The organism is Modicisalibacter muralis (assembly GCF_900102945.1).
Lineage (GTDB): Bacteria > Pseudomonadota > Gammaproteobacteria > Pseudomonadales > Halomonadaceae > Modicisalibacter > Modicisalibacter muralis.
The window spans coordinates 1-56790 of sequence record NZ_FNGI01000005.1; the positions used below are offsets into that span (position 1 = coordinate 1).

Below are 56790 nucleotides of genomic sequence, written 5' to 3' on the forward strand. Positions count from 1 at the left end.
CGTCCGCCGCTCGCCACCAGGAAGCAAGCTTCCCGTGCTGCCGCTCGACTTGCATGTGTTAGGCCTGCCGCCAGCGTTCAATCTGAGCCATGATCAAACTCTTCAGTTGCAATCATTGTGATCCTTGCCCTTCCGAAGAAGAAAGCGGATCAAGCTTGGCTCGAGCTCAAACGTCTCAAACTTGACGAGTCGCTTGTCTCGATCGTCGGTGACTGATCACCGCATCGTCGACAAGCGCCCACATGAATTACCTGATCGATTGTTAAAGAGCGTCGCAACTTGCGTCTGCGCCAGGACTAAAACCCTGACTGCCTCGCTGCGAGAGAGGCGTATTCTACCGATCCGGGCCATTCTGTCAAGATCGAATCGGCGGTGATGTGCTGGCGAAACCCTTGTGGATAACTCAAGCCCGGCATCGCCTGCCGAACCAAAAATCCCAACGCAATCAAGCCATTGCATCATCTTTCACCGCTGACAACGGTTGCTCGTTGCCGGCAGCGGATGCGTACTCTACGGCCTGGAGGGCGCCCTGACAAGCCCTGCCGACAAAAAAGTCTAGTTCAGTAATCTCGTGCTCGCCACGATTGCTTCTGTAATTAGCGAACCCAGCCCCAGAATAGCGGAGCAAGCGCCCACCCGGCCGCTCAAACATCGCAGCGCTTGGCGGGTGTCAGATTACGAATAAATCCATGAACTCATGGACCGGTGTCGCCTCCAGGCCCTGCTGATCCTTGCACAGAGCGAAGATCTTCTGGCTGCGCCCCGTCGGGAAGCGCGTGGCCAGGTTGGTCTTGAACTTGGCTTCCAGCAACGGAATACCATCCGCCCGGCGCCGACGATGGCCGACCGGATATTCGATGGCGACCTGTTCGGTCTTGCTGCCATCGTTGAAGAACACCTGAACGGCATTGGCGATCGAGCGTTTGTCGGCTTCGAGGTACTCGCGGGTGTAACGCTCGTCCTCGACAATCTCCATTTTCCCGCGCAAGTCATCGATGATCGGGTTGTTTTTATGGAAATCATCCTCGTAGTGCTCGGCGACCAGATTGCCGAAGGCCAGTGGCACGGCAGTCATGTATTGCAGGCAGTGGTCGCGGTCGGCCGGATTGGCCAGGTCGCCGACCTTGGAGATGATGCGAATCGCCGATTCATGGGTGGTGATGACGATCCTGTCGATCTCGTCGATTCGATCCTTGGCCTGCGGATGCAGTAAGACGGCGGCCTCGCAGGCGGTCTGGGAGTGGAACTCGGCGGGGAATGATATCTTGAACAGGATATTCTCCATCACGTAGGTGCCGTAGCCCTGGGAGAAGCTGAACTTGCGCTGGCTCTCATCCTTGAGCTTCTGGTCCTTGTTGGTTTTGGAGAACAGCACATCGTAGAAACCCCACTGCGGAGCCGACAGCACGCCGGGAATACCCATCTCGCCACGCAGAGCGATATCCGCCAGACGCACGCCGCGCGAGGTGGCATCACCCGCCGCCCAGGATTTGCGCGAACCAGCGTTGGGCGCATGGCGATAGGTGCGCAGGCTCTGCCCATCGACCCAAGCGTGCGACAGCGCGGCGAGCAGTTGCTCACGATCGGCCCCCATCATCTTGGTGACGACCGCCGTGGTCGCGACCTTGACCAGCACCACATGATCGAGGCCGACGCGGTTGAAGGAGTTTTCCAACGCGATCACGCCCTGGATCTCATGCGCCATGATCATGGCTTCGAGCACGTCGCGCATGGTTAGTGGCGTCTTGCCTTCGGCGATGCGCTTTTGCGACAGGTGATCGGCAACCGCCAGAATGCCGCCCAGGTTATCGGAAGGATGACCCCATTCGGCGGCCAGCCAGGTGTCGTTGTAATCCAGCCAACGAATGATACAGCCGATATCCCAGGCAGCCTTGACAGGGTCGAGTCGAAACGATGTACCCGGCACGCGTGCGCCATGCGGCACCATGGTGCCCTCGACCAACGGGCCGAGATGCTTGGTGCATTCAGGAAAACGCAGCGCTAAAAGCCCACAACCCAGGGTATCCATCAGGCAGTTGCGCGCGGTATCCAGGGCTTCCTGGCTGTCGATGCGGTAGCCGAGCACGTAATCGGCGATGTTCTGCAGCTCGGCGTCGTAATCCGGGCGGACATTGCTTTCGACGGTTGCACTCATATTGCTGCCTCCTCTGCTTCGCTGAATAGGCGTCCAGGCACATCCCTTACTGCCAGGAGTATCGTTGCGAGACGCCCCATCAGCCAACGTCACCGACTAGAGGGCGTCACCCGGCACGCGCACCCAGCCTTCCATCAGCACCCTGGCGCTGCGACTCATGATCGCCTTGGTCGCCGTCCAGTCTCCATTGATCTGGCATGCCTCGGCACCCACGCGCAAGGTGCCGGAAGGATGGCCGAAGCACACCGAGATGCGCTCGCCACCGCCCGCGGCCCGACTGACCAGAGTGCCCGGCACCGCTGCCGCGACACCGATGGCAACCGCAGCGGTGCCCATCATGGCGTGATGCAATTTGCCCATGGAAAGGGCGCGCACCAGCAGATCCACGTCATCGGCGGTAACCGTCTTGCCGCTGGACGTCACATAACCGGCTGGCGGCGCCACGAAAGCCACCTTGGGCGTATGCTGGCGGCCAGCGGCTTGATCGATGTGATCGATCAGCCCCATGCGCACCGCCCCATGGGCGCGCAACAGCTCAAAGCGCGCCAGCGCCTGCAGGTCGCCATTGATCGCCTCTTGAAGCTCGCTGCCGGTGTAGCCGATATCGGCGGCGTTGACGAAGATGGTCGGAATGCCGGCGTTGATCAGGGTCGCCTCGAGCACGCCACCCTTGGCGACACTTTCCGGCACCTCGAGATTGTCGACGACATTGCCGGTAGGAAACATCGCCCCCTCGCCGTCGGCCGGACTCATGAACTCCACCGCCACCTCGGCGGCAGGAAACGTCACGCCGTCGAGTTCGAAGTCGCCGGTTTCCTGCACCTCACCGTCGGTGATCGGCACTCGCGCCACGATGGTCTTGTCGATGTTGGCCTGCCAGATACGCACCGTGGCCACGCCGTTGTGTGGAATGCGCTCGGCAGCCACCAAACCATTGGTGATGGCGAAGGGACCCACCGCGGCAGACAGGTTGCCACAGTTGCCGCTCCAGTCGACGAAGGGCTTGTCGATAGCGACCTGTCCGAACAGATAGTCGACGTCATGGTCGGGCGACTCACTCTTCGACAGAATGACCGTCTTGCTGGTGCTCGAGGTCGCCCCGCCCATGCCGTCGATCTGCTTCTGGTAAGGGTCGGGGCTGCCGATCACCCGCAGCAGCAATCTGTCGCGCGCCTCGCCCGGCACCCGTGCCGCTTCAGGCAGGTCGTCGAGATGAAAAAACACGCCCTTGCTGGTGCCGCCGCGCATATAGGTAGCGGGAATACGAATCTGGGGAATCTGGCTCATCTCAGGCCACCTCCTCGGCTTCCAGGAAGTCCTGGGCAAAACGCTGCAACACGCCACCCGCCGCGTAGATCGATGCCTCTTCCTGAGTATCGAGGCGACAGGTGACCGGCACTTCCTCGCGCTGACCATTCTGGCGATGGATCACCAGGGTCAACTCCGCACGGGGCGTGAACTCACCCACCACATCGTAGGTCTCGCTGCCATCGATGCCCAAGGTGAGGCGCGTGGTACCCGGCTTGAACTCCAGCGGCAGCACGCCCATGCCCACCAGATTGGTGCGGTGGATACGCTCGAAGCCCTCGGCGACGATCGCCTCGACCCCGGCCAGACGCACGCCCTTGGCCGCCCAGTCACGCGATGAGCCCTGGCCATAATCGGCACCGGCGACGATGATCAGCGGCTGCTTGCGTTCCATGTAGGTTTCGATCGCTTCCCACATGCGCACCACCTCGCCCTGCGGCTCGAGGCGCGCCAGCGAGCCCTGGATCACCTCACCCTTCTCGTCGCGGACCATCTCGTTGAGCAGCTTCGGGTTGGCAAAGGTGGCGCGCTGGGCAGTCAGGTGATCGCCGCGGTGGGTGGCATAGGAATTGAAGTCTTCCTTCGGCAGGCCCATCTTCGCCAGATACTCTCCTGCCGCGCTGTCCGGCAGAATGGCGTTGGACGGCGACAGGTGATCGGTAGTGATGTTGTCGCCCAGCACCGCCAGCGCTCGCATGCCTCTCAGCGTGCGCTCGTTGGCCAGCGCGCCTTCCCAGTACGGTGGGCGACGGATGTAGGTACTCATCTCGCGCCAGTCGTACAGCGGGCTCTTGGCTGCCTCGCCTTTATCCAGATCGAACATGGGAATGTAGATGCGATTGAATTGCTCCGGCTTGACGCTTGCCTTGACGATGGCGTCGATCTCGTCGTCGGACGGCCAAATGTCTTTCAGCGTGATCGGATTGCCCCTCTCGTCGAGACCCAGCACATCCTGCTCGATATCGAAGCGCATGGTGCCGGCGATGGCGTAGGCTACCACCAGCGGCGGCGAAGCCAGAAACGCCTGCTTGGCGTAGGGATGGATACGCCCATCGAAGTTACGGTTACCGGACAGCACCGCCGTGGCGTATAGGTCGCGATCGATGATCTCCTGCTGAATCTTCGCGTCCAGCGCGCCTGACATGCCATTACAGGTGGTGCAGGCGTAGGCCACGATGCCGAAGCCGAGCTTTTCGAGTTCCGCCAGCAGGCCGGCCTCTTCCAGATACAGGCGAGCAACCTTGGAGCCCGGCGCAAAGGACGACTTCACCCAGGGTTTGCGGATCAGGCCCAACTCGTTGGCCTTCTTGGCCAGCAGACCGGCGGCGACCACATTGTGTGGATTGGAGGTATTGGTGCAGGAGGTGATAGCGGCGATGATCACCGCGCCGTCCGGCATCTTGCCTTCCCGCTCCTCGGCCTGGGCCTTGGCGCTGTCCTTATAAGAGCGTACGGCGATACCACGTTCGGCAAGCTCGCTGGTCGCCAGCCGTCGATGCGGGTTGGAGGGGCCGGCCATATTGCGCACCACGCTGGACAGATCGAACTCCAGCACCCGCTCGTACTCGGCCTCGACCAGATCATCCGCCCACAGGCCGGTGTGCTTGGCATATTGCTCAACCAGCGCCACCTGCTGCGGCTCGCGTCCGGTCAGTTTCAGGTAATCCAGCGTCTGGTCGTCGATGTAGAACATGCCGGCGGAAGCGCCGAACTCCGGGGTCATGTTGGAGATGGTGGCGCGATCGCCGATGGTCAGGTCGGCCGCGCCCTCGCCGAAGAATTCCAGATACGCCGAGACCACCTTCTCCTTGCGCAGGAACTCGGTGATGGCCAGCACGATATCGGTGGCGGTGATGCCCGGCTGACGCTTGCCGGTGAGCTTGACGCCGATGATATCCGGCAGGCGCATCATCGATGGCTGGCCCAGCATCACGGTTTCCGCCTCCAGACCGCCCACGCCAATCGCGATCACGCCCAGGCAGTCGATGTGCGGGGTGTGGCTGTCGGTGCCCACGCAGGTATCCGGAAAGGCCACGCGCTTGCCATTTTCGTCGGCACGGACCTGGATCACCGGCGACATCTTCTCCAGGTTGATCTGGTGCATGATGCCATTGCCGGCCGGGATCACGTCGACGTTCTCGAATGCGGTCTTGGTCCAGTCGATGAAATGGAAGCGATCCTCGTTGCGGCGATCCTCAATCGCACGGTTCTGCGCGAAGGCATCCTGCTCGAAGCCGGCATGCTCCACGGCCAGCGAGTGATCGACGATCAACTGGGTCGGCACCACTGGATTGACCTTGGCCGGGTCGCCACCCTTTTCAGAGATGACGTCGCGCAGCCCGGCGAGATCGACCAGCGCCGTCTGGCCGAGAATGTCGTGACAGACGACACGTGCCGGGTACCAGGGAAAATCCAGGTCGCTCCGGCGTTCGATGAGCTGCTTCAAGGAATCGCTCAGCATCGCCGGGGCGCAGCGGCGCACCAGCTGCTCGGCCAGCACGCGGGAGGTATAGGGCAGTTTGGCGTAGGCGTTGGGTTGGATGGCATCGACGGCCTCGCGGGCGTCGAAGTAGTCAAGCTCGCTGCCAGGCAGCGTCTTGCGGTATTGGGTATTCATGGCGGCGGGGTCCATCGCGGTATCGAAAGGATCGGGAGACAGGGTGACAGCGGGCGATCATGGCCACGCCATGATCGCCCGTTCAGCCAGGCAGAGAGCTCAGTCGCGCTGCTCGATCGGCACCCATGCCTGCTTCTCCGGACCGGCTTTTTATCGCGCCCAAAGACGCGCGTTCACCGGCCCAGAGACACTTCAGCGGCGCTGCTCGATCGGCACCCATGCCTGCTTCTCCGGCCCGATATAATCGGCGTTGGGGCGGATGATGCGATTGTTCTCACGCTGCTCGAAGACATGCGCGCACCAGCCGGTCAGCCGTGAGCAAACGAAGATCGGGGTAAACAGCTTGGTCGGAATACCCATGAAATGGTAGGCGCTGGCATGGAAGAAGTCGGCATTGCAGAACAGTTTCTTCTCGCGCCACATGACCGCCTCGACACGCTCCGAGACGGGATACAGTCGATCGTCGCCGACATCCTCGGAGAGCTTCTTTGACCATTGCTTGATGATGGCGTTACGCGGATCGGACTCGCGGTAGATGGCGTGCCCGAAACCCATGATCTTTTCCTTGCGCTCGAGCATGCCGAGAATCTTGCGTTCGGCTTCATCGGGCGTCTGCCAGTCTTCGATCATGTCCATCGCCGCCTCGTTGGCGCCACCATGCAGCGGACCACGCAATGAGCCGATCGCGCCGGTCACGCAGCTATGAATATCCGACAACGTCGACGCACAAACCCGCGCGGTGAAGGTCGAGGCATTGAATTCGTGCTCGGCATACAGGATCAGCGAGACGTTCATCACCCTGGCGTGCAGCTCGCTCGCCGGCTCGCCATGCAGTAAGTGCAGGAAATGGCCGCCGATGGAGACGTCATCGGTTTCGGTATCGATGCGCACGCCATCGTGGGAGTAGCGGTACCAGTAATTGATGATTGACGGGAATGCCGCCAGCATGCGATCGCTTTGTTCCTGCTGCTCGTCGAAACTCTGCTCGGTCTCGAGATTGCCGAGCACCGAGGCCCCGGTACGCATCACGTCCATCGGATGCGCATCGGCCGGAATCAGCTCGAGGGCCTTCTTCAGCGGCTCGGGCAGGCCCCGCAGCGATTTCAGCTTGTCGATATAAGCATCGAGTTCGGCCTGGGTCGGCAATTTACCCTTGAGCAGCAGATGAGCCACTTCCTCGAATCGCGCATACTCGGCCAGGTCGTGAATGTCGTAGCCACGATAGGTCAGGCCTGAACCGCTCTTGCCGACAGTACATAAGGCCGTGCTGCCGGCGCTCTGGCCGCGCAGGCCAGCGCCGTTGGTCGGTTGCTCTGCCATGACATGTCTCCTGATATATGAGTTCTGATGTAACTTGCCGCTGTATTGCCGTGCGACTGGGTCGCTCAGTCGTCGCTCTGCGCGGCAAAAAGCGTGTCCAGCTTGCGTTCGAAATCGTGGTAGTCGAGGAAATCGTAGAGTTCGTCGCGCGTCTGCATCATTTCGACGACAGCCTTCTGGTCGCCCTTTTCGAGAATGTTGCGATAGACCGTTAGCGCCGCCGCGTTCATCGCGCGGAAAGCGGACAGCGGATACAGCACCATGCGACAGCCGACTTCCTTCAACTCTTGCTGGGTGAACAGCGGCGTGGCGCCAAACTCGGTGATATTGGCGAGAATCGGCGCATCCACGCCCTCGCAGAACGCCCGGTAGTCATCCAGCGTGTGTACCGCTTCGGCGAAGATGGCATCGGCACCCGCCTCGACGCAGGCGTTGGCCCTGTCGATGGCGGCCTCGAGCCCTTCTTTCTGGAAGGCGTCGGTACGCGCAATCAGGTAGAAGTCCGGATCGAGCTTGGCATCCACGGCAGCCTTGATGCGATCGACCATCTCCTGCTTGGAGACGATCGATTTGTTGGGCCGGTGACCGCAGCGTTTTTGCGCCACCTGATCCTCGAGATGCACGGCCGCCACGCCAGCGCGCCCCATTTCCTTGATGGCTCGGGCGATATTGAAAGCACCGCCCCAACCGGTGTCGATATCCACCAGCAGTGGCAAATCGGTAGCGGCGGTAATCCGCCGGGCATCCTCGACCACATCGTTCATGGTGGTCATGCCCAGATCGGGCAAGCCGAACGAGGCATTGGCCACGCCGCCGCCGGACAGGTAGATCGCCTGGTGGCCGACCTTCTGCGCCATCAGCGCGCTATAGGCATTGATGGTGCCGACGAGGGGCAGCGGTCGGTGGGCGTCGAGCGCGGCACGAAAACGCGCGCCGGGGGTCAATCGGTTCATGAGGACGTCCTTTGAATAGGGGGCATGGGGACCTGCTCTGCTTCGAGCACGGCGGTATAACGCTCGGCCACGTTCTCACGCGAGGCGCTGACGTGACGACGCATCAGCAATTCAGCGAGCTCCTCATCGCCAGCCTCGATGGCATCGACGATTCGGTGGTGCTCGACGAAGGCGCGTTGCGGGCGCGTGCCATTGGCGCTGAACTGGGTTCGATACAAACGCACCAGGTAATAGAGATCGTCGCAAAGAATCGTCATCAGCATGCGGTTGTGACTGCCGAGAACGATGCGATAATGAAAATCGAGATCGCCTTCACGCTGGTAATAGGCTTCGCCGCTTTGCAGGTCGGCCTGGCGTTCATGCAATGCCAGCACTTCGCGAATGCCCGCTATCTCTTCACTGCTCATATTGCGAGCGGCCAGACGCGCCGCCATGCTCTCCATCGCTTCGCGCACATCGAATAGCTCGAGCAGCTCCTGCATCGATAGCTTGACCACCCGCGCGCCGACATGCGGCACACGCTCGATCAATCGATGAGTCTCGAGACGCCGCATGGCTTCACGCAACGGGCCACGCGAAATTCCATAGGTCTGCGATAACCCGGGCTCGGTGATCTTGGTGCCGGGCGCCAGCTCACCACGCACGATGGCATCCTGAAGCTGATTGAAGACCCGCTCGGCCAGCGTGCGAACCTCGGGGAAAGCGCTCTCCTGCATCTTCGAATTCATGGCAATTGTCGACAATCAAAAGGTGCATGAACTTTAGCCAGCCCGTCTCCATCGGTCAATAGTGGATGGATACGCATCATCTACATCTTTTGGCGTAGAAACGACACAGAAGCCCTTGCCAGTTGTCGACAATCAGTGCGCAAACCTTGCATCAACCGATCCTGAATTGAAAGGCCATAGACAGGCATTGGCAGGCCCCGGGCAGCAAAAAAGCGAGGCGTCGGCGGACAAACCTCTATGCGATGCCTAGAATGGTCCGCTTGCCAAGGGATGCACCGCATGAAACCAAGACTCGACATCACCCCACTGCCCTACCATGGCGATCCGCTCGAACGCTTCGCGCGCCTGCGCCAGCGGCGTGGTGCCGTGCTGCTCGATAGCGGTCGACCCGAGGGGCCAGGGGGGCGTTACGACATCCTGTCCAGCGATCCATTGGCCATTTTCGAGGTCGGACTGGACGGCAACCTGCATTGCGATGCGCCCCTGGCGCTACCCGAGGACCCCTTCGCCGCGCAGCAGGTACTACTCGACAGCCTCGAACTCGATGGTCCCGAAAGCGAGCTGCCCTTTCTCGGCGGGCTGATCGGGTATTGGGGCTACGACCTTGGCCGCCGCCTGGAAAAGCTACCGGATCGCTCGCGTAATGCCACATCCCTGCCATGGTGCCGCCTGGGTCTGTACGACTGGGCGTTGATTCACGATCACCAACACTGCAAGGCCTGGCTGGTCGCGACCGCGCAGCGTCGCGCGCAGGTATTGGAGTGGTTGAATGCCGAGCCGGCGCCCGAAAGCTCTTTTGCGATCACCGCCGACTTCAGCGCCGAGATCGATCGCGCCGGCTATGGCGAGCGCTTTCGCGCCGTGCAGCGTTATATCCATGCCGGGGACTGCTACCAGATCAACCTTGCCCAGCGCTTCAGTGCGCCTTACCGGGGCGATCTCTGGCAAGCCTACCGGCGCCTGCGCCAGGCAACGCCCACGCCGTTCGCCGGCTATATGGCATGGGACGACAAGGCGGTATTGTCATTGTCACCGGAGCGCTTTCTCGACGTTCGCGAAGGCCGGGTGGAAACGCGCCCGATCAAGGGCACCCGCGCACGTGGCGACACACCATGGGAGGATCGGGCACTGGCCCAGGCATTGACCGAAAGCAGCAAGGACCGCGCCGAGAACGTGATGATCGTCGACCTGCTGCGTAACGACCTGGGCCGGGTGTGCACGCCGGGCAGCGTACGCGTGCCGCAATTATGCGGCCTGGAAAGCTACGCCAACGTGCATCATCTGGTCAGTGTGGTCACCGGCGAATTAAGCGCCGGCCGCTCGCCACTGGACCTGCTGGCCGCTGCCTTTCCCGGTGGCTCGATCACCGGTGCGCCCAAGGTTCGCGCCATGCAGATCATCGACGAACTGGAGCCCAGCCGGCGCAGCGTCTATTGCGGTAGCCTGGGTTACGTCGATAGTCGTGGCCACATGGACACCTCGATCGCCATTCGCAGCGCCGTGGCCGATGCGGGCCTGTTGCATTTATGGGGCGGCGGCGGCCTGGTCGCCGATTCCGAGGAACAAGCCGAGTATCGTGAAACCCTGGACAAAATCGGCCGACTGATGGAAGCCCTGGCTCAGGATTCACATTCACAGGGGACATGATGTGATCGAAAGCCACACTGCGTCCGCCCCGGCTAGCGATAGCGTCACGCGCTATCTGGCGCGTCGTCGCCGGCAACTGATGCTGCTCGTCGTGGTGGCCGCGCTGACACTGGCCTCTTTCGTTAGCGATGTCGCCATTGGCCCGAGCGATTATCCGTTTAGCGATATCGTCGCCGCTCTCCTGAACCCCGGCGACACATCATCGCTGCTCGGCGTGGTGGTCTGGGAGATTCGCTTGCCCGTGGCAACGATGGCCTTGCTGGTCGGCACCGCTCTGGCGCTGGCCGGTGCCGAGATGCAGACCATCCTCGACAATCCCCTCGCCGACCCTTTCACGCTCGGCGTGTCCTCGGCGGCGAGTTTCGGCGCGGCGCTGGCTATCGTTCTCGGCCTCGGCGTCATACCCATCGCCGGCAGCCTGCTGGTGACCGGCAATGCCTTCGTGTTGGCGATGCTGGCCTCACTGACGATCTGGGGCGTCAGCCGACTACGCGGCGTGAGCGTACAGAGCATGGTGCTGCTGGGCATCGCCATCATGTTCTTTTTCAATGCATTGCTCGGGCTGATGCAATATCTGGCCTCGCCACAGGCTTTGCAGCAACTCATGTTCTGGTCGCTGGGCAGCCTGGCCAAGGCCAGTTGGAGCAAGGTCGGACTCATCGCCTTGACACTGGCGCTCTGCGTACCCGTGTTCGCGCATGCCGGCTGGCGTTTGACCGCGCTGCGCCTGGGCGACATCCACGCCAAGGCGTTGGGCGTCAATGTCGGCCGCCTGCGCCTGACGGTGCTGCTGTGCTGTTCGCTGCTGGCCGCCACCGCGGTGGCCTTTGTCGGCACCATCGGTTTCGTCGGCCTGGTCGGGCCGCATATCGCCCGGCTGCTGGTCGGCGAGGACCAACGCATTTTCATGCCCATGGCGGGACTCTGCGGCGCCCTGATCATGTCGTTGACGTCGATCGTGTCGAAGACGTTGATTCCCGGCATTCTGTTTCCCGTGGGTATCATCACCGCGTTGATCGGCCTGCCGTTCTTCGCCTCGCTGATTCTACGCGGCCGCCGGGAGATATGGGGATGAGCCTGCGTATCGAGTGTCTCAGTTGCCGCATGGGTGGCCAGCCGATTCTGCATCGGGTCGACGATCTCGAAGCGTGGCCCGGCGAGATCACCGCCCTGGTCGGCCCTAACGGCGCCGGCAAATCGACCCTGCTCAAGAACATTGCCGGCCTGGTGACCGCCGCCGGCGGCATCGTGCTCGATGGCGCCTCGCTCTCGAATACCTCCTTCACGGCGCGCGCCCAGAAGCTCTATTACCTGCCTCAGGACATCGGCTCGAACAGCGTGCTTACGGTGTTCGAAGCGGTGCTACTGGCACGCCGCACGCGGACCAGCGAGCATGGTCACGAAGCCCTGTACAAAGTGCGCGATACCCTGCGTGCGCTGGAGTTGGAGGACCTGGCCGAGCGCGCATTGGCCACGCTTTCCGGTGGCCAGCGCCAGCGCGTGGCGATCGCCCAGGCAGTGGTTCGCGAACCGCGACTGCTGCTGCTCGATGAACCGACCAGCGCGCTCGACCTGCATCATCAGTTGCAGGTGCTCGAATGGCTGTCGCGCCTGGCGCGCGAGCGCGGTATCGTCGTGATCATGGCGATTCACGACCTTAGCCTCGCCGCGCGTTTCGCGGCGCATGTCTGGATGCTGCACCAAGGGCGCAGCGTGGCCCACGGCACCCCCGGCGACGTTCTCACCAGAGCCCGGCTGCGCGAAGTCTACGCGATTGAAACGCACATCGAATGGCCTGCTGACCAGCCACCTCGCATTACTCCGCTGGCAGCCACTCGGCGTCTGGGCATATAGCACCGAAATTACTAAGGCATCGATGCGTATTGATATTCGAGTTATATAAGGATCGAACCAAACAGTATTGGGGCGAAGGCCCCGCGCTTTGCTAGGGTATCGACATTATCGGAGGCGTTGCCTCTCATTCGATCCCGGGAGGGCTACATGAACCTGAACATAGACACTATCAATCGGGAGCTCGGCAACGACCCACAGGCGCTGATACGTTGGGGCCTAGGGCTCAATCAACGCGCGATCTGCACGACCAATTTCCGTCCATTCGAGGCGGTGATCCTGCACATGATCACCCAGGTACAGCCGGATATTCCCATTGTCTGGATGGATTCCGGCTACAACACCGATGCGACCTACCGCTTTGCCGACGACATCGCCAAGCGCCTGTCGCTCAACCTGACCGTCTATCATCCGCAGCGCTCGCGGGCCCATCGCGAAGCGCTGGAGGGCCCCACGCCATCGATCGACGACCCGCGCCACGCGGCCTTTACCGACGAGGTCAAGCTCGAGCCTTTCCAGCGCGCCCTGCGTGAAACGGCGCCCGATATCTGGTTTACCGCGTTACGCGCCGAGGACACCGCGCAGCGTGCCCAGATGCAGCCGGTTTCGGTCAATGCCAACGGCTTGATCAAGGTTGCCCCCGTGCTGCATTGGACGGCCAAGGATATGTATCAATATCTGCTCAGGCATGACCTTCCCAACAACTTCGATTACTTCGACCCGACCAAGGTCGAGGACAAGCGCGAATGCGGGCTGCATCTACAGCACTGACCATCAGACGCAACCAAGGCGCCCGTCGAAAAAATTTCGACGGGCGTTTTTCATCGGCGAGCGGTAAGTCGTTTTAACGCACCGGCAGATCGATGCCCTCGAATAACCCATGCTCATGGCGCGGTCCCGCCGCCAGCGCCGCATCGACGATATCGCGCTCGAGATGGGGCGCAAAGCGCTGCACGAAGTCGTACATGTAATTGCGCATGAAGGTACCGCGACGAATACCGATCTTGGTGGTCGAGCTTTCGAACAGGTGACTGGCATCGAGCGGGACGAGATCGGTGTCGGCCTGTGGGTCTATCGCCATGTGCGCGACGATGCCAACGCCCATTCCCAGGCGCACATACGTCTTGATGACGTCGGCATCGGCAGCGGTCAGCACCACGTTGGGCGTCAGGCCCTTGTTGCGAAACGCATCGTCGAGCTGCGAACGACCGGTGAAGCCGAATACGTAAGTCACCAGCGGATATTGCGCCAGGCGCTCCAGGGTTAAATCGCCGAGCTTGGCCAGCGGGTGATCCTCGGGGACCAGCACGCAGCGATTCCAACGATAGCATGGCAATAACACCAGGTCGTTGAATAGCTCCAGCGCCTCGGTGCAGATAGCGAAATCGGCCTGGCCCTCGCTGACCATCTGGGCTATCTGCTTAGGAGTGCCCTGCTGCATGTGCAGCGCCACATCGGGGTACTTGCGCGTGAACTCGCTGATCAGCGGCGGCAACGCATAGCGTGCCTGGGTATGTGTGGTGGCGATGGACAAGCTGCCGCGCCGATCGTCACTGTGCTCCTGTGCGACCTGCTTGATGTTATCGACGGTGCGCAGCACCTGACCAGCCAGCTCGACGATCGATTGTCCCGCCGGGGTGACTCGAGTCAGATGCTTGCCGCTGCGTGCGAATATCTCGACCCCTAGCTCGTCCTCGAGAAGGCGAATTTGCTTGGAGATTCCAGGCTGAGAGGTAAACAGGCTCTGTGCCGTAGCCGAGACATTCAGGTTGTGGCGAGTGACTTCCCAGATATATCGTAACTGTTGGAGCTTCATGCCAGACGTGACTCCTGCCAGGAGGGCAATAGCAGATCAGCCACCACCCATGGTTAATGCCATTGGGAAATAAAATTCTTTAAAGTGATTACTTAATCGAATATAAAGGCATCATAGACGGCTGAATCGATGGCAGCAAGGCGATGACGCAACGGCTTTCGATAGTCGACTGCTATCGCCGCATTCGAGCAACGTCATTTGCCAGCCGGACAGGCGGACGCTACCATCAGCCGACTACGTTATAGACAAGCATGCTAGAGACAAGCACGCTAAAGACAAGCGCTCAGCAATTTTGGAGATTCACATGGCTAACAATGTCGATGTCACCACGGCCAACTTCGAACAGGAAGTCCTCAAGGCCGACAAGCCGGTTCTGCTGAAGTTCTGGGCACCCTGGTGCGGCCCCTGCAAGATGATGGCGCCGGTGGTCGATGAAGTCGCCGACGAAAAAGCCGATAACATCAAGGTCGTCAGCGTCAATGTCGACGACGCGCCGGAAATTGCCGCCGAGCATGGCGTACGTGGCGTGCCCACCGTCATGCTATTCAAGTCTGGCGCCAAGGTCGCCTCGCTGGTCGGTGCGCAGTCCAAATCGCAACTGACCCAGTTTATCGAACAGAACGGCTAAAACCCCGCCCCTGCTCGCTGGATCGACGCCTCGTCATTCGACGGGGCGTTTTGGTGCTGCGAACTCTCTGCCTCGCCCTCTCGACTCGCTACGACCACCCATCATACGCGCCAGCCAGCGCGTCTCCGGATGACTGTTGAGGGCGATTTTCAGTGTCATGGTCAACGGCACCGAAAGCAGCATGCCCACCGGGCCCAGAATCCAACCCCATATCACCAACGATAAGAACGCCGCTAACGTCGACAGGCCCAACGTTTGGCCCATCACACGCGGTTCGATCACGTTGCCCATGGCGAAATTGATGATCAGATAAGCCACCGTCAGTAAACCCGCTTCCCATAACCCGCCTTCCGGCATCACCAGTGCCATCAGCACTGCGGGTATCGCCGCCAGCACCGAGCCAATGTTGGGAATGTAGTTCAAGCAAAATGCTAATGTCGCCCACAGCAGCGGAAAATCAATCCCTATCAGCCAGCACGACAGGTAAACCAACACACCCGAGACCAGGCTGATCAGGGTCTTGACGGCCAGATAGCGCTTGAGATTGTAACTGAACTCCGTGAAGCGCCGCAGGCTAGGCGCCGGGTCGAGCAACGCTTCCGATACCTTGTCGCGAAAGCTGAGCGTCTCGAACAGCATGAAGCTGACGAGCAGGAGAATCAGCAGACTCTGCGACAACAAATTGCCAATGCTTTCCAGTAGCATCGGCATGAACTGCGAGAACGTCGACATATCCAGCCAGCCGGAGATACTGGCCGGCTGCAGATAGCCACCGAGTTGCGGTGCCCAGCTCAACAGTGCGTAATACTGTGCCAGCAGTTGATCTTCCAGATCCGGCAGCACCTTCATGAAAGCCGCGATACTGCCGGCCAGCAGCGACCCCAGCAGAATGACCAACACGCCAAGAATCAGCAACGTGATCATTACCGCCAGGCTGCGCCCCACGCCGTGGCGATGCAGCCAATGCACGGGCGCAGTGCAGAGCACGGCAATGAACAGCGAGAGAATCAATGGCACCAGCAGGCTAGCACCCAGTTTCATGCCACCGATGATTATCACCAGTGCCGCTAGCGACATGGTCAGGTTGAGGGGGATGTGGCGCTTTTTCTTGTCGACGTCGATATCCATGACAGCCTTTCCTGGCAGATGCTGTCCCCATGATGACAAAAAAACGGGTGATTCAGAATCACCCGTTTTTTGGCTCACCTAGACATCAGCGAATGGCTTATTTAATCACGCGCAATGATGCCCGACCCTTGCGTGGCGTTTCGTCATGACTCTCTTCTTCCGCGCTGGACTCGACGTTGCCTTCGACGCTTGCCAGGGTCGGACGCTCGTCATCGTCTTGCACTGCATCCTCTGGCGCAGCCTCTTGATAACCCGGCATCACCGGCTCGTGCCCAAATACCATGCCCACGCCATTCTCGCGAGCATAGAGGGCAATCAACGCCTCGCAGGGCACGATGACCTGCATCGGTTGCCCGCCGAAGCGCGCGCTGAAGGTGACCACATCATTGGCTAACAACAAATCGCGAACCGCCGTTGGCGCGATATTCAAAACGATCTGGCCGTTTTGAATGAACTGGCCAGGCACCTGAACGCCATCGCGTTCGGCATCGACGACGATATACGGCGTTTGGTCATTATCCAGTAACCACTCGTACAGGGCCCTGGCGAGGTAGGGACGGCTGGACAGCATAAGTTTGCCCCCTTGTTTCGGCTGATCGCGACGGGTGCCGGCCGAGCATGACGGGTTCGGCCGGCGAGTCACGACGATGGATTCAGGCGCGCATTTCGCGCTCGTGTTCAGACAATGAAGCCTTGAAGGCATCCCGCGCGAACAGGCGCTCCATATATGAGACCAGCGGCTTGACCTGCTTTTCAGGCAGTTCGATGCCCAGTGCCGGCAAGCGCCATAGAATCGGCGCTATGCAGCAGTCCACCAGCGAGAATTCCTCGCTCATGAAGAACGGCATGTCCTCGAAGATCGGGCTGATGCCCACCAGGCTTTCGCGCAATTCCTTGCGCGCCTTTTCGGCATCCTTCTTGTTGCCAGCGAGCACCACCTCGGCCAGCGGGCACCATTCACGCTCGATGCGATGCATCCACAACCGGCTCTGTGCCCTTGCCACCGGATATACCGGCAGCAATGGCGGATGCGGGAAGCGCTCATCGAGATACTCCATCATCACCTTGGATTCATAGAGCACCAGGTCGCGGTCCAACAGCGTGGGAACGCTGTTGTACGGATTGAGATCCGCCAGCTCGGCGGGACGGCTATCCTCGGTGACATCGACAATATCCACGGCGACGCCCTTCTCGGCCAGCACGATACGCACGCGATGGCTGTAATGATCATCACTGCCGGAGTAGAAGGTCATCGACGACCGCTTGGCCACTACACCCATGTAACACTTCCTCGCATCAGTTCGAGTGGGGATGATAACACGACATACGTAGGACGAGAGCCGCTCGCGACTCTGATTGATCGCCACTCGCCCGAGCGCGGCCCGACCCATACGCAGCGGGGGCGCACGGCCAGCAAGCCGCACGCCCCCACTCAGAGAAGGCGCCGTCAGTGAATGTCGCGCCAGTACTCACGCTTGAGCAGGTAAGCGATCAAGCCGAAGATAACCAGGAAAATCAGCACTTTCGGCCCAAGAGATTGCGCCTGCAGCCTGGCCGGCTCGCCAACATAGGCGAGGAAGTTTGTCAGGTCCCACATCGCCTGATCGAACTCCTCCGGACTCATCGAGCCAGGCTCAGTGATCTGCAGCACATGGCAGGATTCGTAGAGCCCCGAAAGCGGATCCAGCTTGGCGTCCGGCACCCCGGCCTCGGATGTGCGCGCGCAGACCATCTCCTGCACGCCTTGTAGCGGCTCCAGCACGTTGGGCATGCCGACATCGGGGAACACCGTGTTATTGACGCCCCACGGCCGCTCGGGATCCTTGTAGAAGCTGCGCAGGTAGGTGTAAATCCAATCGGTACCGCGCAGACGCGCTTCCAGCGTCAGATCCGGCGGCGCAGCGCCGAACCAACCAGCCGCGTCCTCTTCCTCCATGGCGATACGCATCTGATCGTTGAAGGTGAGGTCCTCGGCGAAGATCAGGTTTTCTTCGACCAGGTCTTGAGATATGCCGAGATCCTCGGCGGCACGGCTGAAACGCTGATACTCGAGTGAGTGACAACCCATGCAGTAGTTGACGTAAAGCTTCATGCCGTTCTGCAACGACGCCTTGTCGTGCAGGTCGGGGGTCATCTCGTCGAGATGAACATTGCCTTCCGCCGCCAAGGCATTGAAGGGCACCAGCGCGAAGAGCAGTGCGAACAGTTGCTTTTTCATTAGCCAGTCACCCTTTCCGGAACGGGTTTGGTCTTCTCGAGCCGGGTATACAGCGGCATCAGCAGGAAGTAGGCGAAATAAATCCCGGTGGCGACTTGCGCAATTACCGTGCGCGTGTCGGTCGTGGGTAGCACACCGAGTACGCCCAGGGTGACGAAAGCCACTGCGAACAGCGCGAGCATCACCTTGGAGATCCAACCCTTGTAGCGCATCGAGCGCACCGGACTGCGATCCAACCAGGGCATGACGAAAAGCAACGCAATGGATAAGCCCATCGTCACCACGCCCCAGAACTTGGCGGGCAGAGCGAACAGATCGAAGGTAATTGCACGCAGAATCGCGTAGAACGGCGTGAAGTACCATACCGGAGCGATATGCGAAGGCGTCTTCAGCGGATCGGATGGCTCGAAGTTGGGCTTTTCGATGAAATAGCCACCGCCCTCGGGGAAGTAGAAAATCACCCCGCAGAAAACGAACAGGAACACCGCGACACCAAAGATATCCTTGACCGTGTAGTAAGGATGGAACGGAATACCGTCCAGCGGCTTGCCGGTTTCATCCGTGTTGTCCTTGATATCGATGCCATCGGGATTGTTGGAGCCGACCTCGTGCAGGGCCACCAGGTGCAGCACCACCAGCCCAAGAATCACGATTGGCAGAGCCACTACATGCAAGGCAAAGAAGCGATTCAGAGTGATACCGGAAATCAGGAAGTCGCCGCGAATCCACTGCGACAGGTCAGGGCCGATTACGGGGATCGCCGAGAACAGCGAGATGATCACCTGGGCGCCCCAGTAGGACATCTGCCCCCAGGGCAGTAGATAGCCCATGAAGGCCTCGGCCATCAACGCCAGATAGATGCACATGCCGAAAATCCAGATCAGTTCGCGCGGCGCCTTGTAGGAGCCGTAGAGCAGACCACGAAACATGTGCAGATAAATCACCACGAAAAAGGCCGAGGCCCCGGTGGAGTGCATATAGCGGATCAGCCAACCGTAGTTGACGTCACGCATGATGTACTGGATGGAAGCGAAGGCACCTTCGGCCGTCGGATTGTAGCTCATGGTCAACCAAACCCCTGTGAGGATCTGATTGACCAACATCAGCATGGCCAGCGAGCCGAAGAAATACCAGAAGTTGAAGTTCTTGGGCGCGTAGTACTGGGACAGATGGTCCTGCCACATCTGAGTGGCGGGAAAGCGGTCGTCGACCCAGCGCATGAACCCCTTTTCCGCCTTGGCACGATTCGGATTACCCATCAGGCTGTCTCCACGTCTTCGCCGACCACGATAACGGTATCGCTATCGTAACGATGCGGTGGCACCTCCAGATTCAATGGTGCCGGCACCCCCGTAAACACGCGCCCGGCCAGATCGAAACGCGAACCATGGCAAGCACACAGATAACCGCCCGGCCAGTCCCCGCCGATATCGGCGGCACCCGGCTCGGGTCGGAAGGCCGGTGAGCAGCCCAAGTGGGTGCAAATACCGATGAGCACACCAACCTCGGGCTTGATGGAACGCAGCGGGCCTTCGATGTAGGCAGGTTGCTGAGGCGCTTCGGAGCGTGGGTCGCGAAGCTGGCTGGGATCGATACTCTTGGTCTGTTCGATCATCGCTTCGGAGCGGCGCAATATCCATACCGGGCGCCCCCGCCATTCAGCCGTCATCTGCTGACCGACCTCCAGCTTGGAGACGTCCGCACTTACCGGGGCACCGGCCGCCAGCGCCTTCGCGCTCGGCTGCCAGGAAGCTACAAAGGGGACCGCTACCCCGACGGCACCCACCGCACCCACGACGGTGGTGGCACCAACGAGGAAACGGCGCCGCCCTTTGTTTACGCCGTTATCTGCCATCTTCAGGTTTCTCCCATCGACTTACCCGCAGTTCCGCCACGAGCCGACCCATCACCAGCAAGAACTCGCAACTCACGGATACAAATGCCAGCCATGTTAAGAAAAGGCGCCATTCAACACAAGCTAGCGCTTCATCACGAAGTTTTAATGTTATTGAAATTCAAAAAAAAGCGCTCAGACCAGAAGGCCTGAACGCTTTTGCACCTTGCGCGGAAAAATCAGCGCTTGGAGAACTGCGGGCGACGACGCGCCTTGCGCAGACCCACTTTCTTACGCTCGACTTCACGAGCGTCACGGGTCACGTAGCCGGCTTCGCGCAACGGCCTACGGAAATCTTCGTTGTAGCCGATCAGCGCACGAGTGATGCCGTGGCGAATAGCGCCCGCCTGAGCGGAACCACCACCACCCTTGACGGTGATGTAGGCATCGAACTGTTCACCGGTCTGGGTCAGCTCGAACGGCTGGCGCACCACCATCTGAGCGGTAACGCGACCGAAGTATTCGCCCAGCTCGCGGCTGTTGACGGTAATCTTGCCGGTGCCCGGCCTCAGGAACACGCGGGCCGTGGAGGTCTTGCGGCGCCCGGTACCATAATACTGCTGTGACATGGCGTTATATCCCCTTAGAGGTTCAGTTCTTGTGGCTGCTGTGCCGCGTGCGGGTGCTCGGTGCCAGCGTAGACCTTGAGTTTGGTGTACATGGCACGACCCAGCGGTCCCTTCGGCAACATGCCCTTGACGGCAGACTCAATGACACGCTGCGGGGCGTGATCGATCATCTTCTCGAAGGACATCGAACGCAGGCCACCCGGGTAGCCGGTATGACGGTAATAATTCTTGGCCTGAGCCTTGTTGCCGGTCACGCGCACTTTCTCGGCGTTGACGACGACGATGTAGTCGCCGGTATCGACGTGCGGCGTGTACTCAGGCTTGTGCTTGCCGCGCAGGCGGCGAGCGATTTCGGTGGCCAGACGGCCGAGCGTCTTGTCCGTGGCGTCGACGACATACCAGTCGCGCTGGACGGACTGCGGCTTAGCACTGAACGTCTTCATGGGTTGAATCACCAATCGGTATATTGGGCCTGATGCCATGGGAGGCACCGACCATCCCTATTTTTCTTGGTTGCCACCTGGAACCACGCGGTGACAACGGTCGAGCGAGCGCGCATTGTACATGACCCCAGAGCCAAGGTTAAGGGTAAATTCGCTCGACTAGGGCTTGTGCGCCAGCGCCAGGTACTCGCGCGATTGCATCTCCTGCAACCTCGATAGCGTACGGGCGAACTCGAACGTCAGCGAGCCTTCGCTATATAATTGCTCGGCGGGCGCCTCGGCCGACATCAACAGCTTGACGCCACGATCGTAGAACTCATCGACCATATTGATGAAACGGCGTGCCTGGTCCTCGCTGCCACGCCCCATTCGCGGCACGTCGGAAACCAGCACGGTATGAAACTCGCGGGCCAGTTCGATGTAATCGTTCTGGCTACGCGGACCATCGCACAACACCGCGAAATCGAACCATACGACGTCCTCATGCAGGCGACGCGACGTCAGCACGCGATGGTTGATTTCGATCGGTGCGTCGTCCTCGCCCTCGGCGCCGGCGATTTCGCGAAAACTGCGCGCCAGCTCGGTGGCGGCCCGGTCGTCCAGTGGCGAGTGAAATATCTCGGCCCGCTCCAGCGCACGCAGCCGGTAATCGATGCCCGAATCGACATTGACGACGTCGCAATGGCGCTTGAGCAGGTCGATCGCTGGCAAAAAGCGCGCGCGCTGCAGGCCATCCTTGTAGAGATCGTCGGGCACGATGTTGGATGTCGTGACCAGCACCACGCCCTTGGCGAACAGCGCTTCGAGCAAGTTGGCGAGGATCATCGCATCGGTAATGTCCTTGACGAAGAATTCGTCGAAGCAGATGACCCGCGCTTCGCTGGCGAACTTGCCGGCAATCAATGTCAGCGGATTCTTCTCGCCCTTGTAATGTCCAAGCTCGGTATGCACCCGCTGCATGAAGCGGTGGAAGTGAGTGCGCATCTTGTCGGGAAACGGCAGCGACTCATAGAAGGTATCGACCAGATAGGTCTTGCCGCGCCCTACGCCACCCCAGAAATACAGCCCCATCACCGTGGGCTCGACAGGCTCCGGCATGCCGGCCGCTTTCCTGTTGAAAAGACTCGCCACTCGGTATTTCAAGCCTTTATCCGCGAACGTCGTGGCAAGTGACTTGCGTGATGTGTCCAGCAGTTCGTCATAGAGTCGTTGCAGATGCTCGACGGCTCGCTCCTGTGCACTGTCGTACTGGAAACCTTCACGCGCCAGATCGGCGCGATAGCGGGCCATGGGCGTACCCGACCGGTGGGCGTCCGAGGACTGCAGGGAAGATGTCGTTGTTGCGCACATGGACGTCTGGCATACCTCGGATTGCGATCATTTAGCCAGTCATTATACGCCGGCAAGCCTTTTCGCGCATGGGCCGGCACACGGTTACACCAAAGCCCGCGTTGACCTGGGTCGCGCCCTGCCCCGTATAATGAAATTGCCTGCGACGCCAACCAAGGCCACTCAACCGCGCGCACAGTGCCGGCGCATGTCCTTGGCCAAGGGCTGCGAACCGGATGAGAGTAATAAAGGGGAACGACGTGTACGAAAGCAACATCGATTGGATTCTGGCTATCGCCAGCTTTCTGGCGGGCATCGGTATCGGCGCCCTGGGCTATCACCTGCTCAACACCAACGTGGCGCGCAACCAGAAGGTTCGCCAGCGCCTGGCGGAAACCGAGCTCGAGCTCAACCAGATCAAGGATGCGCTCAACGATCACTTCGCCAGGGCCGCCGACCTGATAACCGGAATTCAACGCCAGAGCCTGGAGCTGGAACAGCAGCTCGCTCAGGGGGCCGAGAAGTTATGCGACGACCTGCAGCTCAAACGCAAGCTGGCCGGCAATAGCGAAGACGACACGCCCCCTGCCGAGACCCCGCAGATGCCACGCGACTACGCCGACGGCAACCGTGGCACCCTGTCCGAGGATTTCGGACTGCGCCCCGACAGTACGAGCGGGAACAGGAACCAGAGCGAAAAACAGCAGACACATCCGCTGCGTTATTGATGCGGATTCAGCCTTGGCAAGCCGCCCCGGCTTCATCCTGTGGCGGCTTGCTGGAATCAACGTCTAGGCCGGATTGTCTATATCCACGAAACGGTGCTCGACAGCAAATTCATCGGCCAGCCACTCACCCAACGCCTTGGCGCCATAGCGCTCGGTGGCATGGTGTCCCGCAGCGAAATAACTGATGCCCAACTCGCGCGCCAGGTGTGTGGTTCGCTCGGAAATCTCGCCCGAAACGAAGGCATCCGCGCCGGCATCGGCCGCCAGGCCGATCATGTCCTGAGCACCGCCGGTACACCAGGCGACCTGCTTGATTTCGCGCTCGTGGCCGAGGATGACCAATGGCTCGCGCCCCAGGCGCTGCGCCAGGTGTCGCCCCAGCCCGGCACTATCCAGGCCCATCGGCGGTGTGCCCAGCCACACCAGCCCATCGCCCAGTTCACCATCGATGCAGCGCTGGACGCGAAAGTCCAGCTCGGCGGCCAAGCGCGCGTTGTTACCCAGTTCGGGATGCGCATCCAACGGCAAGTGATAGGCCAGCAGACTGATATCGTTAGCCAACAATGTCGCCAGGCGCCGGCGCTTCATGCCAGTGATCTCCACCGGCTCGTTCTTCCAGAAATAGCCATGGTGAACCAATATCAGATCGGCGCCCCAGGCGACGGCTTCATCGAGCAACGCCTGGCAGGCGGTGACGCCGCTCATCACCTTGCCGACCTGGTCACGCCCGGCCACCTGCAAGCCATTGACGGTGTAATCCTTGAAGCGCTCGGGGCGCAAGCGAGCGTCGCAGGCATGCACCAGCTGGTCACGGGTTATCATGGTTTCCTCCGGGCAGTCGACATTTGGCAATGCTACAATTGCCGGCCATTGTAACGACTGCCCTCATGCGCTTCGAGGAGCGTGGCTTCGACAGACCCCGACAAGGATCGCCTCATGCGACGCTTTTTGATGCCGCTAGTCTGGCCCGTCATCTGCGGTGTGCTGCTGGCCATCGTGCTGCTCAACCAGTTTCCGCAATTACTCGGCACGCCACAATCGGTGGCTCCCGAGGCCTCCTCGCAACACGCCAGCAACAGTGCGCAAAACACCACTGGAGCCGATAGCGAAAGCATCGTGCGCCCAGCGCCTGAGCTACGCGAGGCGGCCCCGATGCCGCGCTCGGGCGGTCCGGCCAGCTATGCCGAGGCTGTGGAGCGCGCCGCGCCGGCGGTCATCAATGTCTATTCATCGCGCGAGGTCGAACGCGAGCAACACCCGCTGATGTCCGACCCCTTCTTTCGCCAATTCTTCGGCGATGAGACACCGCGTCGACAACGCATGCTTTCAAGCCTGGGCTCGGGGGTCATCGTCAGTGCCGAAGGCTATGTATTGACCAACCACCACGTGATTCGCGGCGCCGACCAGATTCAGGTGGCACTGCGCGATGGTCGCGAAGCGCTGGCCGAGGTCGTCGGCACCGACCCCGAGAGCGATCTGGCAGTGCTCAAGATCGATCTCGACAACCTGCCGGTAATCAGCTTTGCCCAATCACAGGACGCCAAGGTGGGCGATATCGCGCTGGCCATCGGCAACCCTTTCGGCGTCGGCCAGACGGTGACCATGGGCATCATCAGCGCCAAGGGGCGCAATCATCTGGGACTGTCGCCCTACGAGGATTTCATCCAGACCGATGCCGCCATCAACCCCGGCAATTCCGGGGGAGCGCTGGTTAACGCCAAGGGCGCGTTGCTCGGCATCAACACCGCGATCTTCTCGCGCTCGGGGGGGTCCAATGGCATCGGCTTCGCGATACCCACCAATCTGGCCCGGGAGATACTCAATGAGATCATCGTGCATGGCCGGGTCATTCGTGGCTGGCTGGGTGTCGAGGTTCAAGAGATCACATCGAACCTGGCGGCGTCGTTCGGGCTCAACGCGGCCCAAGGCGTGGTCATCGCCAGTGTCGCGCGGGGCGGTCCTGGCGATCAGGCGGGTCTGCGTCCCGGCGACGTGTTGCTGTCCATCGACGGCAAGCCGATCCTCGACCCGCGCGTGGCCATGGCCGATATCGCCGACATCCAACCCGGCAGCACCCTACCGGTCAAGATCGTGCGCGACGGCGAAGCATTGACCGTCGAGATTACGGTCGGTGAACGTCCGATCCCGACTCCTTCGGAAGACTCATGATTCCATAAACCCGAAAAGCGCCATAAACGCTATTCGGTTCACTTGCCAAGAATGCGGTTCTCCGCCGAGCGTGCATGGGCGGTCAGCGACTCGCCGCGGGCCAGTATTGACGCGGTGCGACCCAACCTCGAAGCGCCTTCGGCCGAGCATTGGATCAACGACGAGCGCTTCTGGAAATCGTAGACGCCCAGCGGCGAGGAGAAACGCGCGGTACCCGAGGTCGGCAACACATGGTTGGGGCCGGCGCAATAATCGCCCAAGGCCTCGGCGGTATAGCGGCCCATGAAGATCGCTCCGGCATGGCGAATCTCGGGTAGCAGCGACTCGGGATCGGCCATCGACAGCTCGAGATGCTCGGGTGCGATGCGATTGATCAAGTCGACCGCTTCGGCACGATCCCGACACGCGATCAGCGCACCACGCGCGGCCAACGAGGCACGGATGATCGGCGCGCGCTCCATGCCTGGCAGCAGACGCTGGATGGCGGCCTCGACCGCCCGTATGTGCTCGGCGTCCCAGCTAACCAGAATGGCCTGGGCATCCTCGTCGTGCTCGGCCTGGGAGAACAGGTCCATGGCCAGCCACTCGGGATCGGTAGCGCCATCCGAGACTACGAGGATTTCCGACGGGCCGGCGATCATGTCGATGCCGACCTGGCCGAATACCGCACGCTTGGCGGTGGCCACGTAAATATTGCCAGGGCCGACGATCTTGTCGACGCGCGGCACCGTCTCGGTACCGTAGGCCAGGGCGGCGACGGCTTGGGCGCCGCCGATGGTAAATACATGATCGACCCCGGCCAGGTGCGCGGCAGCCAGTACCAGCTCGTTGAGAATGCCGTCGGGGGTCGGCACCACCATGACGATCTCGCGCACCCCTGCAACATGCGCAGGAATCGCGTTCATCAGTACTGAAGAGGGGTAAGCCGCCTTGCCGCCGGGCACGTAGATGCCGGCGCGATCGAGCGCGGTGACCTGCTGGCCGAGCAGCGTGCCATCGGCGTCGGTGTAGCGCCAGGATTCGGGCTTCTGGTGCTCATGATAGAGGCGGATACGCTCGGCGGCGTGAGCCAGGGCGTCGCGCTGCTCGGTGGGTAGGCCGTCATAGGCCTGACGCAAACGATCGGCACTCAATGTCAACTCGGCCATCGAGCCAACCATGAGTCGATCGAAACGGTTGGAGAGCTCGATCAGCGCGGCATCGCCATGCGTTCGCACCTCGCTGATGATTTCCTCGACACGCCGCTGCACCTCGGCATCGGACACGCCCTCCCAGTCGAGCAGCGCCTCGATCAGCGCGTCGAAATCGGCGTCACGGGTCGACAGCCTGGCCATCTTGAAATCGGCAACGGTATCGGACATGCAAACCTCGTTAGTCATCGGCGGGATCAGCTGGTGGTCGTCTCGCCACGACGTGCCACGACCGCTGAGCGCAGGCGTTCGATCAACGGCTTCAAGCGCTCGTGCTTCATGGTCATGGCCGCCTTGTTGACCACCAGTCGAGTGCTGATATGCGCGATCAACTCGCGCGGCTCCATGCCATTGGCACGCAACGTGTTGCCGGTATCGACGATATCGACGATCTCATCGGCCAGGTTCATCAGCGGCGCCAATTCCATGGCGCCATAAAGTTTGATCACCTCGGCCTGGATGCCCAGTTCAGCATAATAGCCTCGTGCCACGTTGACGAACTTGGTCGCCACCCGGCGCCGCGCGCGCGCCGGTTCGGCACCGGTGACGCCAGCGGTCATCAGTCGGCAGCGTGCGATTTCCAGGTCCAGCGGCTCGTAAAGCCCTTCGGCGCCATGTTCGAGCAGCACGTCCTTGCCGGCCACACCGAGATCGGCGGCCCCCAACTGTACATAGGTGGGTACATCGACCGCGCGAATCACCACCAGCTTGACGTCCGCCAGATTGGTGTCGAACAGCAGCTTGCGGCTCTTGCCCAGGTCCTCGAGCGGCGCGATGCCGGCATCGGCCAGCAGCGGCAGGGTTTCCTGCAAAATGCGCCCCTTGGAGAGCGCGACAATCAGTTGCTTGCTCATAGCTCGCTACTTAACGATAGGTTCGGCTAGCCGGGAACGCGACGAATCTTCGCCCCCAACAACTGCAGTTTCTCTTCAATGCACTCGTAGCCACGGTCGATATGATAGATGCGATCGACCAGCGTCTCGCCATCGGCCAGCATCGCCGCCACCACCAGGCTCGCCGAGGCGCGCAGGTCGGTCGCCATCACCGGCGCACCGGAAAGCCGCTCGACACCGGTAACCACTGCGGTATTGCCTTCAAGAGCAATCTTCGCGCCCATACGCATCAATTCCTGAACATGCATGAAGCGATTCTCGAAGATCGTCTCTACGACTCGCCCGGTACCTTCGGCGATCGCATTGAGCGCCACGAACTGTGCCTGCATATCGGTAGGAAAGGCCGGGTATGGCGCGGTACGCACGTTGACGGCCTTGGGGCGCCGGCCGTGCATGTCGAGCTCGATCCAGCCATCGCCCGTGGTGATATCGGCGCCCGCCTCTTCCAGCTTGGCGAGTACCGCCTCGAGAATGTCGGCGCGGGTATTGCGCACCCGAACCCGCCCACCGGTCGCCGCTCCCGCGACCAGGAAGGTTCCGGTCTCGATACGATCGGGCATCACATCGTGATAGCAGCCGTGCAGACGCTCGACGCCCTCGATGGTAATGGTATCGCTGCCGTGCCCGCGAATTTTCGCGCCCATGGCGATCAGGCACTCGGCCAGATCGATCACTTCCGGCTCGCGCGCGGCATTCTCCAGCACAGTGGTGCCATCGGCTAGGGTCGCCGCCATCAACAGGTTTTCGGTGCCGGTGACGGTGATCGTATCGAAGAAGACGGTCGCGCCCTTGAGCCGACCATCGACCCGCGCACGAATATAGCCGCCTTCGACGCGGATTTCCGCCCCCATCGCCTCGAGGCCGCGAATATGCAAGTCGACCGGGCGCGTGCCGATCGCACAACCGCCAGGCAGCGACACGTCGGCGCTACCGAAATGCGCCAGCAGCGGCCCCAACACCAGGATCGAGGCACGCATTTTCTTGACCAGTTCATAGGGCGCATGGCAATGCCGCACTTGCGAGCCATCGAGCTGAATGGTCATTTTCTCGCCCATCACCGGCTCGACGCCCATGCACCCCAACAATTCCAGCGTGGTGGTGATGTCTTGCAGATGCGGCAAATTGCCGATGGTCACGGGCTCGTCGGCGAGTAGCGTGGCGGCCAGAATCGGCAATGCGGAATTCTTCGCCCCGCTGGCCCATACCTCGCCATCGAGGGGGCCGTTACCGGTAATAATCAACTTGTCCATGTAGGCTCGTTCGCTCAGCGCTGGGCATTCTCCGGCGCCTGTTCCCATTGCGCCGGGGTATAAGTCTTGATGCTGACCGCATGCAGCGCACCGCTGGCGATTTCCTCGGACAGCGCACCATAGATCAATTGCTGGCGCTTGACCGGATTCAGGCCGTCGAACGCTTCACCTACGGCAATCACCTGGAAATTGCAGCCCTCGCCCTGAATGAAGAACTCGCAGTCATCGATACGGGACTCGAGCAGAGTCTTGACGTCGCTGGGTTGCATGGGTCGCGGTAACTCCTGCTAATGACTGGACCATCGCCATGGCCGTGAGCCATGGCGAAAGCGTGGATTCACGAAATGTCGCCCATGGTAATGAAAAGCGCCGGCAATGGCGATGCCGGCGAGGCTCAAAGAGCCGGGGTGGGAGTTTCCAGCGACAGCAATCGATCGAGGCCGGCCATCGCAGTCAGGCGAGCCAACGGCGGAGACAGACGCACCGCTTCGACCTCGAGGCGCTGATCTCGCACGCAGCGCAGCCATTCGAGCATCACGCTCAGTGCGGCGCTGCTGGCCCGGTTTACGCCGCACAGGTCGAAGCACACGGCACTACCCACGGGCTGCTCGCGTAGCCACTCGCAACCACTGGCGGCGAGTGCGGCGGCCGCATCGAAATCGGCCTCGCCACTGGCCGCCAACACGCTGCCATCGACCTCGAGATGGACACCGTCCAGGTCGAGCAGCACTTTCATGCATTGCCGCCTTGCTGGAGCTCTTCACTGCCCACTTTGGGCGACCAGTTGGCGATAACGGCATCGTAATCGCGATTGTGATCGCGCATCGCCTGGTCGAACTGGTTGCGGAAGGTCAAACCCAGGTTGATGCCATTGACGATCACGTTGACCACCTTCCACTGGCCTTCGTCCTGGCGCAGCGTGTAGCTGACCGGATAGACCTGGCCGTCGCTGGCCACCACTTCCATATCGACGCTGGCCTGGTCCTCGTAGCGCCCCGCGTTGCCGCCCAGCACGCGCAGCTCACGATAGTCGAAGCTCACCAGCCCCTTGGCATAGGTATCGACCAGCGTCTGGCGGAACACCTCGGCGAAGCGCGTGCGCTGCTCCGGCGTAGCATTGCGGAAATAACGTCCCATCACGCTGGCGCCGATATAGCGAAAATCGGCGATCTCGGCGAGACTCTCGTCGACCAGCGCCTCGAGCTCATCGGGATGCTGGGCGAAATAGTCCTTGCGGCCTTCGATCTCGCCGACCAATTCGTCGACACTATTGCGAATCAACTGTTCCGGTGCCTGCTGAGCCAATACCGGGCCACTCAGCACTAGCAAACACAGCGCCATTGCCACGGCGCGCTTACGCGATACCCACGAGAAGAAAGCTGTCATAACGAAATCTCCTGAAACGTTCATTCCCTAGCCATATTCGACACGAACTGCTGAATGAGTTCTTCCAATACCAGCGCCTGCTGGGTATTGCGAATGACGTCGCCGTCCGCCAGCATCTCGGGGGCGCCGCCCACCGACAGGCCGACATACTGTTCGCCCAGTAGCCCGGCGGTAAGGATCGCCGCCGCCGTATCGCTCGGCAGCTTGCCTTCGAGGCTGGCATCGAGAGTCATCGTCACCCGCGCATCGAACCATTCGGGGTCGAGTGAAATGTCGCTGACCTGACCGACCCGGACGCCCGCCAGGGTGACCTTGGAGCGCGGCTTGAGCCCGCCGATGTTGGCGAAGTTGGCGTGCAGCGTGAACGTTTCACCGGAAACGCCGGTACCCAACCCACTGACCCTCAATCCCAGAAATACCAGCCCCACGATGCCCGCCAGCATGAACAGGCCGACACCAAACTCCATCATCTTGCTGCGCTTCATCCGAATTCTCCAAACATCAGCGCGGTCAGCACGAAATCCAGCCCGAGCACTGCCAACGAGGAATACACCACCGTGCGGGTGGTGGCACGAGAAATGCCTTCCGAGGTAGGGATCAGGTCGTAACCCTGGAAGACCGCGATCCAGGTCACCACCAGCGCAAAAAACACACTCTTGACCATGCCGTTACCGATATCGGCAATGAAATCGACGCTACCCTGCATGTTGCTCCAGTAGGAGCCCTCGAACACGCCCAGCCACTGCACGCCAACCAGATACCCGCCCCAGATGCCGACGACGCTGAACCCCACGGTGAGCAGCGGCAGCGATACGAAGCCGGCCCACAAGCGCGGCGCCACGACTCGGCGCAGTGGATCGACGCCGATCATCTCCATGCTGGTGAGCTGCTCGGTGGCCTTCATCAAGCCGATCTCGGCGGTCAGCGCCGAACCGGCGCGCCCGGCGAACAACAGCGCCGCGACTACCGGCGCCAATTCACGCAGCAACGACAGCGCGACCATCTGACCCAAGGCATCCTCGGCGCCGAAATCGACCAGAATGGTGTAGCCCTGCAGGCCCAGCACCATGCCAATGAACGTACCGGAAACCAGTATGATCGCCAGCGACAGGACGCCCACGAAATGCATCTGGCGCAACCATAGATGCCAACCCTCGCGAGACGGAACGCCCACGCTGGACTGAAACAGGAACATCCCCGCGCGGCCGAGCGCATCGACCGCATCGAGCGTGCCGCGCCCCAGGGCGGTGATTCGGTGTTTCATCGCCGCGCGCCCCCGGCCATGATGTCGCTGAAGTAATCCGCTGCCGGGTAATGAAACGGTACCGGCCCATCGGGCTCGCCGTGGATGAACTGACTGACCCGCGCATCGCGATCCACATCCAGCGAAGTCGGCGTGCCCTGGGCCATGACCTGGCCATCGGCGATGACGTAGACATAGTCGGCGATCGACAGCGCTTCCTTGATATCGTGCGATACCACGATGGACGTCAGCCCCAGCGCCTGATTGACCTTGCTGATCAACTCCACCAGCACGCCCTTCGAGATCGGATCCTGGCCGACGAACGGCTCGTCGTAGAGAATCAGTTCGGGATCCAGCGCCACGGCGCGCGCCAGCGCCACGCGACGCGACATGCCACCGGAAAGCTCCGAGGGCATCAGTCGATGGGCGCCGCGCAGACCTACCGATTCGAGCTTCATCAACACCGTGTCGCGGATCATCGCCTCGGGCAAATCGGTATGCACGCGTAGTGGGAAAGCGACATTTTCGAAAACACTGAGATCGGAAAACAGCGCACCGCTTTGAAACAGCATGCCCATGCGCCGGCGCAACCGGAACAGATCGCGACGCGACAGCCGATGGACGTCCTGCCCATCGATTCTCACGCGGCCGCTATCGGGCACCAGTTGCCCCCCGATCAGCTTGAGCAATGTCGTCTTGCCAGTGCCACTGGGGCCCATGATGGCGGTGATCTTGCCTCGCGGCACGCGTAGATCGACACCACGGAAAATTTCCTTCTCGCCACGGGAAAAATGCAACCCCTCGACCTCGACGAGCGATGAGTCATCCATCGATGCAGTCCAATCCCGAAAAATTATCGAACATCGTATCCTAACCCGCCCCGGCCTCGCTAGCCCGGCTTACGACGCGCGAACTTGCAAGCCGCCAGGCCAATGCGTTTAATGGGCGCCCCATCGCTCAAGACATCGGGCAGCATTGTTCACCATGACCACCAACGACGATTTTGCCTTTCGCGCCAGCGCGCGACGCACCCTCAAGCTCGAACAGCAGGCCATTGGCGCGCTGATCGTCAAGCTGTCCGAGGACTTCGACCGCGCCTGCCGGTTGATTCTGGCCTGCCAGGGCCGAGTGGTCGTCACCGGCATGGGCAAATCCGGGCATATCGCGCGCAAGATCGCCGCCACTCTGGCAAGTACCGGTACGCCTGCCTTCTTCGTGCATCCCGGCGAAGCCAGCCATGGCGATCTGGGCATGATCACGCCGCGCGACGTGGTGCTCGCGCTGTCCAATTCCGGCGAAACCGACGAGGTCACCGCCCTGCTGCCGCTGCTCAAGCGCATGGGCGCGCCGCTGATCAGCATGACCGGTCGTCCCGATTCGACCCTGGCCCTCCACGCCGAGGCGCATCTCGATGCCGGCGTCGAGCGCGAGGCCTGCCCGCTGGATCTGGCGCCGACCTCTTCGACCACCGCCTCGCTGGCGCTCGGCGATGCGCTGGCCGTGGCGCTGCTCGAAGCGCGCGGCTTCACCGCCGAGGACTTCGCCCTGTCGCACCCTGGCGGCAGTCTCGGCCGACGACTGCTGCTCAAGGTCGAGGATCTGATGCACACGGGCGAGCGCCTGCCCAGCGTGATACTGGGCAGCCCGCTGCGTGACGCCTTGCTCGAGATCACCCATAAGGGCCTCGGCTTTACCTGCGTGGTCGACAACGACGGGCGCTTGGCCGGGGTCTACACCGACGGCGACCTGCGCCGTACACTGGATCAACACACTGACTTGCGCACGTTGCGCGTCGATGACGTGATGAGCCACGGCGGCAAACGCATCCGCGCCGAGGTACTGGCCGCCGAAGCCGTCAAGGTCATGGAAGACAATCGCATCACCGCCCTGGCCGTGGTCGACGACGACGGGCATCCGATCGGCGCCCTGCACATGCATGACCTGCTGATCAGCGGCGTCATATGAAGGAGGCGTTCATGCACTCGTGGTTACGCGACCCCAGCCTCAGCGACCGAGCCCGCGCCATACGCCTGCTGGTTCTGGACGTGGATGGTGTGATGACCGACGGCCAACTGTATTTCCAGGCCGACGGCCAGGAGATCAAGGCGTTCAGCACACAAGATGGCCAGGGCCTGAAACTGCTGCGCCGGGCCGGCGTGGAGGTGGCACTGATCACCGGGCGCGAATCGCCAATGGTCGCCAGGCGCGCCGCCGCGCTGGGTATCCAACACGTCTTCCAAGGCCGCGACGACAAGCTTGACGTACTCCAGACACTGATTCAGCGTTTGCACATGACATTGGATCAGGTCGCCTACTGCGGCGACGACCTCCCCGACCTGGCACCGATCAGCCGCGCCGGGCTGGGTATCAGCGTTCCCAATGCCCCGAGCTACATCCGTGAGCATGCCGACTGGATCACCGAGCGCCGTGGCGGCCATGGCGCGGTACGCGAAATCTGCGATGGCCTGCTCGACATGCAAGGGCACTGGGACGCCATACTCGCAAGCCACCTACACGGCAAGCACTGACCCATGGCCCTACCTTCTATTCTGCGCCCCTCGCCCAAGTTCTGGCTGGCACTGATCGTGCTGGCGCTCGGCGGGATACTGACATTCATCGATCAGCGCGATGTCTCGTTGCCGGGGCCGATTCCCAGTGATGCGGCTGGCGAGCCGGACTATTATCTGGAAGGCGTGCAACTGACCCGCTTCGACACCCAGGGCCGGCCCCATCAGCGCCTCGAAACGCCACGTCTGGTGCACACGCCCGAAGACGACGTGACTCGCGCCGAAACGCCGGATGCGCGCCTACTCGACGACGAAGGCCGCATCTGGTTCGCCTCGGGCGACAAGGGCACGCTGGGCCCCGGCGGCAATCCGTTGACGCTGCGCGGCAACGCCATGCTCAAGGCACCCGAGGAAGGCTGGCGTCTGGATACCCACACGTTGGTCTACGACGCCGACACCGGCCACGCCTGGAGCGAGAGCGAGGCCCTGCTGCGCCAGTATGAACAGCGCGTGCGCGGCGAGCGTTTCGACGCCTGGATCAACGAAGGCCGCATGCGCCTGACCGACAACGTGCGCGGCTTCCACCCGCCGATCGACGAGGAACAAGAATCATGATGCGACACACGCTTGCCGGGGCAAGTCTGGCTCTTCTCGGCCTGCTCAGCCTGCCCGCCACTGCCCTGGAAAGCGACGCCAACGCGCCGATCAAGGTCGCCGCGGACCGCCTCGACCTGGACGATCGCGCCGGCACCGCGGTGTACACCGGCGATGTCGAGATGCAGCAAGGCAGCATGCGGCTCACTGCCGAGCGCGTCGAGATCGAGCGCAACGCCCAGGGCGAAGTGACCCTGGTCACCGCCATCGGCGAAGGCGAGCGCGCCTATATCGAGCAAAAACCCGCGCCGGAAGATCCTGTGGTCAAGGGCTGGGGCAATACCATCGTTTATCATGCCGCTGAGCGCCGCGTGGAACTCATCGAGAACGCAGAACTGCACCAGGCTGGCGACACCTTCAACGGCGCCTATGTCGAATACTTTCTCGATCGCCGGGTGGTACAGGCACGCTCCGAGACACAAAGCGGCGAGAGCGAACGCGTGCGCATGACCCTGACCCCCGAGCAATCACAGCAATGACCGCACAAGGATTCGTGCCGCGATGAAAACGCTGAGTGCGACACATCTCGCCAAGAGTTACAAGAACCGCCGGGTGGTGCAGGATATCAGCCTGTCCATCGCCCAGGGTAGTATCGTCGGGCTGCTGGGCCCCAATGGCGCCGGCAAGACCACCTCCTTCTACATGATCGTCGGCCTGATTCGCGCCGATGCCGGCGAGGTGTATATCGACGACCAGAACCTGACCCACGCCGCCATGCATCATCGCGCGCGGTCCGGAATCGGCTATCTGCCACAGGAAGCCTCGATCTTTCGCAAGCTATCGGTGGCCGATAACATCCTGGCGATTCTCGAGACCCGCAAGGACCTCGACAAGGCGGCCCGTCATGCGCATCTCGAGCATCTGCTCGAGGAATTCCACGTCGATCATATCCGCGACAATCTCGGCATGAGCCTGTCCGGTGGCGAGCGACGCCGCGTGGAAATCGCCCGCTCGCTGGCCACCGAGCCGGCCTTCATCCTGCTCGATGAGCCCTTCGCCGGGGTCGACCCGATCTCGGTGGGCGAAATCAAGAGCATCATTCGCCAGCTACGCGATCGCGGCATCGGCATCCTGATCACCGACCACAACGTGCGCGAGACGCTGGATATCTGCGACAACGCCTACATCGTCGGCGACGGCAAGATCATCGCCGAAGGCAACGCCGAGGCCATTCTCGCCAGCCAGAAAGTTCGTGATGTCTACCTGGGCAACGAATTTCGTCTCTAGGATATTGACCGGTCGCGCACAACCGGGACCTTGCAACCTGTCGTCAATAACCAAAGCATTAATTAATGGCATGAATATTGCTTTTATCCTTGCAAGCGGCTTCGCGTGGGGATAACGTGTCGCTAAATCCGTCAGCGAACGCGCTCTCTTTATGGCAATGAAACCCACGCTTCAGCTACGCGTCAGCACTCAACTGACCATGACGCCTCAGCTGCAGCAGGCCATACAGCTACTGCAACTGTCGACACTGGACTTGCGCCAGGAGATCCAGCAGGCGTTGGAAACCAACCCCATGCTGGAACTCGACGAGCTCTACGGTGAGCAGGCCGTCAGCGATCCCGTCGAGGACGACTGGGCCAGCGAGATCCCTGAAGAGCTGACGCTCGATAGCGAGTGGTCGGACACCTACCAGGACTTCACCCCCAGCGGTAGCGGCAGCGACGACGGCCCCGACTTCGAGCGCAATGCCGCCGGCCAGAGCCTGCAGGAATACCTGCAATGGCAACTGAACATGACCGATCTGGCCGAGCGCGAAAGCCTGATCGCCGAGAGCCTGATCGATGCGATCAACGCCGATGGCTATCTTGTTTCCAGTATCGACGAGTTGACCGATGGACTGCGTGGCCAGGGGTTGAGCGGGCTCAAGGCCAGCGACGTCGAGCGGGTGCTAGCGTGCCTGCAGCGTTTCGACCCCACCGGCGTCTGCGCACGCGACCTGCGCGAATGCCTGCTTCTGCAACTCGGCACCCTGCCTGAAAGCACACCGCTGCTACCACAGGCCAAGCGCCTGGTGCGCCAGTTCCTCGAAGCGCTGGCCGGTGACGACCGCAAACTGCTCAGGCGCCGCTTAAGTCTCGACGACGGTCAACTCGACGCCGTCATCGCGCTGATCCGCGCCCTCGACCCGCGCCCGGGCCAGATATACGACGACAGCGGCAACGATTACGTGATTCCCGATCTACTGGCCCGCCACACCCGCGACGGCTGGCGTATCGAGCTCAACCCCGAAGCCATGCCGCGCCTGCGTATCCAGCCGGACTACGCCGCGCTGATCAAGCGTGCCGACAAGAGCGACGACAACACCTTCATGAAGAACCATTTGCAGGAGGCGCGCTGGCTGATCAAGAGCCTGTCCAGCCGCAACGACACCCTGCTCAAGGTCGGTCGCGAGATCATGGCGCGCCAGCTCGACTTTCTCGAGCGCGGCGAGCAAGCGATGAAACCGCTGATCCTGGCCGACATCGCCCAGAAGGTGGAAATGCACGAATCGACCATCTCACGGGTCACCACCCAGAAGTTCATTCACACCCCGCGCGGGGTCTTCGAGCTCAAGTACTTCTTCTCCAGCCATGTCGGCGGCGCTAGCGGTGAAGGCGACGCCCATTCCAGCACGGCGATTCGCGCGCGGCTGAAGAAACTGATCGGCGAGGAGCCCGCGCGCAAGCCGCTATCCGACAGCAAGCTGGTCGACCTGCTCGCCGAGGATGGCATCAAGGTCGCCCGGCGCACCGTAGCCAAGTATCGCGAGGCGCTGGGAATACCGCCATCCAGCGAACGCAAGCGCCTGGCCTGAACGGCGCTTTTCAGCGTTGGGCGCTGGGTGTTTCTTCAGGGGTTTGCTAAGGTCTAAAAAGGGTTACAATCGAAAGGCCATCCGCAGCAACAGGAGCATGCCATGCAAGTCAACATCACCGGCCATCACGTCGAACTGACCGATGCATTGCGTGACTATGTGAATGAGAAGCTCGCACGACTGGAGCGCCACTACGACAACATCACTACCGTGCAGGTAACCCTCTCCATCGAAAAGGAGCGCCACCAGGCCGCCTGTACGTTGCACGCTGCCGGAGCCGACTTGCACGCCGATGCCGAGAATGGCGACATGTACGCCGCCATCGACGCCCTGGCCGACAAGCTCGATCGTCAACTCGTCAAACACAAGGAAAAGGCCCAGGCTCGCGCGCAAGGCGCTGGTGCCCGGTAAACTTCCCCACATGACTCTGCAAACCATACTGCCCCCCGAGCGCACGCTGACCGCGGTGCCCGGGGGAAGCAAAAAGCGTGTGCTGGAATTTTTCAGCACCTTCATCGCTCAGAACACACCTAGCCTCGATAGCCAGGAAGTCTTCAGCCGGCTGATCGGCCGCGAGCGGCTGGGTAGCACCGGCATCGGTAATGGTGTCGCCATTCCCCATGCCCGCAGCCCGCATTGCAAGGCGCCGATCGCCGGCTTTCTCAAGCTGCAGGAACCCGTCGATTTCGATGCCATCGATGGCGAACCGGTAGACTTGCTGTTCGTGCTGCTAGTGCCCGAGGAGGCCGACGAAACGCATTTGTCGCTGTTGGCCGAAGTCGCCAATGTCATGAACGATGCCGGCACCCGGACCCAGCTACGCAAGAGCGAAAGTCAGCATGAACTCTACGAAACGCTGACTCAGGCGATCCACCGCCTCAGCGACGGGAGCAGCCAGTAACGGCGACCGGCGGGCGGCATACGACGCATCCCATGCGACCACTTTCACCCCATAGCTAACCAGCGACAGCGGGAGCCGCACCCATGCAGCTCGTGATCATCAGCGGCCGATCCGGCTCCGGGAAATCGATTGCCTTGCAGGCGCTCGAGGATCTGGGCTTCTATGCGATCGACAATCTGCCAGCCATGCTACTCGACGAGTTGATCGATGAGTTGCAACAGGACGAGGCGCGCCGCTCGAGCATTGCGGTGAGTATCGATGCGCGCAACCTGCCGGGGGCACTCAAGCGCTTTCCCGCCCTGCTCGAGGAGATACGTTCACGCGGCATCGATTGCCAAGTGGTGTATTTCACCGCCGAGGACAAGATACTGCTCGAGCGCTACTCGGCGACGCGTCGACGTCATCCGCTGACCCGCGACAGCGAGATGACCCTGGCCGAGGCGATCGAGTCCGAGGTGGAGGCCCTTTCCGGCATCCGCGACCTGGCCGATCTGGTCATCGATACCTCCCAGCTATCGGTGCATGACCTGCGCGGGCGCATCGCCGAGCAAGTCGCCCAGCATTCCAGCGAGCAATTGACCCTGACCTTCGAATCCTTCGGCTTCAAACGTGGCGTACCGCTGGACGCCGATACCGTATTCGATGCCCGCTGCCTGCCCAATCCTTACTGGGACCCTCGCTTGCGCCCCTTCAACGGGCGCGACAGCGAGATCATCGAATTCCTCGAGGATTACCCGGATGTCATCGCCATGGGCGACGACATTCGCGACTGGCTCGAGCGCTGGCTACCCGCCTATCTGGCCAGCAGCCGCAGCTATCTGACCGTTGCCATCGGCTGCACCGGTGGACAGCACCGCTCGGTCTACCTGACCGAGCAGTTGGCGCGCCACTTCTCGACCCGTTACCGCGTGCGCCTGCGCCATCGCGAACTGGGAATTCACACCGCCGTTGGAGAGAGCATGGATGCCTCAGCGTGAGCTGACCTTGACCAACAAGCGCGGCCTGCACGCTCGCGCCGCCACCAAGCTGGTGCAATGCTGCCAGCGCTTCGATGCCAGCGTCACCGTCAGTCACAAGGGTCGCGCGGCCGATGCGGCCAATATCATGTCCTTGCTGATGCTGGCCGCCCCTTGCGGCAGCCGGCTCGACATCGTCGCCGAAGGTCGCCAGGCCGGTCAGGCGCTCGATGCGTTACAGGCCTTGTTCGACGCACGTTTCGACGAAGACGCCTGACTCGGCACCTCCCACCTCCCGGAGCCTCCCTGCAGGTCGCGAACGTTTAGCGAACGGCGTTTCTTTTACTCGCCGATGCTGAGCGCAATGATAGAATGTCGGTTCGATCGCCGGTCGACAGAGGATGCCGACGCCCATGAGCAAGAATCCGGAGAAGCTCCGGCCCAAACTGGCCAGGCTCAGTGAAGCGTTGGAAAGCGGCGCGCTGGATCAGGCACGGCGCATGCTCAACCGGGGATTGGCACCGGTCGATGTCGCGCACCTGCTCGAATCCACGCCGCCCAAGGAGCGCGATGTTCTCTGGGAACTGATCGAACCCGAGCTGCAGGGCGACGTGCTTCAATACCTCGGCGAGGACATCCAGGTCGAGTTCCTCAACCGCATGGATGCCCAGCAACTGGTTTCGGCGACCGAAGGGCTCGATGTCGACGACCTCGCCGACCTGCTCCAGCGCCTGCCCAACACCGTCACGCTCGAAGTGCTCGCCTCGATGGAGGCCCAGGAACGCCAGCGTCTGGAAACCGTGCTGTCCTACCCGGAGGACACCGCTGGCGGGTTGATGAATACGGATACCCTGACGATCCGTCCCGACATTACCCTCGATGTGGTGCTGCGCTACCTGCGCCGCCACGAGCGCCTGCCGGATACCACCGACAGCCTGCTGGTGGTGACGCGCAGCGATAAACTGATCGGTAGCCTGCCGATCAACCGCCTGCTGGTTTCCGAGCCATCGATGCTGGTGCGCGAAGTCATGGATACCGACATGCTGAGTATTCAGGCCACCGCCGAGGATACCGACGTCGCCAATCTATTCGAGAAGTTCGATCTGGTCTCGGCCCCGGTCATCGGCAGTGACGGCCACCTGCTGGGCCGGATCACCATCGACGACGTGGTCGATGTGATTCGTGGCGATGCCGAGCACCAGATGATGAGCATGGCCGGTCTCGACGAAGACGAGGACACCTTCGCGCCGGCCTGGCGTACCAGCCGCCGGCGCGCCGTGTGGCTGGGCATCAATCTGATCACCGCGTTCATGGCCGCCGCAGTGATCGGCATGTTCGAAGCCACCATCGCGCAGGTCACCGCGCTTGCGGTATTGATGCCAATCGTCGCCAGCATGGGCGGCATCGCCGGCTCGCAAGCACTGACCGTGCTGATTCGCGGCATCGCACTCGGCCATGTTTCAGGCTCCAACGTCCGCTGGCTACTCAATCGCGAACTGATCGTCGGCGCCTTGAACGGGCTACTCTGGGCGCTGGTGATAGCCGCCATCGCCGTGGCCTGGTTCGGTGATCTCGCCCTGGGCGGCATCATCGCCGCCGCCATCGTCATCAATCTGCTGTTCGCCGCCCTGTGCGGCACGCTGCTGCCGGTGATCCTCAGGCGGCTCAATATCGATGCAGCGCTGTCGGGCAGCGTGATCCTGACCACCGTCACCGACGTGATCGGTTTTTTGGCCTTTCTTGGGTTGGCGACGGTTTTCTATCTCTAAAGCTAGAAGCTAGAAGCTAGAAGCTAGAAGCCAAGAATGGCCTCGGCTCTTGGCTTTTTCTTCAAGGCACGTAGTGCCGGTCTTCCAGCTTCCAGCCGCGAAGCGACGCTCTTCCAGCTCGTTTCTTTAGCCCCCGGCGACGGTCATGTTATCGATCAGCCAACTGCCCGAATGCACGCTGCCGCGAGTATCGATGTCGTCGCCCACGCCGAGTAGATTGGCGAACATGTCGTTGAGATTGCCGGCAATGGTGAACTCCTCGACCGGGTATTGAATCTCACCATTCTCGACCCAGAAGCCGGCCGCGCCGCGTGAGTAGTCGCCGGTCACGCCGTTAACGCCCTGACCCATCAGCTCGGTGACCAGCACGCCACGCCCCATGCGTTCCAGCAATTCGCGCTGACTGTCGAGCGGTGCCTGAATGCGCAGGTTGCGCGCTCCACCGGCGTTACCGGTCGAGGTCATGCCCAAGCGCCGGGCGCTGTAAGCCGACAGCATATAGCTAGCCACGCGCCCGCCGTCGACAAACAGATTGTCGCGGGTATAAACGCCGTCGTTATCGAACGCTGCGCTGGCCATGGCGCCGATTTCCCGGGGCTTCTCGCCGAGACTGAACCATTCGGGAAACAGCGGCTTGCCCAGGCTATCGCACAGAAAGGAGGCCTCGCGGTACAGCGCTCCGCCGGCGATCGCACCGAGCAAATGATTGATCAAGCCGCCCGCCATCTCGGGTGCGAACATGACCGGCAAACGCCCGGTCGCCGGTCGCTTCGATCCCAGGCGGCGCAGTGTGCGCTCGGCGGCACTACGGCCGATGGCCTCCGGCGAGGCCAATAGCGCCGGGTCGCGAACGCTACTGTAGTCATAGTCACGCTGCATGCCCTGCTCGTCACGCGCGATCAGCATGCACGACAGCGAATGACGGCTGCCACGCTGGCCGGCGAGAAAGCCATGACTGTTGCCATACACGCGTACGCCCTCACCGCTGGACACCCCCGCGCCATCGGAATTGGCGATACCTTCGACGGCGCGACCGGCATTCTCGCACGCCAGTGCCAGTTCGATCGCCTCGTCAGTGGTCAATTGCCAGGGGTGATGCACCTCGAGATCGGGGAACTCGGTGGCCATCAATTCGGCATCGGCCAGCCCCGAGGCCGGGTCTTCGCCGGTATGACGGGCAATCGCGATAGCCTTTTCCACCACCGCGCGAATCGACGCCTCGCCGGCATCCGATGACGAGGCGCTGCCCTTGCGTTTACCGACATAAACGGTCACGGCGATGCCCTGATCGCGCGCCAGTTCGACGGTTTCCACCTCGCCCATGCGCACGCTGATTTCGGCGCCCTGATCGACGCTGGCGCCGACTTCACAGGCATCGGCGCCCAGGCGTCGCGCCTGCTCCAGAGCATCCGCGACGCGTGCCTCCAATAACGTTTGTTGAGCGGCGGCATCGAAAGCCTGAGTCATGTTGATCTCCTTGTCACGAGGCAGGCTGGTATACTACGCCCACCTCCCAATGATGGTAATGGCATGTCATTCGAGTCACCCGCCGACCAACAGGGTCGGCCGAGCAAGACCCAGCTCAAGCAGGAAATGCAGGCACTGCAGGCGCTGGGCGAAAAGATCATCGCGCTATCCAATGCCCAGCGCGCGCGGCTACCGCTATCCACCGATATGCTCGCGGCGGTCGAGGAAACCTCGCGCATCCGCTCTCACGAAGGTCGCCGCCGCCACATGCAGTACGTCGGCAAGGTCATGCGGCGCGAGGACCTCGCCGCTATTCAGGCCGCTTTCGACGAGTTCGAGCAGGAAAGCGCGCGTCGCGATCACGTCTTCCACCGTCTGGAGAAATGGCGTGACCGGCTGATCGACGACGACAACGAAGCGCTGGAAGCCTTTATCGCCGAGTACCCTGACGTCGACCGCCAGGCACTGCGCCAGTTGATCCGCAATGCCCGTACCGAGCGCGAGCGCGGTAAGCCACCGGCCAGTGCCCGCAAGCTGTTCAAGCTGATCCGCGACACCGCCGGACTGTAAGCTATAAGAGCGCCGCTATGCGGCTGGAAGCTGGAAGACCGGCGCTGCGCGCCTCGAAGAAAAACAGGAAACAATAATTATTCCCGGCTTCTAGCTTCTAGCTAGGATTGCGTTCCGCCGACGGTAAGCTCATCGAGTTTCAACGTCGGCTGGCCCACACCCACCGGTACGCCCTGGCCTTCCTTGCCGCAGACACCGATGCCGGTATCCAGCGCCATGTCGTGGCCGATCATCGACACCCGAGACATCGCTTCGGGGCCGTTGCCGATCAGCGTCGCGCTCTTGACCGGCGAGGTGATGCGCCCGTCTTCGATCAGGTAGGCTTCGCTGGCCGAGAACACGAACTTGCCCGAGGTGATATCGACCTGGCCGCCACCGAAGCTGACCGCGTAGATGCCACGCTTGACGCTCTTGATGATATCTTCCGGCGCATCCTGGCCGGCCAGCATGTAGGTATTGGTCATGCGCGGCATCGGCAGGTGCGCGTAGGACTCGCGCCGCGCATTGCCGGTGGGCGCCATGCCCATCAGGCGCGCGTTCAACTTGTCCTGCATGTAGCCGGTGAGGACGCCGTCCTCGATCAACGGTGTATAGGCGCCCGGCGTACCCTCGTCATCGACGCTCAACGAACCGCGCCGGTCGGCCAGGGTGGCATCGTCGACCACGGTGACGCCCGGCGATGCGACGCGCTGGCCCATGCGTCCGGCAAACGCCGAACTGCCCTTGCGATTGAAATCGCCCTCCAGGCCGTGACCGACCGCCTCGTGCAGCAGGATGCCCGGCCAGCCCGGCCCCAGCACCACCGGCATCTGGCCGGCCGGGGCATCCAGCGCCTCAAGATTGACCAACGCCTGACGTACCGCCTCGCTGGCGAAGCGCTCGGCGACGTTCTCATCGCGCAGGCGGGACATGGCGTAGCGACCGCCTCCACCGGCGCTGCCACGCTCGCGACGCCCGCCCTTGGTCACGATCACGCTGACGTTGAAGCGCACCAGGGGGCGAATATCCGCCGCCAGAGTGCCATCGCTGGCACGCACCAGCACGACTTCGTGAACCCCGGTGAGCGACGCACTGACCTGAGCCACCGCCGGATCGGCAGCGCGCGCCACACGATCGGCCTGCTTGAGCATGGCAATCTTGTCCTCGGCGGACAGCCCGGAAAGCGGGTCGACGCCGGCATAGCGCAGCGCCGCCGATGCGGGATTGGGTGTTGCCAACGCCAATCGCGCCCCACTGCGCGCGATGTTCGCCGCGGTACTGCCGGTTTCGGCCAGTGCCTCGGCGGTAATCTGATTGGAATAGGCGAAGCCGGTTTTCTCGCCAGCCAGCGCACGCACGCCGACGCCGCCGTCGATGCTGTAGCTGGCGTCTTTGACCTCGCCGTCCTCCAGCACCCAGCTCTCGTGCCAGCTACGCTGGAAATACAGATCGGCATAATCGATACCCGCGCCCAGCGCATGACCCAGGCCGGGTTCCAGCGCCTCGGCATCCAGCCCTCCAGGCGCCAGCAGAGTGGCGATGGCCTCGTCGAGAGGCGATTGGGACAATAGCGTCATTCGGCATTTTCCAGAGTGATTTGCGGCGAGGTCCATGGACCTTGCACGCGGTAGTGAATTCGCGTCACCTTATCGAGCCAGCCGCCGAATATCTTATCGGCAAGAAACAAGGCGCCCCCCACATAAGGCGCACCCACGAGAACCGCAGCCAACGGCAGATTCTGGCTAACCGGCACGGTGATTCCCAGCAGCATATCCAAACGCCGGGCAGCGAGATCGACGCCACCCTCTAAGGTAAATTGGGTGGACGGTCCGTCGATTTCAACCGGCCCACGGGTTTGTAGACGTCCACCATACAACGTCGCACTGCCCCTGACACTGTCGAAGGCGGTCCCCTCGCCGGTCACGTCGGAGAAATCGAGGCGCAGGCGACGCAGCAGGTTATCCACATTGAGCAGCCCGATCAGGCGCGCCGAGGGTGAATCGAGCGTCACGAAGCGTCCATCTTCCAGAGCCACCTCGATACTGCCTCGCGAACGCTCCAGGGCGAACTGCCATGGCGCGCCGGGCCAGGCCAACTGCGACTCGACCTGGGTTCTGGCGCTGCGGATCGCTACCGGCTGCCCGAGCGCCTTGAGCGCCGACCCCAGATCGCCTCCGGTCAGTGCCAGGCGCGAGCGCGTCAGGCTGGCCTCGGGGCCCGACGCCTCCCAAACCAGTTCGCCCGCCGCCGTGACCTCGCCCAATGTCAGTGAAAGCGGCGCCACGCGCAAACGCTGTGGTGATGCCTGCCAGCTTGCGGAAAGCGGTCCCAGGCGGCGCCCCTGGCGCAGTATCGTATCGATCGTGATATCGCCACTGGGCACCTTGTCCAGCCACCCGGGCAATGGCTTGGGCTCCGGCGCGGTAGCGATCGCCTCGGAAAGCTCCGGCATCTGCGTCGGTTGCGGCATCAGCGTGTCCAGGTTCAAGCGGGTCAGATCGATGCTCAGCGGCGTCGTCTGATTCGGCCGGTAGCTTGCCTGACCCTGCATCAGGGTGCCGGCGAGATCGAGCCGCCAGCCATCGGCCAACGGGCTGGCGCTCGCCTCGAGCGAACCCAGGCAGCGCTCGTCGAAGTGCAGGCAGCCAGTATCGATCACGATCCGCCGTAGCGACGGCAATGCCGTACCCGGCTGCGCAACCGGCCCGGAAGCGACCGACGCCGGCGCATCGTCGGATGGCGTCTCGCCCAGCGCCGCCAAGGCACTCTGCCAACGGCCCAGATACAGCCGCGGCGTGCGCCATATGACATTCCACCCCTGATCGCCTGGCCATTGCGCCGAGGCCGGCCAACGTTCCAGCCATATCTGGCCCTGACCCTGCCCCGGTGCCGGCCCCAGCGAGCGCCAGCGCAGACGCAGCCGATCGGCCAGATCGACGGTCAGCCGCTGCCCCGGCGTCGCCTCGACGTGCAGCGCAACCCCCTCGTCGAGACGCTTGCCGAACGGTGGCGGTAGCAGGATAGCCAGGCCCTGTAGATCGCTCTCAACGCTAAGGTGCGGTTCCTCGCCTTTTAGGTCGAGTTGCGCCGAATACGGAAAGTAGCCACTCAGTAACCCGTCGAGCTGCGCCATGCCGGCCCACTGCAACAGGCCGCGTGCCAGGGCGCGGCCTTCGAAAGCGATGCCCTCGCCACCTACGTCGAAGCGTGCCAATAACGGCCCCTCGAAGGCACGCGCGCCCAATTCACCGGTCAGGAAATCAGTGTTCTTGGCGTGCCGGTAATGCAGCGCGCCGTTGACGTTGCCCAGCGTCAGATCGATCTCTGAAAAGGTCAGGCTCGGCGCATCGACGCTAGCCTGGACATCCACCTCGAGCGCCTCGGGATTCTCCATCGGTACGTCCAGCGCCAACTCGCCGATGACCCGGCCCTCGCTACGCCAGCGTGCAAAAGCGTCCATGCCCTCGATAGGTGCCTCGGCGAGAAAGCGAAACAACCCTTGGGTCGGCCCCTGCACCGGGCCTGTCACGCTAAGCCTTTCATCTTCCAGCGCGACCCGGGTTCCTTCACTGACCAATCCCAGCGTTTCGGCATGGTCTACCGTGGCGTGCAGCGTCTCGTTGACCAATTCCAGCCGACCGCTGACGTTTTCCAGCGCCGGCCATTCGGGGTCGTAAGTCAGCTTCCCGTCCTCGACGTCCAGAGCCAGACGCAGTTCGCCATCGAATTCATCGGTGTCGGTTTTGCTGGCTGGCTGGCCAGTGTTGTCTGACTCGTCGGTATCGTCGTCATCATCCAGCGTCTGTTCGAGATGCAGGGTGCCATGCGGCACGCGACCGGCGATGCCGCCCGCCAGCCACTCGCGCAGCTCCGCGTCGAGAATATCGACCGGAAGCCACTCCATCAGTGGTGTGTCGATTGCATCGACGTCGCGCATATCCAGGTTCAATTCTAGTTTGCCGCTATCGCCGCTCGCGCTGTCACCAGTCGAAGCAACGTCGCTTGAGTGGCTATTGGTCGAGGCATAATGAAAGTCGCCATCCACCCTGGCGCCACGCCAGACGGCCTTCAGGCGCTCGCCGGTCACACTGAATGCGTCGCTGCCGCCGTCAAGCGCCCAACTCACCTTGCCGGACGCCCAATCCAGTGCCATGGGTGCGGCGTATAGTTCGGGGAATGCCAGTTGCATGCCCGGCCGACCGACGAAACGCACATGACCCTCACGACCTTGCGCTTCAACCCAGCCGTCCAGCGGTCCACCGCCGGGAATACCCTGCCAGGGCGAAACCGCAACGTCTTGCAGAGCCGCCTTGGCCAGCCATTGGCCATGTTGCCTGCCAACCGCCAGCCCTGAGATCAGCCCTTGGGGCGCCAGGGTGCCGAGCGTTCGGCTCAGCGATTCAGGCAGTGGCAGTTGCTGGGCCCACGCCGTTACGACGCCAAGCTCGATGGATGTACTGCGTGCTTGCCAGCCTTGCGCGTCTCCCTCGAGATACAGCCGCTGCGGCAACGGCGAGGTCGGGATGGCTTCGCTATGCAATGCAAGCTCGTTCACCCAGGCCCGCCAGGCGCCCTGCTCATCCCGCAACCATTGCCCCTTGGCGCCGATATCGTTCAAAACGAGTGGACCAGCGTCGCTGGTCAGCGTCATTTCCCCAATGGCCAGGCGCGCCCGGGCATCCGCCAGTTGGCCAGCCTGCCAGTTCCCCCAGACTTCGGCTTCACCGGACAACCCGGTAACACGCACCGGCGACTGTTCGGTCAACAACCGGCTCAGCCGTGCAAGGCTGTCCAGGTTGATGCTCGCTTGCAGCCGGGCATTGAAGTCGTCCGCCCCCCCTGAGCCGGGCACGACCTCCAGCACGGCCTGCAGCGCACGTTCGTCGACGCCTTCGACGAATACCTGGCCTTCGATGCGCGCACGCTCGGGCGCGCCAACCATCAATAGCCGTGGCGCGACCAGCGTGACACTGCCGTCGACGCCATGCAGCACCAGACGCAGGTCGTCGACCACGGCACGCTGGCGCAGCAGAACGCCGATCCAGAAATCGAGGCGCTTGAGGTTGAACCGCGACTCGGGAACCAGTTCGGGCGGGAGTTCGGCGGGCTGTGGCCAGTGCCAACCGCCGTCGCTCTTCTGATAGAGGTGCAGGGTGGCATGGCTCACCCGCGCGCGACTGAAGATGGGAAACCAGGCCCGCAACGAGGCGCTGGCATCGAGGCGCAGATCGACCTGTTCGACGTCCAGCAGCGGAACGGAGTCGATACCCGCCTGCCCCGTCAAGTGCAGACCGTCGATGGCCAGCACCGGATCGAGCCCACGGATGCCGCTCTCGATCGCCTCGACGCGCAGCGTCGCATTGAATTGGCGGGCCAGCATGGCGCTGAGATCGTCACGCAGTATATCGGCCTGGCTGGCCGCCAGGCGCAGGCCACCAAGCAGCAGCGCCAACAAGGTCAACCCTATGGCAAGCAGCGTCAGCGCCCAGCGCAGTACGATACGAAACGGGCTCATAATTCAAGTCCTTACGAAAACGGCCTGCGCTCGCCCATACGGCGTCTAAAATCGGCTAAGCATACGCATTTACAAGCGCAAACTCCGCTATTTACCCGTTTTTTGCTTGGTCCGGTCATCGTTCACCGCCTTTTCATAGAACCACTTTTGCAGAAGAGGGGGTTACATCAAGACGATGTCGTACTGCTCTTGGGAGTAATGTGCCTCGACCTGAAAACGGATGGTCTTGTCGATAAAGACTTCCAGGTCTGCCACCGCCGCCGACTCCTCATCGAGCAGCCGGTCGACCACCGCCTGCGACGCCAGCACCATATAGGTATCTGGACTGTAGGCGCGTTCCTCGCGCAGGATCTCGCGGAATATCTCGTAGCATATGGTTTCCGGCGTTTTCAGCGTGCCGCGCCCGAGGCAGGTCGGACAGGCGTCGCAAAGCGTCTGCTCGAGGCTCTCGCGGGTGCGCTTGCGAGTCAGTTGCACCAACCCCAACTCGGTGACCCCGGTCAGCTTGTTCTTGGCGTGATCGCGTTCCAGCGATTTCTCCAATACCCGCAATACCTGGCGTTGATGCTCGGGGTCTTCCATATCGATGAAATCGATGATGATGATGCCGCCCAGATTGCGCAGACGTAGCTGGCGGGCAATCGCGGTGGCGGCCTCGAGGTTGGTCTTGAAGATGGTTTCCTCGAGATTGCGATGGCCCACGTAACCGCCGGTATTGACGTCGATGGTGGTCATCGCCTCGGTCTGGTCGATGACCAGATAGCCGCCGGACTTGAGCTGTACCTTGCGCCCCAGCGCCTTGTGGATTTCGTCCTCGACGCTGAATATGTCGAAAATCGGCCGCTCGCCAGGATAGTATTCGATGCGCTCGACCACGCCGGGCATGAACTCCTCGGCGAACTCCACCAGCTTGAGGTAGTTCTCGCGCGAATCGATGCGCACCTTCTCGATGTCATCACGCATGATGTCGCGTAGGGTACGAATGAACAGCGGCAGGTCATCGTAGATGCGACTCGGCGCCGGCGCATTGAGTTTGCGCTCACCGACCTTGCGCCACAGCCTCAGCAGAAATTGAATGTCGGTGGTCAATTCCTCCCTACCCACGCCTTCGGCGGCGGTACGAATGATAAAGCCACCGGGAATGTCCTGCCCGCTCTCGGCGAGGCATTCTTCGACCAGCACGCGCAGCCGCTCGCGTTCGCTCTCGTCTTCGATGCGCTGCGAAACGCCGGTATGCGGCGAGTCGGGCATATAGACCAGATAACGCGAAGGAACCGACAGGTGAGTCGTCAGCCGTGCGCCCTTGGAGCCGATCGGGTCCTTGGTGACCTGCACCACCAGCGGCTGACCCTCATGCAATAGCTGGCTGATCGATACCTGCTCGTCGCTGGGCGTGTTGGGCGGCATCACCTCATGAGCATGAATGAAGGCGGCCCGCTCGAGGCCAATATCGATAAAGGCGGCCTGCATGCCCGGCAACACCCGTGCCACTCGGCCCTTGTAGATATTGCCAACGATGCCCCGGCGCCGGCTACGCTCGATGAAGGCCTCCTGCAGCACGCCGTTTTCGACCACCGCGACACGGGTTTCCATCGGGGTCAGGTTGATCAGTACTTCACCGCTCATGCGGGAATCCTTGTAAGAGTCATGAGACGATTATGACACAGCCGCGGCCGGCCATAGCGTGACGCCTTGGCGCCGCAACAGTTCGGCGGTTTCAAAGAGTGGCAAGCCAACCACCGCCGAATGGCTGCCTTCGATGCGCTCGACGAATATCGCGGCTCGCCCTTGAATGGCATAGCCGCCGGCCTTGTCGGCGGGCTCGCCGGTAGCCCAGTAGGCCTCGATCTCGGCCGTGTCGATCGCGCGCATGACGACGCGTGTCGAGACGCACACATCGAGCATGCCACGCGGCCCACTGACGGCGACGGCGGTCAGCACCTCATGCGCCCTGCCTGACAGCGCCGTCAGCATCTCGCGTGCGTGATCGCGATCTCCCGGCTTGCCGAGAATTCGACCATCGAGCACCACCGCGGTATCCGAGCCAAGCGTTGGCAGGGAACTATCCACGGCGCCCGCCTCGGCCTTGGCGCGAGCCAAGCGCGTGACATAAGCCATGGCAGACTCGCCGCTACGCGGCGTTTCATCGATATCGGCGGGGGCGATTTCGACCTCGAGTCCGATCGAGGCCAGCAGTTCGCGACGGCGGGGTGAAGCCGAAGCGAGGCGCAGCGTGGCGGACATGCACCTTCCTTAGTTAGTCGGTAACGCGTGCTGAGTATTCAGGCGATATTCAGTCGTCGACGCACCGCCTGCAGCAGAGTGAAGAACCATGGCCAGAGTATGCCGCCGATCAAGGCCGGCAACAAAAAGGCCAGGTTGATGGAAAACGGACCGAAGATGGTGCGCAGCCATTGTTCCGTCAGTTGCGCGATGCCCAACAACACGAAGACCAGCACCGCCTGTTGCACTAGCGCATAGGCACGCATGCGCTGATAAACGAGCAGTGACAGGTAAGCCAATAACGACAGCATCAGCGCATTCTGGCCGAGCGGCGAGCCCTCGATCAGATCCAGCAGCAACCCCAGCACGAAGCCATGGAAAACGCCGACGCGTTGCGGGGTACTCACGCACCAGTAGATCAGCATCAGACCCAGCCAGTCCGGTCGCCATACCAACCACGCATCGGGCAGCGGCATGACCTGCAGGCACAGTGCCAGCAGCAGGCTCAACCAGATCATCGCCAGACCCCGCGTGGTCGTTACCGCCATCAGGTTCCCTCCTCCTGGCTGGCTTCGGTCTCTTCGCCGTTCGGCGCGACGCTATTGCCCACCTCGATAGCGGCATCGAGTGCCTGCTGCGAGACGTTCGGTGGCGGCGGTGGGAACAGCAATAGGAATTGTCGCGAGCGCTCCGTCTGGGCGATCGGCTCGGCGACGACTTCGGCAAACGGCTCGCCGGGATCGTGGATGACTTCCGCTACTCTGGCGACCGGATAGCCTTCCGGGAAGCGCCCGGCCAGACCGGACGTCACCAACAGATCGCCGACGCGAATATCGGCAGTGTCGGGAACATGCAACACATCGAGTTCATCGTAGCGGCCAGTGCCCTGAACGATAAAACGCAAACCGTTGCGATTAACCTGCACGGGAACCGCAAAACTGGCATCGGCGACCATCAGCACCCGGCTGTTGTAGGCGGAAACCGAGATGACCTGGCCGATCAAGCCCGACGCGTCCATCACCGGCTGGCCAACATAGACGCCATCGCTGCGCCCGCGGTCGATGACCATCTGGTGGGTGAAAGGGTCGGAATCCAGCGACAACAACTCGGCGGTGATATAGAGGATGTCGCCGCGCTGGGCCGCATTGAGCAGCTCACGCAAGCGCACGTTCTCGGCGGTCAGGCTGGCCATGCGTTGTACGCGTTGGGAAAGCATCAGCAACTGTTCGTGCAGCAGGCGGTTCTCTTCGATCAGTTCGCGCTGATCGGCAAGCACCAGCGCCCCCCACGACAGGGCGTCGCTGGGCTGACTGACCAGCCATTGTACCGGCGCGACGACCGTCGACAGGTGGGCACGCAATTCCGCCATGCGGGGCATGCGCTGTTCGGCGAACATCAGCGCGAAGGCGACGACGGCACAAAACAACATGCGATAGCCGGGCACGGGGCCATGCGAGAATAGCGGTTTGATAGGCCTCCCCCCGAGGGCTACACACTGTCTACTTGCAAGCATCCATTTGCAGGCATGCCAGGCTCGCACGGCGTACGCGGATCGATCGTGACAATTTTAGGCCGCCGGCACGACTATCCGCACAAGGCAAATAGCCGCTTTTGGCAGTCTTCAAGCCAGATGACGGAGCCTCGGCGCCTGGAAAACGCTAGTCGCTGGAAAGCAGCTCGAAGGTATGCTGGTCGATCATCTCGAGCGCCTTACCACCCCCGCGCGCCACGCAGGTCAGCGGATCCTCGGCGATGATCACCGGCAGGCCGGTTTCCTCGGCGATCAGCTTGTCGATATCGCGCAGCAACGCGCCACCACCGGTCAGCACCAGGCCACGCTCGGCGATGTCCGATGCAAGCTCGGGGGGCGACTGTTCGAGCGCACTCTTGACCGCGGCGATAATCGAGGCCAGGGGGTCCTGCAACGCATCGAGAATCTCGTGGGAATTGAGCGTAAAGCTGCGTGGAATGCCTTCCGCCAGGTTGCGGCCGCGCACGTCGATCTCGCGCAGTTCGCCGCCCGGGTAGGCACAACCGATCTCTTCCTTGATGCGCTCGGCGGTCGCTTCACCGATCAGACTACCGTAGTGACGACGCACATAAGCGGTGATGGCTTCGTCGAAACGGTCGCCGCCGACGCGAATCGACTCGGAGTAGACCACGCCGTTAAGCGAGATGATGGCGATTTCCGAGGTGCCACCGCCGACATCCACGACCATCGAACCCTGGGCTTCCTCGACCGGCAGGCCGGCGCCGATGGCGGCGGCCATCGGCTCCTCGATCAGGAACACCTCGCGGGCACCGGCACCCTCGGCGGATTCCTTGATCGCGCGGCGTTCGACCTGGGTCGACATGCAGGGCACGCATACCAGCACACGCGGGCTAGGGGTCAGAAACGTACTCTGATGAACCTTGCGTATGAAGTGCTGGAGCATCTGCTCGGTGACGGTGAAGTCGGCAATCACGCCGTCCTTCATCGGACGAATCGCGTTGATATTGCCCGGTGTGCGGCCCAGCATGCGCTTGGCATCCACGCCGACCGCCGCGACACTGCGCATGTTGCCTGACTGGCGAATGGCCACCACCGAGGGCTCGTCCAGGACGATGCCGCGACCGCGTACGTAAATCAGTGTGTTGGCGGTTCCCAGGTCGATCGATAGATCGCTGGAAAACAGCCCCCTTAAGCGTTTAAACATGGAAGTCTTTCACCTAGTGCAGACCGGAACCCTGTGCGGATGCAAACGGTACCATCGCGGCGGGAAGGCGGCAAGCGAGATGCCTGCCAGCGGCGCCGAGATGTGGTACCTTTTGCGCCTATTTAGCGTGTCGTCCGCATGGCCAGAATGCCTGGCGGACGACCTTCACGATTGCCTGACGCTTTAAAGGAAAGCCGACGCCATGGCGCTTGAACACGAAGACGTGCGGCGGGCCGCCCACCTCGCCCGCCTAAGCCTGAACGACGACGAAGCCGCCCATTACGCCGACGATATTCGGCGTATTCTCGAGATGGTCGATCGCCTTCAAGCCGTCGATACGCAGGGCGTGGCGCCGCTCGCCCACCCGCTGGACAGCACCCAGCGCCTGCGTGCCGACGAAGTCACCGAGGGCGATGAGCGCGAGCGCTTCCAGCGCTGTGCCCCTGCGGTGGAAGACGGATTGTATCTGGTGCCCCGGGTCGTCGAATGACGCGCCGTCGGACAAGCCATTCAGGGAGCCCTTCTCTTCATGCATGACAAGACATTGACCGAGCTTGCCACAGCGCTGGCCGCCGGCGAGTTCTCCAGTCGCGAGCTGACCGAATCGTTGCTCGCGCGCATTCAACGCTTCGATGGCGAGCTCAACAGCTTCATTACCGTAACCGGCGATGAGGCGCTGGCCGCCGCCGACGCCGCCGACAGCACTCGCGCCAGGGGCGAAGCCGGGCCCTTGAACGGCCTGCCGCTGGCCCTCAAGGACATCTTTTGCACCCAGGGCGTGCGCACCAGCTGCGGTTCGCGGATGCTCGACAACTTCGTTTCGCCGTATAACGCCACGCTCGTCGAGAAGCTCGCCACCGCCGGCACGGTGTGCCTGGGCAAGACCAACATGGATGAGTTCGCGATGGGCTCGTCCAACGAAAACAGCTATTACGGCCCGGTGAAAAACCCCTGGGATCTGTCCGCCGTGCCTGGCGGCAGTTCAGGCGGCAGTGCCGCGGCGGTCGCCGCCAGCCTGGTTCCCGCGGCACTGGGTACCGATACCGGCGGTTCGGTTCGCCAGCCAGCGGCGTTCTGCGGCATTACCGGTTTGAAGCCGACCTACGGGCGCGTTTCGCGTTATGGCATGGTGGCCTATGCCTCGAGCCTCGATCAGGCCGGCCCCATGGCACGCACCGCCGAGGATTGCGCGCTGCTGCTCGGCGCCATTGCCGGTCACGATCCACGCGACTCGACCAGCGTGGCGCGTGGCGTGCCGAATTATCGCGCCGAACTCGATGCCTCGCTGTCGGGGCTCAAGATCGGCCTGCCCAAGGAATATTTCGGCGACGGCCTCGACCCCGCCGTGGCGACCGCAGTGCGCGAGGCGATCGCGGTCTACGAATCGCTGGGCGCTAGCGTGCGCGAGGTCAGCCTGCCGCATACCGAACTGGCGATTCCCGCTTATTACGTCATTGCCCCAGCCGAGGCATCCTCGAACCTGTCGCGTTTCGATGGCGTGCGCTTCGGCCATCGCTGCGAGAACCCCACCGACCTCATCGATCTCTACAAGCGTTCGCGAGCGGAAGGCTTCGGCGAAGAGGTCAAACGGCGCATCCTGATCGGTACGCACACCCTCTCGGAAGGCTTCTTCGATGCCTATTACAAGAAGGCCCAACAGGTACGCCGCCTGATTCGCCAGGACTTCCTCGATGCCTTCGAGGAGGTCGATGTACTGATGGGCCCGGCGGCACCGACCCCGGCCTTCGATCTGGGCGCCAACAAGGATCCGGTCTCGATGTATCTGCAGGATATCTACACCATCGCCATCAACCTGGCCGGCATTCCCGGTATCAGCGTACCCGCCGGCTTCGCCAACGATCGCCCCATCGGGCTACAGGTTCTCGGCCCGCACTTCGCCGAGCAACACCTGCTCAACGTTGCCCACCAGTTCCAGCAGGTTACCGACTGGCATCGCTGTCGGCCTGCCTTCGCCGGGGAGAACGCATGATGCAATGGGAAACCGTGATCGGGCTGGAAGTCCACGTTCAACTCGCCACCCAATCGAAGATCTTTTCCGGCGCGTCTACCGCCTTCGGTAGCCAACCGAATAGTCAGGCCTGCGCCGTCGACCTGGGCCTGCCCGGTGTTCTGCCGGTGCTTAACGAGGCCGCCGTGGCCATGGCCGTGCAGTTCGGGCTGGCCATCGACGCCGAGATTCCCGAAACCTCGGTGTTCGATCGCAAGAATTACTTCTACCCCGACCTGCCCAAGGGCTATCAGACCAGCCAGATGTATCACCCGATCGTCGGGCCGGGCGAGGTCGAGGTCGCTCTCGACGATGGCAGCACCAAGCGTGTCCGCGTGCATCACGCCCACCTCGAGGAAGACGCCGGCAAGTCGTTGCACGAGGACTATCACGGCATGACCGGCATCGACTTGAACCGTGCCGGCACACCGCTGCTGGAGATCGTTTCCGAGCCGGACATGCGCTCGGCCAAGGAGGCCGTCGGTTATATCAGGGCCATCCATGCCATCGTCACCTACCTGGGCATCTCGGATGGCAACATGGCCGAGGGTTCGATGCGCTGCGACGTCAACGTTTCGGTGCGCCCCAAGGGCCAGGAGGCGTTCGGCACCCGCGCCGAGATCAAGAACGTCAACTCGTTCCGCTTCGTCGAGAAGGCCATCGCCTGCGAGACCCAGCGCCAGATCGAACTGATAGAGGATGGCGGCACGGTGATCCAGGAGACCCGCCTCTACGACCCGGAAGCGGACGAGACGCGCAGCATGCGCACCAAGGAGGAAGCCAACGACTACCGTTACTTCCCCTGCCCCGACCTGCTGCCGGTGGTACTCGACCGGGCCTACGTCGACCACCTGCGCTCAAGCCTGCCGGAGCTGCCCGCCGAGAAGCGTGCACGCTTCGAAAGCGAGCTGGGGCTGTCGTCCTACGACGCCGGCGTGCTGTCATCCAGCCGCCCCATGGCCGAGTACTTCGAGGCGGTCAAGCAGGTGTGCGGCGATGCCAAGCAGGCCGCCAACTGGGTGCAGGGCGAGCTTTCCGGCCAACTCAACCGGGAAGGCATCGATATCGCCGAGAGCCCGGTCACGGCCGAACAGCTCGGCGGCCTGGTCAAACGGGTGATCGATGGGACCATCAACGGCAAGGCCGCCAAGCAAGTGTTCATCGCGCTATGGAACGACGAAGGCCAGACGGCCGATGAGTTGATCGACGCCAAGGGCCTCAAGCAGGTCACCGACAGCGGCGCCATCGAGGCAATGATCGATAGCGTGATAGCGGACAGCCC

Annotated in this window: 56 protein-coding genes and 1 rRNA gene (1 of these 57 only partly in view); 22 read left to right on the forward strand and 35 right to left on the reverse strand. The window is 62.0% G+C overall.

Annotated features, from left to right (window positions below; genetic code table 11):
• The 7 genes from BLR92_RS09955 to BLR92_RS09990 form a co-directional block, all read right to left on the reverse strand.
• Window positions 1-109, reverse strand: a 16S ribosomal RNA gene (locus BLR92_RS09955); the annotation flags it as partial.
• 561 nt (window positions 110-670) lie between these two features.
• Window positions 671-2155: a 2-methylcitrate dehydratase gene (prpD, locus tag BLR92_RS09965; protein ID WP_089728093.1), complete on the reverse strand. Its 1485-nt coding sequence runs from the start codon at window positions 2153-2155 to the stop codon at window positions 671-673.
• Between the two features lie 96 nt (window positions 2156-2251).
• Window positions 2252-3442, reverse strand: coding sequence for a 2-methylaconitate cis-trans isomerase PrpF (gene prpF / locus BLR92_RS09970; RefSeq protein ID WP_089728095.1), 1191 nt, complete (start codon window positions 3440-3442; stop codon window positions 2252-2254).
• Between the two features lies 1 nt (window position 3443).
• Window positions 3444-6080 carry a Fe/S-dependent 2-methylisocitrate dehydratase AcnD gene (acnD, locus tag BLR92_RS09975; protein WP_089728504.1) on the reverse strand — a complete coding sequence of 879 codons (2637 nt, stop codon included), beginning with the start codon at window positions 6078-6080 and terminating at the stop codon, window positions 3444-3446.
• Between the two features lie 192 nt (window positions 6081-6272).
• On the reverse strand, window positions 6273-7400 hold the full coding sequence (gene prpC / locus BLR92_RS09980; protein ID WP_089728097.1) for a bifunctional 2-methylcitrate synthase/citrate synthase: 1128 nt from the start codon (window positions 7398-7400) through the stop codon (window positions 6273-6275).
• Between the two features lie 65 nt (window positions 7401-7465).
• Window positions 7466-8353 (reverse strand): methylisocitrate lyase, encoded by an 888-nt coding sequence (gene prpB / locus BLR92_RS09985; RefSeq protein ID WP_089728099.1) that lies wholly within the window; start codon window positions 8351-8353, stop codon window positions 7466-7468.
• Window positions 8350-9081 (reverse strand): GntR family transcriptional regulator, encoded by a 732-nt coding sequence (locus BLR92_RS09990; protein ID WP_175488776.1) that lies wholly within the window; start codon window positions 9079-9081, stop codon window positions 8350-8352. The genes prpB and BLR92_RS09990 overlap by 4 nt, the downstream gene beginning before the upstream one ends.
• A gap of 279 nt (window positions 9082-9360) precedes the next feature.
• Between BLR92_RS09990 and pabB the strand changes: the two genes are divergently transcribed.
• From pabB to BLR92_RS10010, 4 genes are all read left to right on the forward strand, one after another.
• On the forward strand, window positions 9361-10728 hold the full coding sequence (pabB, locus tag BLR92_RS09995) for an aminodeoxychorismate synthase component I (RefSeq protein ID WP_089728103.1): 1368 nt from the start codon (window positions 9361-9363) through the stop codon (window positions 10726-10728).
• Window position 10729: 1 nt separating this feature from the next.
• Window positions 10730-11803: a FecCD family ABC transporter permease gene (locus BLR92_RS10000; protein ID WP_245704167.1), complete on the forward strand. Its 1074-nt coding sequence runs from the start codon at window positions 10730-10732 to the stop codon at window positions 11801-11803.
• A complete protein-coding gene (locus tag BLR92_RS10005; RefSeq protein ID WP_089728104.1) occupies window positions 11800-12582 on the forward strand; it encodes an ABC transporter ATP-binding protein in 783 nt (260 codons plus the stop codon). The genes BLR92_RS10000 and BLR92_RS10005 overlap by 4 nt, the downstream gene beginning before the upstream one ends.
• Before the next feature lie 147 nt (window positions 12583-12729).
• Window positions 12730-13350 carry a phosphoadenosine phosphosulfate reductase domain-containing protein gene (locus tag BLR92_RS10010; protein WP_089728106.1) on the forward strand — a complete coding sequence of 207 codons (621 nt, stop codon included), beginning with the start codon at window positions 12730-12732 and terminating at the stop codon, window positions 13348-13350.
• A 73-nt stretch (window positions 13351-13423) separates the two neighbouring features.
• Here BLR92_RS10010 and cysB read toward each other — a convergent pair whose 3' ends face one another.
• A complete protein-coding gene (gene cysB, locus BLR92_RS10015; RefSeq protein WP_089728108.1) occupies window positions 13424-14395 on the reverse strand; it encodes an HTH-type transcriptional regulator CysB in 972 nt (323 codons plus the stop codon).
• A gap of 304 nt (window positions 14396-14699) precedes the next feature.
• Here cysB and trxA point away from each other — a divergent pair, with 304 nt between their 5' ends.
• Window positions 14700-15023, forward strand: coding sequence for a thioredoxin (gene trxA / locus BLR92_RS10020; protein ID WP_089728110.1), 324 nt, complete (start codon window positions 14700-14702; stop codon window positions 15021-15023).
• Between the two features lie 33 nt (window positions 15024-15056).
• Here trxA and BLR92_RS10025 read toward each other — a convergent pair whose 3' ends face one another.
• The 9 genes from BLR92_RS10025 to zapE form a co-directional block, all read right to left on the reverse strand.
• Window positions 15057-16151 (reverse strand): AI-2E family transporter, encoded by a 1095-nt coding sequence (locus BLR92_RS10025; protein ID WP_089728112.1) that lies wholly within the window; start codon window positions 16149-16151, stop codon window positions 15057-15059.
• A gap of 97 nt (window positions 16152-16248) precedes the next feature.
• Window positions 16249-16722, reverse strand: a complete 474-nt coding sequence (locus BLR92_RS10030; RefSeq protein WP_089728114.1) for a ClpXP protease specificity-enhancing factor — start codon at window positions 16720-16722, stop codon at window positions 16249-16251.
• A gap of 82 nt (window positions 16723-16804) precedes the next feature.
• Window positions 16805-17431 carry a stringent starvation protein SspA gene (gene sspA, locus BLR92_RS10035; RefSeq protein ID WP_089728116.1) on the reverse strand — a complete coding sequence of 209 codons (627 nt, stop codon included), beginning with the start codon at window positions 17429-17431 and terminating at the stop codon, window positions 16805-16807.
• Between the two features lie 167 nt (window positions 17432-17598).
• A complete protein-coding gene (locus BLR92_RS10040) occupies window positions 17599-18369 on the reverse strand; it encodes a cytochrome c1 (RefSeq protein ID WP_089728117.1) in 771 nt (256 codons plus the stop codon).
• The gene (locus BLR92_RS10045) at window positions 18369-19628 is read right to left on the reverse strand and encodes a cytochrome b (RefSeq protein WP_089728118.1); all 1260 of its coding nucleotides are present in this window, start codon (window positions 19626-19628) and stop codon (window positions 18369-18371) included. Before BLR92_RS10045 ends, BLR92_RS10040 begins: the two co-directional genes overlap by 1 nt.
• A complete protein-coding gene (petA, locus tag BLR92_RS10050; protein ID WP_089728119.1) occupies window positions 19628-20224 on the reverse strand; it encodes a ubiquinol-cytochrome c reductase iron-sulfur subunit in 597 nt (198 codons plus the stop codon). Before petA ends, BLR92_RS10045 begins: the two co-directional genes overlap by 1 nt.
• A gap of 218 nt (window positions 20225-20442) precedes the next feature.
• On the reverse strand, window positions 20443-20832 hold the full coding sequence (gene rpsI, locus BLR92_RS10055) for a 30S ribosomal protein S9 (RefSeq protein ID WP_089728121.1): 390 nt from the start codon (window positions 20830-20832) through the stop codon (window positions 20443-20445).
• Window positions 20833-20846: 14 nt separating this feature from the next.
• Window positions 20847-21275: a 50S ribosomal protein L13 gene (gene rplM, locus BLR92_RS10060; RefSeq protein ID WP_089728123.1), complete on the reverse strand. Its 429-nt coding sequence runs from the start codon at window positions 21273-21275 to the stop codon at window positions 20847-20849.
• Between the two features lie 159 nt (window positions 21276-21434).
• Complete coding sequence (gene zapE / locus BLR92_RS10065) at window positions 21435-22565, reverse strand: cell division protein ZapE (RefSeq protein WP_245704168.1); 1131 nt, start codon at window positions 22563-22565, stop codon at window positions 21435-21437.
• Between the two features lie 299 nt (window positions 22566-22864).
• Between zapE and BLR92_RS10070 the strand changes: the two genes are divergently transcribed.
• Window positions 22865-23332 carry a Z-ring associated ZapG family protein gene (locus BLR92_RS10070; RefSeq protein ID WP_089728128.1) on the forward strand — a complete coding sequence of 156 codons (468 nt, stop codon included), beginning with the start codon at window positions 22865-22867 and terminating at the stop codon, window positions 23330-23332.
• A 63-nt stretch (window positions 23333-23395) separates the two neighbouring features.
• On the opposite strand, the gene BLR92_RS10075 is transcribed toward BLR92_RS10070, so the two are convergent.
• On the reverse strand, window positions 23396-24154 hold the full coding sequence (locus BLR92_RS10075) for a Nif3-like dinuclear metal center hexameric protein (RefSeq protein WP_089728131.1): 759 nt from the start codon (window positions 24152-24154) through the stop codon (window positions 23396-23398).
• Window positions 24155-24268: 114 nt separating this feature from the next.
• Here BLR92_RS10075 and BLR92_RS10080 point away from each other — a divergent pair, with 114 nt between their 5' ends.
• Entirely contained in the window at window positions 24269-25501 is a 1233-nt protein-coding gene (locus BLR92_RS10080) for a Do family serine endopeptidase (protein ID WP_089728133.1), read from the forward strand.
• Between the two features lie 38 nt (window positions 25502-25539).
• On the opposite strand, the gene hisD is transcribed toward BLR92_RS10080, so the two are convergent.
• From hisD to BLR92_RS10125, 9 genes are all read right to left on the reverse strand, one after another.
• Window positions 25540-26862 (reverse strand): histidinol dehydrogenase, encoded by a 1323-nt coding sequence (gene hisD, locus BLR92_RS10085; RefSeq protein ID WP_089728135.1) that lies wholly within the window; start codon window positions 26860-26862, stop codon window positions 25540-25542.
• Between the two features lie 26 nt (window positions 26863-26888).
• Entirely contained in the window at window positions 26889-27545 is a 657-nt protein-coding gene (gene hisG, locus BLR92_RS10090) for an ATP phosphoribosyltransferase (RefSeq protein WP_089728137.1), read from the reverse strand.
• Window positions 27546-27571: 26 nt separating this feature from the next.
• Window positions 27572-28834 carry a UDP-N-acetylglucosamine 1-carboxyvinyltransferase gene (murA, locus tag BLR92_RS10095; protein ID WP_089728138.1) on the reverse strand — a complete coding sequence of 421 codons (1263 nt, stop codon included), beginning with the start codon at window positions 28832-28834 and terminating at the stop codon, window positions 27572-27574.
• Window positions 28835-28848: 14 nt separating this feature from the next.
• The gene (locus BLR92_RS10100) at window positions 28849-29103 is read right to left on the reverse strand and encodes a BolA family protein (RefSeq protein ID WP_089728140.1); all 255 of its coding nucleotides are present in this window, start codon (window positions 29101-29103) and stop codon (window positions 28849-28851) included.
• 125 nt (window positions 29104-29228) lie between these two features.
• Complete coding sequence (locus tag BLR92_RS10105) at window positions 29229-29570, reverse strand: STAS domain-containing protein (protein WP_089728142.1); 342 nt, start codon at window positions 29568-29570, stop codon at window positions 29229-29231.
• Window positions 29567-30220, reverse strand: coding sequence for an MlaC/ttg2D family ABC transporter substrate-binding protein (locus BLR92_RS10110; protein ID WP_089728144.1), 654 nt, complete (start codon window positions 30218-30220; stop codon window positions 29567-29569). Before BLR92_RS10110 ends, BLR92_RS10105 begins: the two co-directional genes overlap by 4 nt.
• A 20-nt stretch (window positions 30221-30240) precedes the next feature.
• Window positions 30241-30705, reverse strand: coding sequence for an outer membrane lipid asymmetry maintenance protein MlaD (mlaD, locus tag BLR92_RS10115; RefSeq protein WP_089728145.1), 465 nt, complete (start codon window positions 30703-30705; stop codon window positions 30241-30243).
• Window positions 30702-31484 (reverse strand): lipid asymmetry maintenance ABC transporter permease subunit MlaE, encoded by a 783-nt coding sequence (gene mlaE, locus BLR92_RS10120; protein ID WP_089728147.1) that lies wholly within the window; start codon window positions 31482-31484, stop codon window positions 30702-30704. The genes mlaD and mlaE overlap by 4 nt, the downstream gene beginning before the upstream one ends.
• Window positions 31481-32293: an ATP-binding cassette domain-containing protein gene (locus tag BLR92_RS10125; RefSeq protein WP_089728149.1), complete on the reverse strand. Its 813-nt coding sequence runs from the start codon at window positions 32291-32293 to the stop codon at window positions 31481-31483. Before BLR92_RS10125 ends, mlaE begins: the two co-directional genes overlap by 4 nt.
• A 154-nt stretch (window positions 32294-32447) precedes the next feature.
• On the opposite strand from BLR92_RS10125, the gene BLR92_RS10130 reads away from it, so the two are divergent.
• From BLR92_RS10130 to mgtE, 11 genes are all read left to right on the forward strand, one after another.
• Entirely contained in the window at window positions 32448-33428 is a 981-nt protein-coding gene (locus BLR92_RS10130; protein WP_089728152.1) for a KpsF/GutQ family sugar-phosphate isomerase, read from the forward strand.
• A gap of 11 nt (window positions 33429-33439) precedes the next feature.
• Complete coding sequence (locus tag BLR92_RS10135) at window positions 33440-33991, forward strand: KdsC family phosphatase (protein ID WP_089728155.1); 552 nt, start codon at window positions 33440-33442, stop codon at window positions 33989-33991.
• Between the two features lie 3 nt (window positions 33992-33994).
• Window positions 33995-34585, forward strand: a complete 591-nt coding sequence (gene lptC, locus BLR92_RS10140; protein ID WP_089728157.1) for an LPS export ABC transporter periplasmic protein LptC — start codon at window positions 33995-33997, stop codon at window positions 34583-34585.
• Entirely contained in the window at window positions 34582-35103 is a 522-nt protein-coding gene (gene lptA / locus BLR92_RS10145; RefSeq protein WP_089728159.1) for a lipopolysaccharide transport periplasmic protein LptA, read from the forward strand. Before lptC ends, lptA begins: the two co-directional genes overlap by 4 nt.
• A gap of 22 nt (window positions 35104-35125) precedes the next feature.
• Window positions 35126-35851: an LPS export ABC transporter ATP-binding protein gene (lptB, locus tag BLR92_RS10150; RefSeq protein WP_089728161.1), complete on the forward strand. Its 726-nt coding sequence runs from the start codon at window positions 35126-35128 to the stop codon at window positions 35849-35851.
• Between the two features lie 151 nt (window positions 35852-36002).
• Window positions 36003-37424 carry an RNA polymerase factor sigma-54 gene (locus BLR92_RS10155; RefSeq protein WP_089728164.1) on the forward strand — a complete coding sequence of 474 codons (1422 nt, stop codon included), beginning with the start codon at window positions 36003-36005 and terminating at the stop codon, window positions 37422-37424.
• Window positions 37425-37526: 102 nt separating this feature from the next.
• Window positions 37527-37835 carry a ribosome hibernation-promoting factor, HPF/YfiA family gene (gene hpf / locus BLR92_RS10160; RefSeq protein WP_089728166.1) on the forward strand — a complete coding sequence of 103 codons (309 nt, stop codon included), beginning with the start codon at window positions 37527-37529 and terminating at the stop codon, window positions 37833-37835.
• A 10-nt stretch (window positions 37836-37845) separates the two neighbouring features.
• Window positions 37846-38325 (forward strand): PTS IIA-like nitrogen regulatory protein PtsN, encoded by a 480-nt coding sequence (gene ptsN, locus BLR92_RS10165; protein WP_089728168.1) that lies wholly within the window; start codon window positions 37846-37848, stop codon window positions 38323-38325.
• 83 nt (window positions 38326-38408) lie between these two features.
• Complete coding sequence (gene rapZ / locus BLR92_RS10170; RefSeq protein ID WP_089728170.1) at window positions 38409-39302, forward strand: RNase adapter RapZ; 894 nt, start codon at window positions 38409-38411, stop codon at window positions 39300-39302.
• Complete coding sequence (locus BLR92_RS10175) at window positions 39289-39558, forward strand: HPr family phosphocarrier protein (protein ID WP_089728172.1); 270 nt, start codon at window positions 39289-39291, stop codon at window positions 39556-39558. The genes rapZ and BLR92_RS10175 overlap by 14 nt, the downstream gene beginning before the upstream one ends.
• A gap of 136 nt (window positions 39559-39694) precedes the next feature.
• Window positions 39695-41050, forward strand: coding sequence for a magnesium transporter (gene mgtE / locus BLR92_RS10180; RefSeq protein ID WP_217636565.1), 1356 nt, complete (start codon window positions 39695-39697; stop codon window positions 41048-41050).
• A 126-nt stretch (window positions 41051-41176) separates the two neighbouring features.
• Here mgtE and pmbA read toward each other — a convergent pair whose 3' ends face one another.
• Complete coding sequence (gene pmbA / locus BLR92_RS10185) at window positions 41177-42517, reverse strand: metalloprotease PmbA (protein WP_089728175.1); 1341 nt, start codon at window positions 42515-42517, stop codon at window positions 41177-41179.
• A gap of 63 nt (window positions 42518-42580) precedes the next feature.
• Between pmbA and yjgA the strand changes: the two genes are divergently transcribed.
• Entirely contained in the window at window positions 42581-43087 is a 507-nt protein-coding gene (gene yjgA / locus BLR92_RS10190; protein WP_089728177.1) for a ribosome biogenesis factor YjgA, read from the forward strand.
• A gap of 101 nt (window positions 43088-43188) precedes the next feature.
• Here yjgA and tldD read toward each other — a convergent pair whose 3' ends face one another.
• From tldD to BLR92_RS10225, 7 genes are all read right to left on the reverse strand, one after another.
• On the reverse strand, window positions 43189-44643 hold the full coding sequence (tldD, locus tag BLR92_RS10195) for a metalloprotease TldD (protein ID WP_089728179.1): 1455 nt from the start codon (window positions 44641-44643) through the stop codon (window positions 43189-43191).
• Window positions 44640-48581 (reverse strand): YhdP family protein, encoded by a 3942-nt coding sequence (locus tag BLR92_RS10200; protein ID WP_089728182.1) that lies wholly within the window; start codon window positions 48579-48581, stop codon window positions 44640-44642. The genes tldD and BLR92_RS10200 overlap by 4 nt, the downstream gene beginning before the upstream one ends.
• Window positions 48582-48743: 162 nt before the next feature.
• The gene (gene rng / locus BLR92_RS10205; RefSeq protein ID WP_089728184.1) at window positions 48744-50207 is read right to left on the reverse strand and encodes a ribonuclease G; all 1464 of its coding nucleotides are present in this window, start codon (window positions 50205-50207) and stop codon (window positions 48744-48746) included.
• 30 nt (window positions 50208-50237) lie between these two features.
• Entirely contained in the window at window positions 50238-50825 is a 588-nt protein-coding gene (locus BLR92_RS10210; protein WP_089728186.1) for a Maf family protein, read from the reverse strand.
• 38 nt (window positions 50826-50863) lie between these two features.
• Window positions 50864-51352: a rod shape-determining protein MreD gene (gene mreD / locus BLR92_RS10215; protein ID WP_089728189.1), complete on the reverse strand. Its 489-nt coding sequence runs from the start codon at window positions 51350-51352 to the stop codon at window positions 50864-50866.
• Entirely contained in the window at window positions 51352-52233 is an 882-nt protein-coding gene (gene mreC, locus BLR92_RS10220; RefSeq protein ID WP_245704169.1) for a rod shape-determining protein MreC, read from the reverse strand. Before mreC ends, mreD begins: the two co-directional genes overlap by 1 nt.
• A 229-nt stretch (window positions 52234-52462) precedes the next feature.
• A complete protein-coding gene (locus BLR92_RS10225; RefSeq protein ID WP_089728192.1) occupies window positions 52463-53500 on the reverse strand; it encodes a rod shape-determining protein in 1038 nt (345 codons plus the stop codon).
• A 202-nt stretch (window positions 53501-53702) separates the two neighbouring features.
• Here BLR92_RS10225 and gatC point away from each other — a divergent pair, with 202 nt between their 5' ends.
• The 3 genes in view from gatC to gatB are tightly spaced (at most 39 nt apart) and all read left to right on the forward strand, a layout consistent with a single transcriptional unit that may run on beyond the window.
• Window positions 53703-53990 (forward strand): Asp-tRNA(Asn)/Glu-tRNA(Gln) amidotransferase subunit GatC, encoded by a 288-nt coding sequence (gene gatC, locus BLR92_RS10235; RefSeq protein WP_089728196.1) that lies wholly within the window; start codon window positions 53703-53705, stop codon window positions 53988-53990.
• A gap of 39 nt (window positions 53991-54029) precedes the next feature.
• Window positions 54030-55490, forward strand: coding sequence for an Asp-tRNA(Asn)/Glu-tRNA(Gln) amidotransferase subunit GatA (gene gatA / locus BLR92_RS10240; protein ID WP_089728198.1), 1461 nt, complete (start codon window positions 54030-54032; stop codon window positions 55488-55490).
• Window positions 55490-56790 carry the 5' portion of an Asp-tRNA(Asn)/Glu-tRNA(Gln) amidotransferase subunit GatB gene (gene gatB / locus BLR92_RS10245; RefSeq protein WP_089728508.1) on the forward strand. Its footprint extends 151 nt past the window's final position, so only the first 1301 of its 1452 coding nucleotides appear in the window; it begins with the start codon at window positions 55490-55492; its stop codon lies off the right edge, out of view. Before gatA ends, gatB begins: the two co-directional genes overlap by 1 nt.

Bases quoted from the DNA above. Each gene is read 5' to 3' on its own strand.
- prpD (WP_089728093.1), bottom strand. From the start codon at position 2,155: ATGAGTGCAACCGTCGAAAGCAATGTCCGCCCGGATTACGACGCCGAG.
- prpF (WP_089728095.1), bottom strand. From the start codon at position 3,442: ATGAGCCAGATTCCCCAGATTCGTATTCCCGCTACCTATATGCGCGGC.
- acnD (WP_089728504.1), bottom strand. From the start codon at position 6,080: ATGAATACCCAATACCGCAAGACGCTGCCTGGCAGCGAGCTTGACTAC.
- prpC (WP_089728097.1), bottom strand. From the start codon at position 7,400: ATGGCAGAGCAACCGACCAACGGCGCTGGCCTGCGCGGCCAGAGCGCC.
- prpB (WP_089728099.1), bottom strand. From the start codon at position 8,353: ATGAACCGATTGACCCCCGGCGCGCGTTTTCGTGCCGCGCTCGACGCC.
- BLR92_RS09990 (WP_175488776.1), bottom strand. From the start codon at position 9,081: ATGAATTCGAAGATGCAGGAGAGCGCTTTCCCCGAGGTTCGCACGCTG.
- pabB (WP_089728103.1), top strand. From the start codon at position 9,361: ATGAAACCAAGACTCGACATCACCCCACTGCCCTACCATGGCGATCCG.
- BLR92_RS10005 (WP_089728104.1), top strand. From the start codon at position 11,800: ATGAGCCTGCGTATCGAGTGTCTCAGTTGCCGCATGGGTGGCCAGCCG.
- BLR92_RS10010 (WP_089728106.1), top strand. From the start codon at position 12,730: ATGAACCTGAACATAGACACTATCAATCGGGAGCTCGGCAACGACCCA.
- cysB (WP_089728108.1), bottom strand. From the start codon at position 14,395: ATGAAGCTCCAACAGTTACGATATATCTGGGAAGTCACTCGCCACAAC.
- trxA (WP_089728110.1), top strand. From the start codon at position 14,700: ATGGCTAACAATGTCGATGTCACCACGGCCAACTTCGAACAGGAAGTC.
- BLR92_RS10025 (WP_089728112.1), bottom strand. From the start codon at position 16,151: ATGGATATCGACGTCGACAAGAAAAAGCGCCACATCCCCCTCAACCTG.
- BLR92_RS10030 (WP_089728114.1), bottom strand. From the start codon at position 16,722: ATGCTGTCCAGCCGTCCCTACCTCGCCAGGGCCCTGTACGAGTGGTTA.
- sspA (WP_089728116.1), bottom strand. From the start codon at position 17,431: ATGGGTGTAGTGGCCAAGCGGTCGTCGATGACCTTCTACTCCGGCAGT.
- BLR92_RS10040 (WP_089728117.1), bottom strand. From the start codon at position 18,369: ATGAAAAAGCAACTGTTCGCACTGCTCTTCGCGCTGGTGCCCTTCAAT.
- BLR92_RS10045 (WP_089728118.1), bottom strand. From the start codon at position 19,628: ATGGGTAATCCGAATCGTGCCAAGGCGGAAAAGGGGTTCATGCGCTGG.
- petA (WP_089728119.1), bottom strand. From the start codon at position 20,224: ATGGCAGATAACGGCGTAAACAAAGGGCGGCGCCGTTTCCTCGTTGGT.
- rpsI (WP_089728121.1), bottom strand. From the start codon at position 20,832: ATGTCACAGCAGTATTATGGTACCGGGCGCCGCAAGACCTCCACGGCC.
- rplM (WP_089728123.1), bottom strand. From the start codon at position 21,275: ATGAAGACGTTCAGTGCTAAGCCGCAGTCCGTCCAGCGCGACTGGTAT.
- zapE (WP_245704168.1), bottom strand. From the start codon at position 22,565: ATGGCCCGCTATCGCGCCGATCTGGCGCGTGAAGGTTTCCAGTACGAC.
- BLR92_RS10075 (WP_089728131.1), bottom strand. From the start codon at position 24,154: ATGATAACCCGTGACCAGCTGGTGCATGCCTGCGACGCTCGCTTGCGC.
- BLR92_RS10080 (WP_089728133.1), top strand. From the start codon at position 24,269: ATGCGACGCTTTTTGATGCCGCTAGTCTGGCCCGTCATCTGCGGTGTG.
- hisD (WP_089728135.1), bottom strand. From the start codon at position 26,862: ATGTCCGATACCGTTGCCGATTTCAAGATGGCCAGGCTGTCGACCCGT.
- hisG (WP_089728137.1), bottom strand. From the start codon at position 27,545: ATGAGCAAGCAACTGATTGTCGCGCTCTCCAAGGGGCGCATTTTGCAG.
- murA (WP_089728138.1), bottom strand. From the start codon at position 28,834: ATGGACAAGTTGATTATTACCGGTAACGGCCCCCTCGATGGCGAGGTA.
- BLR92_RS10100 (WP_089728140.1), bottom strand. From the start codon at position 29,103: ATGCAACCCAGCGACGTCAAGACTCTGCTCGAGTCCCGTATCGATGAC.
- BLR92_RS10105 (WP_089728142.1), bottom strand. From the start codon at position 29,570: ATGAAAGTGCTGCTCGACCTGGACGGTGTCCATCTCGAGGTCGATGGC.
- BLR92_RS10110 (WP_089728144.1), bottom strand. From the start codon at position 30,220: ATGACAGCTTTCTTCTCGTGGGTATCGCGTAAGCGCGCCGTGGCAATG.
- mlaD (WP_089728145.1), bottom strand. From the start codon at position 30,705: ATGAAGCGCAGCAAGATGATGGAGTTTGGTGTCGGCCTGTTCATGCTG.
- mlaE (WP_089728147.1), bottom strand. From the start codon at position 31,484: ATGAAACACCGAATCACCGCCCTGGGGCGCGGCACGCTCGATGCGGTC.
- BLR92_RS10125 (WP_089728149.1), bottom strand. From the start codon at position 32,293: ATGGATGACTCATCGCTCGTCGAGGTCGAGGGGTTGCATTTTTCCCGT.
- BLR92_RS10130 (WP_089728152.1), top strand. From the start codon at position 32,448: ATGACCACCAACGACGATTTTGCCTTTCGCGCCAGCGCGCGACGCACC.
- BLR92_RS10135 (WP_089728155.1), top strand. From the start codon at position 33,440: ATGCACTCGTGGTTACGCGACCCCAGCCTCAGCGACCGAGCCCGCGCC.
- lptC (WP_089728157.1), top strand. From the start codon at position 33,995: ATGGCCCTACCTTCTATTCTGCGCCCCTCGCCCAAGTTCTGGCTGGCA.
- lptA (WP_089728159.1), top strand. From the start codon at position 34,582: ATGATGCGACACACGCTTGCCGGGGCAAGTCTGGCTCTTCTCGGCCTG.
- lptB (WP_089728161.1), top strand. From the start codon at position 35,126: ATGAAAACGCTGAGTGCGACACATCTCGCCAAGAGTTACAAGAACCGC.
- BLR92_RS10155 (WP_089728164.1), top strand. From the start codon at position 36,003: ATGGCAATGAAACCCACGCTTCAGCTACGCGTCAGCACTCAACTGACC.
- hpf (WP_089728166.1), top strand. From the start codon at position 37,527: ATGCAAGTCAACATCACCGGCCATCACGTCGAACTGACCGATGCATTG.
- ptsN (WP_089728168.1), top strand. From the start codon at position 37,846: ATGACTCTGCAAACCATACTGCCCCCCGAGCGCACGCTGACCGCGGTG.
- rapZ (WP_089728170.1), top strand. From the start codon at position 38,409: ATGCAGCTCGTGATCATCAGCGGCCGATCCGGCTCCGGGAAATCGATT.
- BLR92_RS10175 (WP_089728172.1), top strand. From the start codon at position 39,289: ATGCCTCAGCGTGAGCTGACCTTGACCAACAAGCGCGGCCTGCACGCT.
- mgtE (WP_217636565.1), top strand. From the start codon at position 39,695: ATGAGCAAGAATCCGGAGAAGCTCCGGCCCAAACTGGCCAGGCTCAGT.
- pmbA (WP_089728175.1), bottom strand. From the start codon at position 42,517: ATGACTCAGGCTTTCGATGCCGCCGCTCAACAAACGTTATTGGAGGCA.
- yjgA (WP_089728177.1), top strand. From the start codon at position 42,581: ATGTCATTCGAGTCACCCGCCGACCAACAGGGTCGGCCGAGCAAGACC.
- tldD (WP_089728179.1), bottom strand. From the start codon at position 44,643: ATGACGCTATTGTCCCAATCGCCTCTCGACGAGGCCATCGCCACTCTG.
- BLR92_RS10200 (WP_089728182.1), bottom strand. From the start codon at position 48,581: ATGAGCCCGTTTCGTATCGTACTGCGCTGGGCGCTGACGCTGCTTGCC.
- rng (WP_089728184.1), bottom strand. From the start codon at position 50,207: ATGAGCGGTGAAGTACTGATCAACCTGACCCCGATGGAAACCCGTGTC.
- BLR92_RS10210 (WP_089728186.1), bottom strand. From the start codon at position 50,825: ATGTCCGCCACGCTGCGCCTCGCTTCGGCTTCACCCCGCCGTCGCGAA.
- mreD (WP_089728189.1), bottom strand. From the start codon at position 51,352: ATGGCGGTAACGACCACGCGGGGTCTGGCGATGATCTGGTTGAGCCTG.
- mreC (WP_245704169.1), bottom strand. From the start codon at position 52,233: ATGTTGTTTTGTGCCGTCGTCGCCTTCGCGCTGATGTTCGCCGAACAG.
- BLR92_RS10225 (WP_089728192.1), bottom strand. From the start codon at position 53,500: ATGTTTAAACGCTTAAGGGGGCTGTTTTCCAGCGATCTATCGATCGAC.
- gatC (WP_089728196.1), top strand. From the start codon at position 53,703: ATGGCGCTTGAACACGAAGACGTGCGGCGGGCCGCCCACCTCGCCCGC.
- gatA (WP_089728198.1), top strand. From the start codon at position 54,030: ATGCATGACAAGACATTGACCGAGCTTGCCACAGCGCTGGCCGCCGGC.